Source organism: Streptomyces sp. NPDC004539 (genome assembly GCF_040610055.1).
In the GTDB taxonomy this organism is placed as follows: Bacteria; Actinomycetota; Actinomycetes; order Streptomycetales; family Streptomycetaceae; genus Streptomyces.
This window is the reverse complement of record NZ_JBEXLS010000024.1, coordinates 57299-112199: the sequence shown is the minus strand read 5'-3', so window position 1 is coordinate 112199 and position 54901 is coordinate 57299. Positions and strand designations below refer to the sequence as shown.

Here is a 54901-nt window from a genome sequence, read left to right as displayed (position 1 = left end):
GGCGCCGCCTTCTTCCGCCGGTGCGCGCGATTCTCGGTGGCCCGATGCGCCAGATCCGCCCGGTACCCGACCGGCCCGCCGTTGCGCATCACCTCGCGCGTCACTGTGGAGGTCGGCCGGTCGAGCCCCCGGGCGATCTCCGCATAGGCCAGCCCGTCGGCCAACCCCGACGCGATCCGCTGCCGCTCCTGCTGACTGAGCCTGCCTCCCGGCACCGCCGCCTCCTCCATGAACCTTCAAGACCCTCCAACCATAGCGTTCACACTCACTCCATTGCAACGCCAGCACCATCTGACGTTGCGTTGAAAGCAGTTCGGTTGCAACGATTTCCCTATCTTGACCTGCATATACAGCACTCCATCGCAACGAACTCGTTGCCAGATCCGTCAACGCAACGTAGCTTTTCGTACATCGGAAACAACGACCCGAAGGACAGGGACACCATGCAGAAGTTCGCCACCCCCGCCCGCATCACCGCCGTCCTCACCCTCCCCGCCGGCCGCGTCCAGCTCATCGCCGCCGACCGCGCCGACACCACCGTCGAGATCCGCCCCGCCGACCCCACCAAGAGCCGCGACGTGAAAACGGCCGAACAGACCACGGCCGTGTACGACGCCGGCGCGGGCGTCCTGCGGATCGAGGGCCCGGCGCCGAAGTCCCAACTCCTCGGCGGCCAGGGCGCCGTGGAGATCACCGTCCAGCTCCCCGCCGGTTCCCACGTCGAGGCCGGGGCGGGCGCCGCCGAGTTCCGGGGCGTCGGCCGGTTCGGGGACGTCACCTTCGAGGGCGGCTACCGCGAGGTCAAGCTCGACGAGGCGACGAGTGCCCGACTCTCCTCGCACGACGGGGACATCACCGTCGGCCGCCTCACCGGCCCCGCCGAACTCAGCACCCAGCGCGGCACGATCCGTATCGCCGAGGCGGTCCGGGGCGCCCTCACCCTCACCACCCAGCAGGGCGACATCGAGGTCGCCGTCGCGCACGGCACCAGCGCCTCCCTCGACGCCGGCACCACCTACGGCCGTGTCTCCAACTCCCTAAAGAACGACGGCACTTCGACGCTCACCATCACCGCGACCACGGCCCAGGGCGACATCACCGCCCGCAGCCTCTGACCCCCGACAGCGACAAGGAGCCCCCAGACATGACCGATCCCGGCATCACCGAACCGGACACGACCGAACTGGCCATCACCGCAACCGGGTTGCGCAAGGCGTACGGCGACAGGACCGTCCTGGACGGCGTCGACATCGCCGTACCCGAAGGCACCGTCTTCTCCCTCCTCGGTCCGAACGGCGCGGGCAAGACCACCGCCGTGAAGATCCTCTCCACCTTGATCTCGGCGGACGCCGGACAGGCCCGGATCGGCGGTCACGACCTGCGGACGCGGGCCCAGGCGGTACGCCAAGTCATCGGTGTCACCGGGCAGTTCTCCGCCGTCGACGGTCTGATCACCGGCGAGGAGAACATGCTCCTGATGGCGGACCTGCACCACCTCTCCAAGGCGGAGGGCCGCCGGGTCACCGCCGAACTCCTGGCCCGCTTCGACCTCACCGACGCCGCGCACAAGCCCGCGTCCACCTACTCGGGCGGCATGAAGCGGCGTCTCGACATCGCGATGACCCTCGTCGGCGGACCGCGCGTCATCTTCCTGGACGAGCCGACGACCGGACTAGACCCGCGTTCCCGGCACAACATGTGGCAGATCATCCGGGAGTTGGTGACCGACGGCGTCACCGTCTTCCTCACCACGCAGTACCTGGAGGAGGCCGACGAACTCGCCGACCGCATCGCCGTGTTGAACGGCGGGAGGATCGTCGCGGAAGGCACCGCCGAGGAGTTGAAGCGGCTCGCCCCCGGCGGCCACGTCCGGCTCCGGTTCACCGATCCGGCGTCGTACCAGAACGCGGTGGCCGCCTTCGACGGCGCGTCCGGGGACGACGACGCGCTCGTCCTCCAGATCCCGAGCGGCGGCGGTCAGCGCGAACTTCGGTCGCTGCTGGACCGGTTGGACGCGGTCGGCGTCGAGGCCGACGAACTCGCCGTGCACACACCCGACTTGGACGACGTGTTCTTCGCGTTGACCGAGCAGACCACTCTCTCCGGCATCCCCGACCAGCCCAAGGAGTCCACCCGATGAGCGCGCTCTCCCTCGCCGCCCGCGACTGCACCACCATGCTGCGGCGCAACCTCCTGCACGCCCGCCGCTACCCCTCCCTCACCCTCAACCTCCTGCTCACCCCGATCATGCTGTTGCTGCTGTTCGTCTACATCTTCGGCGACACGATGAGCGCGGGCATCGGCGGCGGCGACCGCGCCGACTACATCGCCTACATCGTCCCCGGTCTGCTCCTGATGACGATCGGCAGCACCACGATCGGCACCGCGGTCTCCGTCTCGAACGACATGACCGAGGGCATCATCGCCCGCTTCCGCACGATGGCGATCCACCGCGGCTCGGTGATCGTCGGGCACGTCATCGGCAGCGTTCTCCAGTCCGTGGCAAGCGTGTTGCTCGTCGGGGCCGTCGGGGTGGCGATCGGTTTCCGCTCGACCGACGCGAGTGTCCTGGAGTGGCTCGCCGCGTTCGGCCTGCTGGTGCTCTTCGCCACGGCGCTCACCTGGATCGCCGTCGGCATGGGGCTCGTCAGCCCGAACGCCGAGGCCGCGAGCAACAACGCGATGCCGCTGATCCTGCTGCCGTTGCTGTCCAGCGCGTTCGTGCCGGTGGACACGATGCCGGGCTGGTTCCAGCCGGTCGCCGAGTACCAGCCGTTCACCCCGGCGATCGAGACCCTGCGCGGTCTGCTGCTCGGCACGGAGATCGGCAACAACGGGTGGCTGGCGGTGGGTTGGTGCGTGGGCCTGACGGTCCTCGGCTACCTCTGGTCGACCGCGAAGTTCGACCAGGACCCCAAGTAGGCGCCATGGCAAGGCCGTTCACCTCCGGGCGGCGCACCCCGACAACAGGTCGGCGTGCGCCGCCCGTTGTCCGTCCCGCCGCACAACTCCCCTCGCACCCTGTCCCGACCGGCTCCGCCGCGACCAGGCACACCGAGGCCGCCGCCCCCTCACTCGTCCCACTCGAACAACCCCTCCACCGCCCCCTCCAGCACCCGGAACGCCCGCTCGGCCGCCTCCACCGCCCACCCGCGCACCTCCTCCAGAGGCTCCCCCTCCGCGATCCGCCGCCAGTTCTCCAGCGCGAGAATCCGGCGTACGGCGATGATCTGCCCGGCGGCGAGGCGTGCCGCGATGCCGCCCCCGAGGGCGTCCGTGAGCGCCTCCTCGGAGCGCTCCAGGAACCCGTACAGCCGTGCGACGAGCGCCGGGGTGCCGTACAGCAACGCGTAGTAAGCGCGTACCTGGGGGTGATCGTTCAGGCCGGTGACCGGGTCCTCGGCGTCGAGCCCCGCCAGGAAGTGCCGACGCAGCGCCTCCACCGGCATGATCCCCTGCACGCGGCCGGCGGAGACCACCTCCGCCGCCTCCCGCTCGTGGTCCGCGAGCCGGTGCAGGACGAGGTCCTCCTTCGCCGGGAAGTACCGGAACAGCGTCGGCTTGGAGATCTCCGCCGCGGCGGCCACCTCGGCGACGGACACCTCGTCGAAACCCCGCTCGATGAACATCCGCACCGCGATGTCCGAGACGTCCTGGTACATCCGCTGTTTCTTACGCTCCCGCAAACCGCTCTCGTTCATGGCACGAGCCTACGCACGGGTACGCGGACGGGCCTTCATCCCGCGAGCGCGAGCCCCTCGGCCCCCGAGCGCGAGCCCTCACCCCGTGAGCGCCAGCCCCAGGTACGGATTCGCCGCCCTCGGCACCGGCAGCCCCAGCACGTCCAGCGCCGACTTCAGCGTCTGCCCGTACGAGTCCACCGCGCGCCGCACGTTGGGCGCTTCCAGCGCCTCCCTGCTCACCAGCCGGTCCAGGTCGATGTACGCCGACCGCACGACCTCCAGCCACCGGTACACCCGCCAGTCGTTCTCCCACCCCACCACCCGCTCCGCCCCGAGCCGCTTCTCCCAGCGCCTGAACATCCGTTCCCTGATGGCCTGTTTCGTCGGCGTGAGGTGCATGTGCCGGACCAGGTCGTACAACGGGTCGCCGACGAGCGCCAACTCCCAGTCGATGAGGGTGAATTCGGCGGAGTCCTCACCGCGGACGAGGTTCCAGGGGTTGAGGTCGCCGTGGAGGAGGGAGGGGCGGCGGTGGGTGATCTCGTGACGCCTCAGTAGCCCCTCCAGCCTGGCCGCGTCGGGGAGGCCCGCCTCCTTGGCCAACTGGGCCGACCCTTCGGGGAGTTCCGCGACCAGGTCGACCAGGAACTCGATCAACTGGCCGTAGAAGTCCCGGTCCTCGGCATCCGGGTCCAGCAACGACCAGTCCACCTCCGTCAGCGCGCACAACTGGTCCACCAGCGCGTCCGCCTCGCACGGCCGCAGCCCGTCCACCGGATGCCGGGGCACCCGTTCGGGCTCCGGACCGGCGTACGTGTGGATCGCGAACGGGTCGTCGCGGTAACTCTCCCCCAGCGCGAGTGTCCTGGGCGCCCGCACCGGGACCCGGGACGCGTGGATCGCCCGCAGCACGGCGTGTTCGTACAGCGGACGGCGCTCCCGCCGTCGTACGTCGGGGAGTTCGCGCCGTACGACGACCGGGAAGCCGACGCCGGGCACCTCGACGACGGTGTTGAGGTGGGAGGCGCCCTTGAACACCTGGTCCGCGCCGGCCGCGCCCTCCGCGAGGAGGACGGCCTTGACCTGTTCCGTCCCGAACTCCGGTGTGAGCGGCACCCGTTCGGTGTCCAGCCGCCAGTCGAACGCCTTCGCCAGCCAGTCGCGTCCGTTGACGTCGCCGCCGTGCCGGGCGGCGTGCCAGCGGAAGAGCGCCCGCTCGATCTCCGCGCGACCCGGCAACGCCCGTAGCCTGAGGGGCCGTTCGGCGGCCTGGAGCGCCCGTTCGACCTCCTTCGTCGCCCGGTCGAGGTCGCGTTGAGTGAACGATTTCTCCAGCCAGCGCGCGGCGCGCATCACGTCCGGGTACAGGGACTGCGCCCGCTCGAAGTCCAGGTAGTGCCGCAGGTCCGCGTCGAACCCCGTGACCGCCGCGGGCCGCACCCCCCGCATCGCCGACTCCCAGGACCCGATCACCTCGTCCCACTGGTGCGCCGGGTATTTCATCCGCACGAGATGCGTCGCCAGGTCCTGCAACGGGTCCCCGAACGACGCCAGTTCCCAGTCCACGCTGACCAGGCCGCCGTCCTCCGAGGCGTACGGAAGAATCAGGTTCTCCCTGTGCAGATCGGTGTGCAGCAGGCTGTACGGCCGCCGCGCCATGGCCGGCACGCGTTCGGCGAAGCGGGTCAGGGCGTTCTCGGGGATGCCCAGCGATCCGAACAGCCCCCCGAACGCGGGCCAGTTGGGCGTCCGGACCTGTCGATCCGCCTCCAGCGCGAGGGTCTTGAGGAACACCTGGCTGTCGGAGCCGTGTACGGGCCACCGGTTCGGCAGCGGCGGCAGCACGGGTCTGCGCACCCGGGTCATCTGGGCCAGCAGGCCGGTCAGGGCCGTCACCATCCGGCTGTCCACGGGCTTCCCGTTGCCGCAGACGGTGGAGAGCGGTACGCCCTTCACATAGCTGTGGATGCTGAAGCGTTCGGCGCGCACCAGGCAGGTCGGGGCGTGCGGAAGGTACGGGCCCACGGCCTCCAGGACCGCGCCCTCGTTCTGCCACGTCCGGATCACCACCGGCAGCGCGTCACGCCGCCTCACCCGCACCAGCACGGTCGTCCCGGGCTCCTGCCCGAGCGTCCCCGCCAGGAACTCCGGCAGTTCGTACACGTAGTTGTCGTTGTGATGGCCGCTGGCGACCGGGGCCTTGTTCCTGGCGTCCTCGACGAACGACGACAAGGCGGCGCTGGGCTCGATCACTGACCGCTCCGATGGACTCACGCTGGTGGACAGGCACGTGACCTGGTAACGACACAGTGGTGACAGGGGTGTTTCACCACTCTTGAGGCGTCTGCCTGTTCGACAGCGCGACCGGTGGGCCGTCCGCGCATGCTAACGAACGCTTGTCACAAGGGAGTTAGCGGGCCAGGAGGTCCCACACCGAGTCGAACCACGACTGCCAGCTCTCCACGAAGACGGTACCGACCGAACTGGGGTCGTCATCCTTCACGTAGTGGGTGAGCGTGGCTCCCAGACCCAGGACGTCGAGCGCGTCGACTTCCTCGCCGGAGTCCGGCAGCCTGATCGGGCGTTCGATCACCTCGTACGGGCCCATCAACGCCTGTCCGCCGTTGAGGATGTAGAGCTTGAAGGCCGGGAAGATCGGCGAGTGCCTGACCTCCAGGGAGACCTCCTCCACCAGCCCGCGCCCGCTGAGGTACTCCAACTTGTCTTTCAGGCTGTCGACTTGGGCTTTCGTCATCCGGTGCAGCCGCTCCGTCAGTCGGCCGTCCTGCCGGTCCCCCTTGACCACGGGATAGGGCGGCGGCACGTCCTCCGAAGGCAGCAGCATCCGCAGGCTGATGGTGCGTGGCGAGATCTCACGGGTCTGGATGCGCTCGATCAGCGGCACCAGATGCCCGACGAGGGACTCCGACGTCAAAGTCGATACGTCCAGGGTCACTTCGGGCCACGCGAACGCTTCCTCCAGCAGCGCCCCCAGTGACATCTGGGCCGACACCCCGGGGGTCCCTGAGCGGATGCGCATGGTCTTCACCACCCGCGATCCGCTTCCCTGCCGGGACTGGATCAGCCCTTGACCCGCCAGCTCACGCAGCGCCCGCTGAACGGTGACCCTGGACACCTCCAGCTCTTCGGCCAGGTTGCGCTGCGACGGCAGGAACGCGCCCACGGGGTACGTGCCGTCGGCTATCCGGGCACGCAACTCCTCGGCGACCCGCCGGGACTCCCTGCCGCCAACATCGCCGACCTGTTGCTCACCCACCCTCCGACCGTACCGCCACCACCTCCGAGCCAAACCACTTTCAGTCAAATCACCAGCCCAACCGGCAGGCCAGTTAAGGGATCTCCTCACCAGGGAAAGACCACCTCAAGTCAACCAGTCCAATTGGACTACAAGTTGCGGACTCCACCGGGAGTTGTCTGGAGGTGAACGAACATGCTCCTGTTGTCCACGCTGACGGAATCCCTCAACCTCGCTCTGGGCTTCCTCGCCCAGGCACGGCTGGGCCCGCTCGGCGTCTTCCTGTTGTTCTGCCTGGGAATCGGACTGCGAGCCCGGCACAGCGGGCTCGCAGTCGGTGCCGCGGTGACGCTGGCGGTACTCATGACCCAGGCATGACCAAGGCATGACAGCCCGGCTCGTCTCCCCAGCCGCTCACGCCCGTTTCCTCACCGCCTCCAACACCGGCTCCAGCGAAGAGACCACCGCCTCCGCCCCCTCCCCCCGCAGCAACTCCTCCTTGGACTCGCTGCGCGCGTACCCGAGGAACGGCACCCCGGCCCGCCGGGCGGCCTCCAGGTCGGAGGGCGTGTCACCGATCATCAGGGCGTCCGCGGGCGCCGAACCCATCGCCCGCAGCGCCCTGTTGAGGCAGTACGGGTCGGGTTTGAGGAGCTGGAGATCCCCGGTACGGCCGTAGACGTGCGGGGCGAAGCATCCGGTGAGCCCCCGGCTCGTGAGGTACTTCCCCACCACCCGGGGCGAGTTGTTGGTGGTGATCGCCATCCGCGCCCCGACCGCCACCCACGTACGGATCAGCGGATCGGCGTACGGCGTCGGCCGCGCCGACACCGCGGCGGTCAACTCCTCCTCCGTGAGCCACTCCTCCAGTTCGGTCACCAGATCGCTGCCGGGCCGCCGGCGGTCCACGGCGCGCAGGACGAGGTGCGGGTCGAGGCTGAGCCGCTCCTCCGCGCTCAGCAGATCCCGCAGCCCTCGCTGCTCCAGCCGCTTCACCAGCCCGGCCGCCACCTGGTCCGCGGGATGCCCCGCGAACAGCCCGCACACGGGCCCGTCGAAGTCCCAGAGCACGACCCGGACACGACCGATCAACTCCTCCACTTTCTCGGTCACCCGATCGCCGTCGAATGCCATCCGATCCGTCTGTTTCGTCTCAGAAGTCACTAAGAAAGTGTCAGGTCTGTCGTGATGGTTTCCCAGAGGGCGTCGAACCAGCGCTGCGACTCCTCGACGAACGCGGCGTCGCGCTGCCCGGAACGCTTCTCGAAGGAGAAGAGGAGGGACTCGGTCCCGCGCACGTCCCACATGTCGAGGACGCCGGTGTCGGTGGGCTCCTCGTACCGGCCGACCATGTAGTAAGCCATCAGCGCCTCCTCGCCGTTGAGCAGATACAGCTTCACCGGCGGAGTGAACGGCAGTGCCCGGAAAGCGATACGGACGTCGATGCCTTGGGAGCGCAGGGCCTGGAGGTTGTAACGGAGCACGTTCCCCTGGGCGTTGCGCATGTCGAGCCACCGCTTGTGCACGGGGTCCGCCTCCTCGGCGTCGCCCGCCTGCACCGGGAAGGCCAGGTTGATCCTGCTCGACGGCAACATGATCCGCACATCGATCCGCTCAGGCCGCAACACCCCCGCATGGATGAGCCGGAGCGGCTCCCCCAGAGCCGGGATGAGGCTCTCGTTCGTGAGGCAGGCCGCGTCGATGCGGACGTGGGAGGAGTGGAACGCCTCGACCAGCCGGGGCGCGAGCGCGACCATCGTCGGCTGGGGCTCCTCGACCGCGCCGCCCGGGACCTCGGCGATCCGCGGCGGACTCCCCTTGCTGACGTTCGTCAGCAGCCCGTCCTCCTGCAACGACCGCAGCGCCTGCCGGACGGCCCCCCGCTCGACCCCGAACTCGTCGGCCAGTTCGGCCTGGGTGGGGAGGCGGTCACCCGCCTTGAGGTCCCCGACCCTGATCCGCTCACGCAGACTGTCGGCGATCTCCTGGGGCGAGAGCCTTCTGTCGGCGTCCACTGCCACCTTCCCCTGGTCGTCACGGTCGCACGCTACAACTCTGATCCATCTTAAGGCAGTTGCCGACAACTTGTTTGAGGGTTGGAGCCAAGTGGGGACAACTCTAGTGAAGTTGGTTGCCAACTTGGTCAAGTTGGCAGACTCCTGGCACATCCCACACCGCACATCACAAGGAAGAGGTGAGCCCCATGCCCGTCGCCCTCGTCACCGCCGCCCTCGAACAGGCCGTCCAGTGGAGATACGGCACGGCGGGCGCCGTCGCCATGCTGCTGATCAGCGTCGGGATCAAGGCCCGCATCCCGACCCTGACATCGATAGGCGCGGTCATGCTGGCCGTACTGCTCTCCGGCCCGGCGGTCAGCTCGTGAGCCCCGCCCCCGACACCGCCCCCGCCACCACCCCCGTCAGCTCGTGAGCTGAAGCCGCGAACTGATCGTCCCCCACAACGCGTCGAACCACAGCCGCGACTGCTCCACGAACATCGTGTCCCGCGCCCCGGCCCCCCGCCCGAACGCGAACAGCATCGACTGCGTGCCCTCGGCGTCGTACGTCTCCACCCGCTCGTCGTTGATCAGCTGCTCGCGGCGGCGCAACGTGTAGTAGGCGAAGAGGGCTTCGTCCTCGTTGAGCAGGTACAGCTTCACCGGCGGGGTGAACGGCAGTGCACGGAAGTCGACTTGGACGTCGATCCCGTGCGTCTGCCGCAGCGCGAGGAGGTTGTGCTTGAGGACCTGCCCCTGCGCGTTGCGGTGCAGCAGCCAGTGTTCCCGCAGCCGGCCCGACGCCGAACTGTCCAGCGGGGCAGGGAAGGCGAGCGGGATGTCGCGCGACGGCAGCAGCACCCGCACCTCGACCTTGGCCGGATTCATACGCCCCGCGTGGATGTGCCGGAGGGGTTCGCCCATGGCAAGTGTGAGCGAGACGGCGGTCAGACAGAGCGCGTCGATCCGGACGTGCTCGGCCTCGAACGCCTCTGCGATCCGCGGCGCGAGCGCGACGGTCGTCGGCTGCGGCGGCGCCGAAGGACCGCTCACGAGGAGGCCAACTCCCAGGTCGGAGGCGACAGTTGCCGGAGCACCCTTGGTCATGTTGGTCAGCAGGTGCTCCGCCTGGAGGATGCGCAGGGCCTGCCGTACGGCACCCCGCTCCACCCCGAACTCGTCGGCCAACCGGGCCTGTGTGGGCATGCGTTCACCGGGCCGCAGCACGCCGGACCTGATCCGGGTGCGCAGTTCGTCGGCCACCTCGCGGTGTGACTTCTGTGGCCGATGTGGCCTTTTCCGTCCATTGACGGAGGCGGGTTCCGGCTCCACGTCAAAACAGTACAACTTCCCGCCATCTTTAGGCAGTTCCCCGGGAGATGGTTATGAGACGCTTCCAAGCGGACATAAGCAAAGTGAAGTTGGCTGCCAACTTCACAAGACATGGTCAACATGGTCAAACTTTCAGATGGTTGGTCGGGCTCCCTTCCGGAGGGGAGCCGGGAGCCCGCAGATACGGCGGCCCTGGCCGCAGAAGCACAGCCACAACCGCATACGAGGCACCACCGCACAGCCACAACCGAACATCGCGAGCACAGCCACAACTTCACACGCCACAGCTACGGATGAGTTACGCCGTCAGAAGTACGACCGCAGGACGACCAGTGAGCGGAAAGGAGCACAGCCGCCCCTCCTCGGGGCAGCACCCTTGAGGGGCCGTCCCCTGAGGGAGCACCTCCCTTAGGGGCCGACCCCTGGGGGACTCGACTCAGAACATGTCCGGGCACCATGGCCGCCCGGACGTACGCAGCAGGGCGTCGGCCTCGCGCACGGCGCCCGCTCGTACCTCCCGCACCCGGCCCAGCGCCGCCAGCCGCGCCACCGACTCGTCGCCGAGCCACAGCGACGCCAGGTCGGTCACGTCCAGCGCGAGGTCGGCGCCCCGGGTGCTCCTGGTGCAGCTCGCGCCCTTCGGCGACGCCGCCAGCAGGAACCGGCCCCCGGCGAGCCCGGCCGGGTCGTCCACCTCCAGGACCAGCTCGCCCTCGACGTCGTACGTACGCGCCTCCAGGGCCCGTTCGACGTCCAGGAGCCGCACCCACAGCCAGTCCGAGAGGGTCTTGACGCGCGCGGCGCGGGGGTCCGGGAGGAGGCGGGGGAGCAGGTCGTCGGGGCCGCGCTGGCCCGACTCGACGGTGACGACCCAGTCGATCGAGCACAGGAAGTGCCACAGCGCGCGCTGCGCCTCGGGGGACGTCCCGATCAGCCACTTCACGGTCAGCGTGTTCGCCGCCTGCCCGCCCCCGCTCCAGGCGTCGTCCACGCTGTACGCCGCCAGCCCCTCGACCTCCCCGGCCGGCGACCGGTACGCCACGAACGCCGGCATCGGCCGCTCACCCTCATACACCCGTAGTACTCCGGTCCAGACGTCCCACCATGCCTGGGTACGACTCACCGCGCCCGGCTGCCCGCGCCGCACCCGCTCGTGCAGCTCGGGCCCGGCCGTCCGCACGAACTCCGGCTCCACCAGCTCCACCCGCCCCCCGCACTCGGGCGCGGCCCACCGGGGGTCGAGCCCCGTACGGGGTACGTCGACGCTCCACTCGGCGACGGAGGTGGCGGGCCCGAACCCGTACCTCCCGTAGATCGCGTACTCGGCGGCGATGAGGGTGGCGACGACGTCCCCCCGCTCCTTGGCGGCGGCGAGGTCCTCCCGCATCAGCCGCGTCAGCACCCCGCGCCGCCGGTGCGTGGGCAGCACCGCCACGTTGGAGATCGCGTCGGCGGCCACGACACCCCCGCCCGGCACGGTCAGCTCCTGCGCGAACGACCGGTACGTCGCGACGATCCGCTCCCCCTCGAACGCCCCGTACACCCGGGCCCCCGCGTCCGCCACCCGCCGCCCCGCCACCTGCTCCTCGGAGACCACCGAGGACTGGAGGAACCCCGTCTTGAGCGCCCGCAGCCAGGCATGCCGCTCGTCGTCACGGATGAACCGGATGTCAATGCCGTCGTTGCTCATACCCCCACGCTAAACACGCCCCCCAGCCGCCTCCAACGATTTCCCGGCGCCGCGCCCGCCACGGCGCCCCGCCCGCACCCGCACCCGCACCCGAGACCTGCTCCCCCGCCGGCGCCCCGCCCGCACCCGGGCCCGGCTCCCCCTCCCACCCCCTCAGACCAGCAGGTCGTCCACCTGGGCCTCCCCCTCCCGATACCTGCGGGTGATCTCCCCACCGCACTCGTCGGCCGCCCGCTGCAACCCCTGCCGCCGCCGCGAGACCTCCTGCTCGTACCGCTCCAGCCGCCCCATCGCCTCGCTCAGCTCCCCGTCCGTACGGGCCGCGAGGTCCGACAGCTCCACCTCGCCCAGCATCTCGGCGGCGAGCTTGCGGTACTCCTCACCCTGAGGGGTACTCAGGGTGACGTGCCGTGCGGACAGCCGGTACCGCGCCGGCCCGTCCGCGAGGATCTCGGACAGCCGCTCCACCACACCCCCTACTACGGCGGTACCCCGGCAGGCCAGCTCCGCCCGGAGGATGTCGATCCGCCCCTGCAACAGCCGCCGCACGTAACTGAGATCGGCCTCGTCCCGCAGCGCGTCCCGCCGCAGGTCGCGCAGCTCGACCAGGCTGAGCCGGGACAGGTCGTACCCCTCATACCGCGTACCCGATGTACCGAGTGTGCTCATCCGCCTCAAACCGTCCCCTCGACCGTCCCCTCGACCGGGCGTGTGGGAAGCATGGTGCCACCCCAAGTGGCCGCTATGTGACCGAGTGCCCCCGAACGGCCCCAGATGGGGGCTTTCCGCCCCCGCTTTCACCCTCGTCCGCCACGCCCGGCATGATGGGCGCATGCGAGCTGTGGTGCAGAGAGCGGACGGCGCGAGCGTGGTCGTCGAGGGTGAGACGGTCGGCGCGTTCGAGGGCGAGGGCCTGTGCGTCCTCGTGGGCGTGACCCACGACGACACGAAGGAGAAGGCGGCCCAACTGGCCAGGAAACTCTGGTCGATTCGCATGCTGGCGGACGAGAGGTCGTGCAGCGACATCGCCGCCCCGCTCCTCGTCATCAGCCAGTTCACCCTCTACGGCGACGCCCGCAAGGGCCGCCGCCCCACCTGGAACGCCGCCGCCCCCGGCACCGTCGCCGAACCCCTCGTCGAGGCCGTGGTATCGGAACTGCGTGCGCTGGGGGCAACGGTGACGACGGGCCGCTTCGGGGCCCAGATGAGGGTGACCCTGACGAACGACGGGCCGTTCACGGTACTGATCGAGATCTGACCCCGGTGAACGACCACGGGGACGACCACGGGGACGACTTCTAGGGCTCGACGACGACTTCCTGAGCCGCGGCCGTGTTCTCCCCCACCACCAGCCCCGCGTCCACCGCCACGTTCCGCTTCACCAACGCCAGTGCGATGGGCCCGAGTTCATGGTGCCGGGCGGACGTCGTGACGAACCCGATCTTGCGCCCCTCGGCGCCCTCGGAGGCGACCCGCACCTCGGCCCCGCGCCCCGGCAGCTGCACCTCGCTCCCGTCGAGGTGGAGGAAGACGAGCCGACGGGGAGGCTTGCCGAGGTTCTGGACGCGGGCGACGGTCTCCTGCCCCCGGTAGCACCCCTTCTGGAGATGGACGGCGCTCCCGATCCACCCCAGCTCGTGCGGGATGGTCCGGTGGTCGGTCTCGAAGCCGACCCGGGGCCGATGCCCCTCGACCCGCAGCGCCTCGTACGCGAGGAGCCCGGCGGCGTCCCCGACCCGTGCGGCGAACGCCTCCAGCTCGCCCCGGGGCAGGAACAGATCCCTCCCGTAGGGGACCTCCCGTACGACCACGGAGCCAGGGACCTCGGCGACGGACCCGGCGGGGAGGTGGACGACGGCGAAGTCGTCGGTGCGGTCGGCGACCTCGACGCGGTAGAAGAACTTCATGGACTCCAGGTAGGCGATCAGCGCCTCCTGGGACCCCGGCTCGACATGCGCCCAGACGGTCGCCCCGTCGTCGACGAGGTACAGCGCGTGTTCGATGTGCCCGTTGGCGGAGAGGATCAGCGCCTCGGTGGCGACCCCGGTGGGCAGCTCGCTGACGTGCTGCGTGAGCAGCAGATGCAGCCAGGCCAGCCGGTCGTCCCCCGTGACGGCGACGACGCCCCGGTGCGAGAGATCGACGAACCCCCGCCCGTCGGCGAGCGCCCGTTGCTCCCGGAACAGCTCCCCGTAGTGGGCGGCGACACCGTCGTCCACCCCTTCGGCGGAGACGGCGCCGGGCAAGGACAGCAAGGGACTCTTCATACCCACAACCCTACGACGCGGTAATTGACCCTTACACCTTCACCGGACGACCCCGACACCGACGCCGGCCGACCTCGACCTCGACGCCGGCCCCGACCCCGGCCTACGCCTTCGCGGTGCACTCCTTGCAGCGCCCGAAGATCGCGAAGTGCTTCATGTCGGTCTCGAACCCGAACTTCTCGCGCAGGGCGTCGGTGAACACGGAGGCCACCGCCACATCCGCCTCGATCACCCGGTCGCAGTCCCGGCACACCAGATGCAGATGATGATGCCGGTCGGCGAGATGGTAGGTCGGCGCCCCATGCCCCAGATGCGCATGGCTGACCAGCCCCAACTCCTCCAACAGCTCCAGCGTCCGGTAGACCGTGGAAATGTTGACCCCCGACGCCGTCTTCCTCACTTCCACGAGGATGTCGTCGGGGGTCGCATGCTCCAGCGTGTCCACGGCTTCCAGCACAAGCTGCCGCTGCGGCGTCAGCCGATACCCACGCTGCCTGAGGTCGCTCTTCCAGTCGGTGCTCACCACACTGGAGAGTCTAGGACTACTTGAAGAAAGCGATCCCGTCGTCCGGCATGTCCTGCGGGAGTGCCTTCGCCCAGCGGGCCACCTCTTCGGGGGTGACGACCTTCTTGAGGTGGGCGGACATGTAGGGGCGCAGCTCGACCTCGGGGGTCTGCTTCTCGCCGACCCACATGAGGTCGCTCTTGACATACCCGTACAACCGCTTGCCACCGGTGTAGGGGGCAGACGCCGCGGTGCGGGCGACCGCGTCGGTGACGAGGTCGATCTGCGGCTGCTTGGCCGCCAGCTCGCCGTACCAGATCTCTACGACGCCGTCGTCACGGACCATCGTGACCTCGACCTTGCGCTCGGCGTCGATCCGCCAGAAGCCGTGCTCGGACTCCAGGGGGCGGACCTTGTTGCCGTCGTTGTCCAGTACCCAGGTATGAGAGGTGTACTCCAGGAAGTCGCGCCCGTCCTGGGTGAAGCCGACCTCCTGCCCGAAGTTGCACTTCTCCGAGCCGGGGAATTCGTGGACGCCGGCGCCGGCCCACTGGCCGAGCAGGAAGGCGAGCGGCAGTAGGTCCTTGTGCAGGTCGGACGGGATCTCGATCATCAGGCTTCCTGGTCGTACGGGGCTTACGGGGTCAGCGCTGGCCCTGGTACAGCTTCTTCACGGTCAGCCCGGCGAACGCGAGCACGCCGACGCAGACCAGGACGAGGAGAGCTTCGAAGAAGACTTCAAGCACGGGGTGCTCCTAGAGGCGCGATTCAGGTACACAAGGCCGGACCCCAGCTTACGCCGCCGGGGTCGGGGCCACTCATCGGGCCGGGGTCCCGGCGCCCGGCGGCAGATCCGCGAGCGCGGCTTCCAGAAGGTGGACGATCTCGCCATTGACCGACCTGTGGTCTCGCTTCGCCTGTGCAGCGAGGCGGTCGTGAAGTTCGACGGGGAGCCGGACGGTGATGCGTTTCTCTTCATCCATGCCGCCAATGTAGTTGCCAGAGCACAGACAGTTGACATATGTTTGACGTCATGAAGACGTCTAACGAGCGCCTGAAGGACGCCGGGTACGCCCGGTACACCTACCGGCTGCGCGTGTCGTCGACCGCCCACAGAGCGCTCATGGCCGAGTGGGATCGGTGTCGTTGGGTCTGGAACGAGTGCGTGGCACGGTCGAAGAAGGCCCACTCCGAGCGCGAGACATGTGGTCCCGCGAAGCTGGACAGGATGCTGACAGAGGCCCGCGCCCTCACTCCGTGGCTGGCTGAAGGGTCGGCCATCGCTCAGCAGCAGACCATCAGGGACTTCGGCAAGTCCCGCGCGAAAGCGATGAAGGACATCAAGGACCGACTCCCCCCGTATCGCCGGGCCGGAATGCCCCGGCACAGGAAGAAGCGCGACGCTCTACCTACCTTGAACTACACCCGGCGCGGGTTCCGCCTGAAGAACAGACGCCTGCACCTCGCCGGGAACATCGCGCTGACCGTGGTGTGGTCGAGGGACCTTCCCGCTACCCCGTCCAGCGTGCGGGTGCACCAGGACGCCTTGGGTCACTGGTACTGCTCGTTCGTCGTACTCGCCGAGGTACGGCCTTTCCCTGAAACAGGTGCGGTGATCGGGGTCGACTGGGGTGTACGGGAGACCGCGACCACCACCTCGGACGCCTACGACCTTCCTCATCCGCAGCACGGAAGAAAAGCACGGACGAAGCTGGCGAGGTACGACCGGATGATGGCCCGCCGCAAACCCGCCGAAGGGCAGTCGGCTTCCAAGGGATACCGCGAGGCGAAGAAGCTACGAGCGAAGACGTACCGGAAGATCGCCCGGCAGCGGCAGGACACGGCCCGCAAGTGGGCCAAGCGCGTCGTACGCGATCATGACGCCGTTGCTGTCGAGGACTTCCGCCCGAAGTTCCTCGCGAAGACGACCATGGCCAGGAAAGCGGCTGACGCAGCCATCGGTGCCACCAAGTCGGCGCTGCTGGAGATGGGACGTAAGCACGGGAGGGACGTCCACCTCGTCAACCCCGCGCACACCACGATGGACTGCGCGTCGTGCGGAGCGAGAACCAAGCACGCACTTCCGCTGTCGGAACGCACCTACACCTGCACCGCGTGCGGAGCCTCGTCCCCCAGGGACAAGAACTCCGCCCGCGTGATGCTCGTCCGGGCTGGTCTGACCCCGGCTGGTGCCGAGGGTGTAAGACCTCTGGGAGCGCCGCTCCCGGAGGCAGCCTGAGCCAGGAATCCCTTCCGCGAGGAAAGGGGAGCAGTCAAGACTTGATACCGACGAGGAAGGCACCCCAGGAGTCGGCGCCGAAGAGGAGCGAGCCCTGGGCAGGGTCCTTGCTGTCCCGTACGGGGACGAGGGAGGGGATGCTGTCGGAGATTTCGAGGCACTCGCCGCCGGTCGTGCTGCTGTAACTGCTCTTACGCCACGAGACACTGCTCAGGTCGATGGCTCGCACGGCAATTCCTCCAGCAGACGCGTGATGAACCTTCGCGACTCGGCGGGGCTCAGCGCCAAGTCACGTACGGCATCATAGGCGTGATTAAGCGCCACAACGGTGCTGGTTTCTTCGATCACTTCGCCCCGTACCTCGTTCTCCGTGTAGGCGACGAGCTTCTCTCCGGGGAGTTGCAGAAACACCACGGAAGTGTTCATCAAGCCGTGGTGGCCAGCGTCGAACGGCAACACTTGGAGCGTGACGTTGGGCCGCTCCGACACCTCCAGCAAGTCCAGTAACTGTTCACGCCAGGCCGGATCGTCCCTCAGCCGATTCCGCAGCACCGCCTCCGAGAGCACTCCGCGGTACAGCAGACCGTTCTCCGGCTCCAGCAGTTCCCGCCGCCTGAGTCTGGCCTCGACCTGTTGCTCCAACTCCTCCTCGTCGAACACCCCACTCGCTGCGAGCGACTCGCGCATGTACGCACGCGTCTGAAGCATCCCCGGCAGCGTGGTCGGGGAGTACTGCCACAGCGCGAGCGCCTTCTCCTCGATCTGCATGTACGGCCGGTACTCCGCGCGGTACTGGTTCTTGTCGGCGACCGCCAACTCCCACAGGATCAGCAGCTTGTCCCCGGTCCCGTAGTAGAAGTCGAGATCCCGGACGACATCCGGCCCGCCCAGCAGAATCCCGTTCTCCATCCTGCTGAGCAGGGACTGATTCCAGCCCACGTCATCCGCCAACTTCCTTAGCGAGACACCCTTCTGCTCCCGTGCCCGCTTCAGCTCCTCGGCGAATCGCTCTCTGGGTCCCCCACTCCGCCCAGTAACCGTCCTCCTGGCTGGCATCGCCCTCCGACCCCCTGCTGCCGATGAAAGAACCCGCGTTGCCTTTGCGCCTGTCCGGGGTGCGGAGGCGTCCCCCTAGGGGTCATCCTCGTACTACCCAGGAATGCGCAGAGTAGTACAACAACCGCATTCCGTACAGATGTTGGGCGAAAGGATGCAAACCCCATGGAACCCGGAACCCTCCTCTACGACCCCACGACCGACAAGGTGGGGGAGTTCCAGGCCCGCGACGGCAAGTACGCGATGCTCCGCCCCGTCGGCGGCGGCATCGAGTGGCCGGCCGACCCCGACACCCTCCGACCCCCCACCGACACCGAACGCATCGGCGCCGGCGTGAAGGCGGCGAACGAGCAGGCGGCCCGCAAGTACCCCCGGCTGGAGCCGGCCGTGGACATCACGACCGTGCCCGCGCCGGTCCCGAACTGCGCGAGCTGCGCGGACCTGATCGCCCTCGCCAAGTCGGCCGTGGAGGAACGGGACTTGAGCGCGCAGGTGGACGCGAGGGTCCTGATGAGGCAGCACCACGCACAGGCACACCCCGTGCAGGCGCAACCCACGCAGGCGCACCCCGCATGATCCCTCGCCCTGAGCCGGGTCAGATCACCGAGGTCACCCCGGCGTACGCGGTCCCCCCGCCCGCGCTGCCGTGGCCGCCGGTTCGCGAACTCACCGTCGTACAGGAGAAGTTGCCGAAGAGAACGCCGGCCCGCGGCCGGAGGGTGCGACGCAGAACGACCCGGCTGCTGCGGGACGACGCGTTCTGGAGCGGCGTCCTGACGGCGATCAGTGTCGCCACGCTGGTGATCGTGGTCGCGGCGACGACGGCCTGACCCGGCACTACGCTTCACGGCATGTCCAAGAAGCTAGTGATCAAGGTGACCGCGGGCGCCGACGCCCCCGAACGCTGCTCCCAGGCTTTCACCGTGGCCTCGGTGGCGGTCGCGAGCGGGGTGGACGTGTCGTTGTGGCTCACCGGCGAGTCCGCGTGGTTCGCCCTTCCGGGCCGGGCGGCGGAGTTCGAACTCCCCCACGCGGCCCCCCTCCCGGACCTCCTCGACACGATCCTCTCCACCGGCAAGGTCACGCTGTGCACGCAGTGCGCGGCACGCCGGGACATCACGGAGAAGGACGTGATCGAGGGGGTCCGGATCGCCGGCGCGCAGGTGTTCGTGCAGGAGGCGCTGGGGGACGGGGTACAGGCGCTCGTGTACTGAGGGTGTAACAGGCGCGTCTCAGGCGTGAGTTGAGGGGAACGCGGGTCGGCCGGGGTCGCTCATCACAGGCGTAACCGGCCCGTCCGTACCGAAGTTGGGGAAGAAGTCGATGCGCGTTCAGAAGCTCACCATCGCCGCCATTGCCGTCGCCGCCGGTCTGTCGCTGACCGCCTGCGGCTCCGGTGACAGCTCGGCCAAGAGCGACCCGTCGCCGTCCGCCTCCAACTCCGCTGCGACGACGGGTGGTTCGGGTACGGCCGGCTCGACGCCCAGCGCGACGAGCGGCGGTTCGACGAGCGGCGGCTCCGGCTCCAACGCCTCGGCGACGAGCGGCGGTTCCGGTTCCGGCGGCTCCGCCTCCGGGGGTTCCACCGGCTCGACCACCGGCGGTTCCAGCTCCAACTCCGGTTCCAAGAGCGGCCGTTGTGGCACCGACTCGCTGAGAATCACGGCGTCGGACGTCACGATCACGGGTGACGCCGAGAACACGGTCGCCGTGACGCTGAAGAACATCAGCGGCAAGTCCTGCACGATCTCGGGTTACGCGGGTGCCGACCTGAAGACGAACTCCGGGACGATCTCGGCGAAGCGCAACGGCCAGGGAACCGTCAGCGCGACCCTCAAGAGCGGCGAGTCGACCTACTTCCCGATCACCTACCCGCGCAACGACACCGGCGGCTCCGGCGTCCGCATCACCGGTCTCCTCGTCACCGCGCCGAACGACACCCGCACCGTCTCCCTCGCCTGGCCGGGCAGCCCCTCCCTCCCCGTCACCGAGGGCGGCGGCACCCCGGTCCAGGTCGGCCCCATCGGCAGCATCGGCCAGGGCGGCTGAACCCACCCACCGGGGTTCACCCGTTCGGCGGGGCGCCGCTCCCCCTCCGTTCCCCTACGTTCGGGCCACCGACCGATTCATCAGCCGAAGGTCGACATGGACGGCGAGATCGACACGGCCGAGCAGCCGATGAACCAGGCCGCGCTCAACTGCCGGGTCCGCCAGCCCGGTTGACCGGGCAGAGACGGAGGTACCGCGTGGCGGAGAGAAGCGGCGAGCCGCGTCCGGGCACACTGGCCGAGGGCCTGCCGACTGCGGGAACCCTGTTCGCCGCGCTCTACGGCGAGCAGGCCCGGCACTCTTGGCACGACCCCGAGAACGACCCCTACCAGCTCTTTCACCAGCGCTCGCTCGCCATGGGGTGGCTGGACGCGCTGTGGGGGATGAACGACGCCGGCTCCACCCACGCGCGCGCCGCCGCCGGAGACCCGGAACTGATCGCGTGGTTCCAGGTGGAGGCGGCCGTGGCGAGTGGCGAACGCCCTTTGCCGGTCGGCCCGTTCCTGGTGTGTGCGGGGAGTGTGGTGGACCGGATCGGGGCGGCGGACGTCTCCGTCGTCCAGCTCCTGCTCCCGCTCGGGTCGATCGACGTCGCCTCCCGGCCCGGGTACGCGGCGGTGCCGTCGATGCGGACCCGGGAGTGGTTCGCGGCGGGTGATCCGCGGGCGCGGACGCCGGTGGAGGTGACCGTCGGCAGCGGCCGGGACGAGGTGATCGGCGAGCTGCCGCGCCATCTCGCCGAACGCCCGAAAGCCTCTCCTGGTGACGGTCGCCCGTACCACCTGAGAACTACCCCGTCACGCCTGAGAGCTACGGGCGCCGCTTCTTCCCGTCCAGCTCGTCCCACCACTCGTCGGACTTGGGGTCGCCGGACGGGTCGTCCCACCAGCGGTCCTCGGGCCCCCTCCGGTTCGCGACGATCGCCGCGAGCGGGGGGATGACCATGGCCACTACACACATGCCGACGGCCACCGGCATCGACCAGATCCGTACCACGCTCCAGGCGAGGACGAAGAGGCCGATGCAGGTGGCCATCATGGCGAAGTACACGTGCCGCCGCCGTGCGTACATACCTCCAGCGTAGGCCCGTGCAGGGGTCACGCGCCCAGGTAGACCGGGGCCTTCTGCTTCTGGCCGTAGACGTAGCCGCTGAGGGTCCCGTTACTGGTCAGAACGACGATCGTGGCGTCGTCCTGGAGTACTACGGGTCGTGCGGGGACGTAGACGACGGGGAAGGTGCCGTGGCTGGTGGTGCCCTGGGCCCCGTACCCCTTGTTCTTGTCGTGGACGAGCTTCACCTTGACGCCGTTGACCAGCTTGTACCGCCCCAGCTTGGCCTTCGGCCCGGCGACGCCGGTCCAGGTGAGGGTCTCCCCGGAGGAGATGAGGACGAACGTGCGGTTGCCGACGACCGCCGCGCCGGAGCGGACGTTCGCGTCGACGAAGGACACAAGCTTGTTGTCCTTGAAGACGCGGGCCTGGTAGTGCTGGCCGGCGACCTTGAAGATCTGCGCGCGCTGGCGGGCGTCGAGCTTCTGCGTGCGCACCAGCTTGCCCTTCTGCGTGCAGCTCGCGGTCAGCGCCGGGAACGCGACCGACTTCCACGGCGTCGACCCGCCCTGGCTGCGCTGCTGGAAGACCGGCTTCGCGCTCAGCACGCCGTTGATCCTGAGGCCGACGGAGAGGTTCGAGGGCTTGCTCTGGTCGACGCGGGCCACGAAGCGGCCCTTGTTGTCGACGAGCGTCGCCGACGCACCGTTGTCGGCGCTGCTGACGAGCTTCACCTTGAACCCGCCACCGTACGCCGACCCGACGGTGGCCGTACCGACGCAGTTGGCCGCTTCGGTCTTGGTGGTGGCGTTGGCGGTGGTGATGGTGCCGACCCCGACCCCCGTGAGGGCGAGGGCGGCGACGGCTGCGCGAAGCGCGATACGCATGAGAACTCCCGGCACGTTTTCTGTTGTCAAGCGGCCCCTGTGACCTGCGAGAACAACGTTATGCGCGCGGTTCCCCGGAATCATCGACTCCCTGTCACGGAATCGTGACAGCCGGTACGGACGTACTCCTGAGCAGCACGAAGGGCCGTACCCGAGTACTACGGGTACGGCCCTTCGCGTCGTGCGAGGTGTCCGGTCAGACCGCGATCGCGACCTCCGCCAGACCGCCCTGCTGGGCGACGACCGTGCGGTCGGCGGTGGCGCCGGGGACGAGGGCGCGGACGGTCCAGGTGCCTTCGGCCGCGTAGAAGCGGAACTGGCCCGTCGCGGAGGTGGGGACCTCCGCCGTGAACTCGCCGGTCGAGTCCAGGAGACGGACGTAACCGGTCACCGGCTCACCGTCACGCGTCACCTGGCCCTGGATCGTGGTCTCACCGGGCTTGATCGTCGAGGCGTCGGGGCCGCCGGCCTTCGCTCCACACATGCTGTCACTCCAGAGGTCTTGAACGGTCGGGCAGGGGCACAGAGGGGTCAGGCAGGGGATACCTGAGTACTACGGGTCGGCTACTTGTTGGCGCCGAGCTCGATCGGGACGCCGACGAGGCTGCCGTACTCGGTCCAGGAGCCGTCGTAGTTCTTGACGTTCTCGACACCGAGCAGCTCGTGCAGCACGAACCAGGTCAGCGCGGAACGCTCACCGATCCGGCAGTACGCGATCGTGTCCTTCGCGAGGTCGACCTGCTCCTCGGCGTACAGCTCCTTCAGCTCGTCGTCCGACTTGAAGGTGCCGTCGTCGTTGGCGTTCTTCGACCACGGGATGTTGCGCGCGGACGGCACGTGGCCGGGGCGCTGCGACTGCTCCTGCGGCAGGTGCGCGGGGGCGAGCAGCTTGCCGGAGAACTCGTCGGGCGAGCGCACGTCGACCAGGTTCTGCGAGCCGATCGCGGCGACGACGTCGTCACGGAAGGCGCGGATCGCGGTGTTCTGCGGCTTGGCCTTGTAGTCGGTGGCGGTCCGCTCGGGGACCTCCTCGACCAGCTCGCGGGCGTCGAGCTCCCACTTCTTGCGACCGCCGTCGAGCAGCTTCACGTTCTCGTGGCCGTACAGCTTGAAGTACCAGTAGGCGTAGGACGCGAACCAGTTGTTGTTGCCGCCGTAGAGGATCACCAGCGTGTCGTTGGCGATGCCCTTCGCGGACAGGAGCTTCTCGAAGCCCTCCTGGTCGACGAAGTCACGGCGTACCGGGTCCTGGAGGTCCTTCGTCCAGTCGATCCGGATGGCGTTACGGATGTGGTTCTTCTCGTAGGCCGAAGTGTCCTCGTCGACCTCGACGATCGCGATGTCGGCGTTGTCGAGGTTGGCCTCGACCCAGTCGGCGTCGACCAGGACGTCGCTGCGGCTCATGTTCGTTCTCCTCCGGGGCAGTTGCGGCGGGGGTGTGCGAAGTGCGGGTGCGGGCGCGCCAGTTGCCGTTCACATCGACGGGGTGCGGCGCGCGATGCCCAGAAATAGGGCCGGCGAGTTTCAGGAAGCGATACAGAGCATGGCGGCGACGCGGCACAGGTCGACTGCCCGCCGCTTCGTGAGATCCGCCTGACGCTTCATGCCGTCGATCGTAGGGACGGATCGGGCATGCTGTCACCGGCGTGTCGTATCGCGAGACGCGATCGTCCGCATTTCGAGACGAAGGGTCCCTCGGGGGTACTACGGGCCGTACCCGTAATACTCCCGAGGGACCCGGTATCTACGGTACGGACGCCCCCGTCTCGCCAGTCGGACAAGGGACCCGTACGACCCCTACCCCGCGAGGCGGACGTTCGAACCCTTCACCGTGATCTCCACACCGCTCTTCGCCGCAACCACCTTGTCCAGCTTGATCCCGCCCGGCAGGTTCTCGATCTTCTGCTCGAAGTCGGTGATCTTGCGGACCTCGCTCTCGGCGGCCTGCACACCCCCGAAGCTGGGCAGGTTGTCGGCGTGCACCTTCACGGTGTCGCCCACGACGGTCACCGTGCTCAGCACGGACGCGGGCGCCTTCTGCCCGAAGGCGTCGATCTCGACGTCCACCTTGATCTTCCCGTTGCCCCCGTCGGACAGCCCGACGACCTCCGCCTCGACGCCCCGCGTGATCCGCGTCGGCTCGGACTTCGCGGCCTTCAGCAGCTCCGCGTACGAGATCGCGGCGGTGCCGCTCGCGGTGGAGGCCGTCGCCGAGCTGAAGCTGCTGTCGAAGTCGACGCCCTTCATGCTCGCCTTGAGGTCGTCGATCCGGATCGTCCCGGTGCTCGTCCCGGTCGCCGCGTCGTACTGCTTGATGCCGACCTCGACGTCGTCGAGCTTCCCGCCGAGCGCCTGGGTGAGGAACGGGAAGCCCTTGATGGAGACGTCCGGGGTGGCCGCCAGGCCCTCGTTCGCCTTCAGCTTGTCCGCGGCCTCTCCCTCGGCGAAGTTCACCGCCAGCCGGTCCGCGAGCACGAACAGCCCGCCCAGTACCACCACGACGATCAGAAGTATCCGAAGCCCGCGCATTGCTGTGGTTCCCCCAGTGAGTGCCGACCGGGGCCCTGAAGACACCCGGTCCTTACGGCCACCCAAGGTAACCCGCTGGGCAAGGCTTCCCCGGAGACTGTCGAACGGTTGTGACAGTCACCGGGCACGCGCGCGTGGCGCGTCGCCCGGTGCGCGGAAGCGGGGCGGCGGGTCCTAGCCCAGCGCCCGGCCCAGCACGTAGACCGCCGGGGCGGCCAGCGCGAGCGGCAGCGCCACGCCCGCCGTGAAGTGCACGAACCTCGACGGGTAGTCGTAGCTGGCCACCCGGTGGCCGACGAGCGCGCAGACCGCCGCGCCCGCGCCGACCAGCGCGCCCGCCGCGCCGACGTCGTTCATGCCGCCCACCGCGATGCCCGCGCCGGCCGCCGCCAGCAGGGAGACGACCACCGAGGCGGGCGTCGGCAGCGGCAACGCGCGCGCGAGGATCGCCACGGCGACCGCCGCCGCGCCCACCGAGACCGCGTCGGAGTCGGCGCCCAGGAAGCCCGTCGCGACGATCGCCAGCGCGCTGCTCGTGACGGTGGCCATCAGGCCGTACATGCGCTCGTCGGGGTCCGCGTGGGAGCGGAGCTGGAGGATCAGGCACAGGAGCACCCAGACGCCGAGGGTGCCGAGGATCGCCGCGGGCGCGTGCTCCTTGCCGACGCCCAGCAGGACCGCGTCCGCGACCAGCGCGCCCAGGAAGGCCAGCGCGATGCCCTGGCGGGCGGGCCACATGCCGTTCAGCCGGAACCAGCCCGCCGCGGTGACGGCCTGGAGCGCGACGAGCGGCAGCAGCAGGCCGTACACCCCGAGGGGCGCCGTACCGGCCAGCAGGAGGCCCAGCAGGGCCGTCAGCGCGGCCGGCTGCATCCCGGGCTCGATGATCGGCGAACGGCCCTCCAGCCGGGCCCGCTGCGCGTCGGTCACGCGCGCGTTGCCGGCGAGGGTGGCGGGGCCGTAGCCGGGGCCGGCGGACGGCTCGGGGGCGGCCTGCGCGACGGCGGCCTGCGCGGACGGGACCGCTTGCCCGGGAGGCGCGAAACGGTCGGCGGGCGCGCCCGCGTGCGCGAACCCCCCGGCGGACGCCCCGGGAGCGCCGTACGCGGTCGCGTACGGACCCGCCTGCGCGCCGTTCGCCGCGAACCCCCCGGAGGAGGCGTCTGCGGACGCGTACGGGCCCGAGGCGCCGTCCGTGGCGAACTGCCCGGTGCCCGGTGCGTACGCGCCTGTGGGGGCGCCGGTGTACGGGTTCTCCGGGGCCGGGCCGGGCTGGGCCGGCTGCTGCCAGGCGTACGGGGAGGGGGCGCCCTGCTGCGGAGGGAGGTAGGCCGTCTCCTCCGCCGGGGAGGGCATCTGGAGGGACGGCTGGACGCTGGTCTCCCAGGTCTCGCCCTGCCACTGCTGGGCGTCGTCGTCCGGGGCGTCGTACGCCTGGCGGCCCTGCTGCGGCCACTGGGGCGCGTACGGGTCGTAGGGACCCTGCTGGTCGGTCATCGGTGACTCATCCTCCTGCGAACGGCGGGAGCACCTCGACCGTGCCGCCCTCGGCCAGCCGTACCGTCTCATGCGCGCGCGTGCCGACGGGGTCACCGTCGACCAGGAAGGAGCATCGCTCCAGGACACGCGTGAGTTCCCCGGGGTGTCGCTCGCGCACGGCGGCGAGGGCCTCGGCGAGGGTGGCCGCGTCGTACGGCTCCTCCGCGACCTCGGCGGCGGCCTTCGCGGCGGCCCAGTAGCGCACGGTGACCTTTGGCATCCGTTCCTCGAAACAGCGGCAAGACGATCGGTATCCGGACGTCAAAGGCTAGCCCGCCCGACTGACAGCCCAGTCCCCGATGCGCGCGAGCAGCCCCTCGCTCGCGGCGTGCTCGGCGTGCCCCATGCCGGGCTCCAGCCAGAGTTCCGCGTGCCCGGGGGCGGCATCGGCGAGGCTGCGGGGGTGGTCGAGGGGGAAGTACCCGTCGGCGTCGCCGTGGACGACGAGCAGCGGCGTGGGCGCGATCCTCGCGGCGGCCTCGACGGGCGACAGGGGCACCGGGTCCCACTCCTGGTGGTGGATGCGCGTGCCGAAGCCGTAGCGGCCCAGGAGGCGCCCCTCCGGGCGGGTCACGAGCCAGTGCAGGCGGCGCATCGGCGGGGTGCCCCGGTAGTACCAGCGCGCGGGGGCGCTGACGGAGACTACGGCGTCCGCGTCCCCCGGGTGCAGCGCCGCGTGCCGCAGGGCGACCGAGCCGCCCATGGAGAAACCGACGGTCACCACGCGCGCGTGCCCGAGCGCACGCGCCCAGTCGACGGCCGCCGCCAGATCGAGGACCTCCCGGTCGCCGACGGTGGACCGCCCGCCGGAGGCGCCGTGGCCGCGGAACGAGAACGTGACGACGGCACCGTACCGACGCAACGCGTCCACCACCCGCCGCACGTGCAGACGGTCCGCGGCCCCGGTGAAGCCGTGGGCGATGACGAACGCCGGGTGATCGGCCGGTTGACCGGAAGTGTCGTTTTCTTCGTCCCGCGCGCGGTTCGTTTCGTATACAGCGAGCGGAGGATCGTATACGGAATCGATCGTCACCCCATCAGCGGTAGGCAGAAACGTCCGTATAGGGGTGAGTCTGGGCGTCTCGCCATTCGGACGAACGGTGGAACGCGCCACATGACCTGCCGGACTGTCGCTCATGTCGGCTATTCTGCTGGGCAGAGGACTCGGGCAGCGAAGCCCCCGGGTCCTTTTGTGCTTTCGGAAGCGTTGTATACGAAGCGGGAAACCGCAGGTGTACGGCGGATCACCAGATCATCCGGCCGAGCGCACGCGAAGGCAGTGCCGTACATGTCCTCGCAGGGACCGAGGAGGAACCGGACGTATGAGTTCTCTGCTGCTCCTGACCAATGCCCTCCAGCCGTCGACGGAGGTGCTCCCGGCTCTCGGCCTGCTCCTGCACAACGTGCGGGTGGCCCCGGCGGAAGGCCCCGCCCTCGTCGACACCCCGGGCGCGGACGTCATCCTCGTGGACGGCCGCCGCGACCTCCCCCAGGTCCGCAGCCTCTGTCAGCTGCTGCGCTCCACGGGCCCCGGCTGTCCGCTCGTCCTGGTCGTCACCGAGGGCGGCCTCGCCGCCGTCACCGCCGACTGGGGCATCGACGACGTCCTGCTCGACACCGCCGGCCCGGCCGAGGTCGAGGCCCGGCTGCGGCTCGCGATGGGCCGCCAGCAGATCGTCAACGACGACTCCCCGATGGAGATCCGCAACGGCGACCTCTCGGTCGACGAGGCGACGTACAGCGCGAAGCTCAAGGGCCGCGTCCTCGACCTCACCTTCAAGGAGTTCGAGCTCCTGAAGTACCTCGCCCAGCACCCGGGCCGCGTCTTCACGCGCGCGCAGCTGCTCCAGGAGGTATGGGGGTACGACTACTTCGGGGGCACCCGTACCGTCGACGTACACGTACGACGCCTGCGCGCGAAGCTCGGTCCGGAGCACGAGTCACTGATCGGGACCGTCCGGAACGTGGGTTATCGATTCGTTACGCCCGAGAAGGGCGAGCGGGTCCCGGAGGACGCGAAGGCCAAGGCCGCCCCCGCAAACACGGAGGATGCGGACGAGTCGGCCGTCCCCCTGTCCGCCGAGGTCTAGGGCCTGATCGGACGGGGCGTCGTCGGCGTGCGGTTACCGCACGGTCACCTCTGATTCGCCCTGCCCGGTACCGGTTGATCCGCGTAGACTCCGCGCGTGGCCAAGGTGACGAGGGACGATGTAGCACGCCTGGCGGGGACGTCGACCGCCGTGGTCAGCTATGTCATCAACAACGGACCCCGGCCGGTCGCCCCGGCCACGCGCGAGCGTGTCCTCGCCGCGATCAAGGAACTGGGGTACCGGCCCGACCGGGTCGCCCAGGCGATGGCGTCCCGCCGGACCGACCTCATAGGTCTGATCGTCCCGGACGCCCGCCAGCCGTTCTTCGCGGAGATGGCGCACGCGGTGGAGCAGGCGGCGTCCGAGCGCGGGAAGATGGTCCTCGTAGGCAATTCGGACTACGTCGGCGAGCGCGAGGTCCACTATCTGCGGGCCTTCCTCGGGATGCGGGTCTCCGGCCTGATCCTCGTCTCCCACGCCCTGAACGATCTGGCCGCCGCCGAGATCGAGGCGTGGGACGCGCGCGTAGTACTTCTGCACGAGCGGCCCGAGGCCATCGACGACGTCGCCGTCGTCCTCGACGACCTGAACGGCGCGCGGACGGCCGTCCGCCATCTCCTGGACCATGGATACCCGTACGTCGCGTGTATGGGTGGCACGGCTGATACCCCGGCGGTAGGCGACCCTGTCTCCGACCACGTCGAGGGGTGGCGGCAGGCGATGGCCGAGGACGGGATCTCCACCGAGGGGCGGCTCTTCGAAGCCCCCTACAACCGGTACGACGCCTATCGCGTCGCCCTCGGCATCCTCTCCGGGCCCGAGCGCCCGCCGGCGGTCTTCTGCTCCACCGACGACCAGGCGATCGGCGTCCTGCGGGCGGCCCGTGAGCTGCGCATCGACGTACCCGGGGAGCTGGCGGTCGTCGGCTTCGACGACATCAAGGAAGCGGCGCTGGCCGATCCGCCGATGACGACGGTCGCCTCCGACCGGTCCGCGATGGCCCGCACGGCGGTGGATCTGGTGCTGGACGACGGGCTGCGGGTGGCGGGGTCGCGGCGGGAGCGGGTGAAGGTGTTTCCGTCGCGGTTGGTGGTGCGGCGGTCTTGCGGGTGCCCGTAGGGGGTTCACCTAGGGGTGCTCTTGCAGAGAGCGGTTTCTGAGAGGTTCCTGAGAGGCGGGGCAATTCGCCCTAGGAAGCCTTTATCCAGGGGTGACGGCCTTCTCGGAGCGTTCTCAGCGGGGACTCAGGAAGCTCTCATGGTCGGGGACGAAGCTTCTTTCCATGACCGAGAGCTTCCGCCGCGACGGCGAGTACGAGAACCAGCAGAACCCGTACCAGGGCGCGCAGCAGTACGGCTCCACGCCCGTCGAGCCCACGCCGGCGCACTCCTCGCCGGCGAACGCGTCCCCGGTGAACGCCTCCCCGGTGAACCCGGAGTGGCCGCCCCCGCCGCCGCACCGGCCGGCGTACGGCGCGCAGACGGAAGCTCCCGGCCAGACCACCGCCGTCCACGCGCAGCCCGAGCGGAAGAAGAAGCGCACGCGCGGCCCCCTCGCCCTCCTCGCGGCGGTCGCGATCGTCGCGGCGGCGATCGGCGGCGGCACCGCGTACGGCATACAGGAGCTGACCCACAAGGACGAGACCGTCGCCACCACGACGACCAGCGTCGTGCCGTCCAGCAAGAAGGGCGACATCGCGGCCATCGCGGCGGCGGTCAGCCCGAGCATCGTCGAGGTCAAGGCGACGCTGAGCAACGGGAGTTCGACCGGGTCCGGCGTCATCATCACGAGCAACGGCGAGATCGTCACGAACAACCACGTGATCTCCGGCGCGACCCAGATCCAGGTCCAGACGAGCGACGGCAAGACGTACACCGCGAAGGTCGTCGGCACCGACAGCAAGAAGGACCTCGCGCTGATCAAGCTGGAGAACGCGTCCGGCCTGAAGGCGGCCTCCCTCGGCGACTCCTCCGCTGTCGATGTCGGTGACTCGGTCATCGCGATCGGCTCCCCCGAGGGCCTCACCGGCACCGTCACCAGCGGCATCGTCTCCGCGCTGAACCGGGACGTCACCGTCTCGACCGACGAGAGCCAGGGTCAGCAGCAGCAACAGCAGGGCGGGGGCTGGCCGTTCGAGTTCGGCGGGCAGCAGTTCAACGGCGACACCGGGTCCTCGACGACGACGTACAAGGCCCTCCAGACGGACGCCTCCCTCAACCCCGGCAACTCCGGCGGCGCCCTCATCGACATGAACGGCAACATCATCGGCATCAACTCCGCGATGTACTCGGCCAGTTCGTCCAGCTCCTCGGACGCGGGCAGTGTGGGCCTGGGCTTCGCGATCCCGATCAACACGGTCAAGTCCGACCTGGCCACACTGCGGGCCGGCGGCTCGGACAACTAGGACAGTTCGGTCTCAGTAAGGGGTTACGACATGATCCAGCAGGTCAGCCACACCACCACCGGCACCGGCGCCGCCGACACGGCCCTCGCCCTCTCGATCGCCGCCGCCCTGCACGAGCCGGTCCGTCCGGGCCGTGCCCCCGAGGTCGCCCTCCTGAGCACGACCGCCGCCCGCCGGGCCCTGCGCAACCGGCGTCGCGCGGCGGCCTGAGGGGCGGGGAAGGGTCGTACGGGATGCGCGGGCCGTCACAGCGTGCGAGAAGCGCGGGACGCCGTACGAGAAGTACGGGCCCGTCGTACTCCCCCGGACCCGTAGCCCCCGTAGTACCCCGTACCCCCGTACTACGGCGTACGACATCGTCCGCGCCGATCGTCCGCGCCGCAGGAAGACGCCCATACGCGCCCCCGGGGAAACATGCGAGGCTGATAGCCCTTGCCGGCGGCGAGGGCGACCCGCCCCGCCGTGACCCCCCGCACCCGAGGAAACCGAGCCCATGAGCCCCGCCGAAGGCGACCGTGACACCCAGCGCATCCTGATCGTCGACGACGAGCCGGCCGTGCGTGAAGCACTCCAGCGCAGCCTGGCCTTCGAGGGGTACGACACCGAGGTCGCCGTCGACGGCGCCGACGCGCTGGAGAAGGCGGCGGCGTACCGTCCCGACCTCGTCGTCCTCGACATCCAGATGCCCCGTATGGACGGGCTGACCGCCGCGCGCCGTATCCGGGGCGCCGGGGACACGACGCCGATCCTCATGCTCACGGCGCGTGACACCGTCGGCGACCGGGTCACCGGGCTGGACGCGGGGGCGGACGACTACCTCGTCAAACCCTTCGAACTCGACGAACTCTTCGCCCGCGTACGGGCGTTGCTGCGCCGCAGCTCCTACGCCGCGCCCGCGTCCGGGCCCGTCGAGGAGGACGAGGCGCTCACGTTCGCGGATCTGCGGATGGACCTCGCGACCCGGGAGGTCACCCGGGCGGGGCGCCAAGTCGAGCTGACCCGCACGGAGTTCACGCTGCTGGAGATGTTCATGGCGCATCCGCGCCAGGTCCTCACGCGGGAGCAGATCCTCAAGGCGGTCTGGGGCTTCGACTTCGAGCCGTCCTCCAACTCCCTCGACGTGTACGTCATGTACCTCCGCCGCAAGACCGAGGCCGGCGGCGAGCCCCGCCTCGTCCACACGGTGCGGGGCGTCGGCTACGTCCTGCGCCAGGGCGGCGCGGAATGAACAAGGTCACCCACTGGTTCCGCACGCTCCCGATCCGGGCCAGACTGTCGATGCTGGTCGCGGCGGCGGTGGCGTTCGCGGTGGCGGCGGTTTCGGTGACGTGCTGGTTTCTTGTGCAGGGGAAACTGTACGAGCAGGTCGACAACGACCTCGGGAAGGCGGCGTTCATCGGGGGTCCCCAGCAGCGGGCCATCGAGAACGCGCTCAGCAACTGCACGCAGACCGCGCAGACTTACCCGGGCATTCGCGGCACCTACTCCCAGGCGATCACCTCCGACGGCACCTCGTGCGTCATCCAGGGCTCGCAGGGCCTCGTCAAAGTGACCTCGGACGACACGAAGGTCATCAACGACAAGTCGAGCGGGGAAGGCACCTACCGCAACGGCGTCACCACCGACGGCACCGAGGTCAGGGTCCTCACCATCCACCTGACCATCAAGAACGCCCTCACCGGGGAGTCCTCCGGAGCCGCCTTCCTGGTGGCCCTGCCGCTCAACAACACCAAGTCCACCCTCAACGAACTGGCGTTGATCCTCCTCCTCGTCTCCGGCCTCGGAGTCGTCGGCGCCGGAGCCGCCGGCCTCTTCGTCGCCCGGGCCGGGCTTCGCCCCGTCGACAAACTCACCGAGGCCGTCGAACACGTGGCCCGCACCGAGGACTTGAACATCCGCATCCCGGTGGACGAGGACGCGGAGGACGAAGTCGCGCGCCTCTCCCGCTCGTTCAACTCGATGACCGCGTCACTCGCCAACTCCAGGGAACTGCAACAGCAGTTGATCGCGGACGCGGGGCACGAGCTGCGCACCCCCCTCACCTCGCTCCGCACGAACATCGAACTCCTCACCCGCAGCGAGGAGACGGGCCGCCCCATCCCGGAGGCGGACCGCAAGGCACTGCTCGCGTCGGTGAAGGCGCAGATGACGGAACTGGCGTCGCTGATCGGGGACTTGCAGGAGCTGTCGAGGTCGGAGGGCCAGCGAGGGGAACGCGTCCAGGTGGTCTCGCTGGAGGACACCGTGGAACACGCCCTGCGCCGCGCCCGCCTGCGCGGCCCGGAACTGACGATCACGGCGACCCTGGAACCCTGGTACACCCGGGCGGAACCGGCGGCCCTGGAGCGCGCGGTGGTCAACATCCTCGACAACGCGGTGAAGTTCAGCCCCGAGGCCGGCACGATCGAAGTCACCCTGGCCGACGGCACGTTGACCGTCAGGGACCACGGCCCCGGCATCGCGGAGGACGAACTCCCGCACGTCTTCGACCGCTTCTGGCGCTCCCCCTCGGCCCGTGCCCTCCCCGGCTCCGGCCTGGGCCTGTCCATCGTGGCCCGCACGGTCCAGCAGGCGGGCGGCGACGTCACCCTGACCCGCGCGGACGGCGGCGGCACGGTCGCGACGGTCACCCTCCCGGGCGCCCCGGTCCCCCCGCCGGAGACCCCGGAGCCGCAGGAACCCCCGCAGGCCCTGGCCCCCAGGTGATTCCCCCTACCCCCACAGAGCCACCTCGTACGATTTTCGCCATGACCGAAAAGTGGACCACCCGCGAGGCCACCCCCGCGGACCTCGAACCCCTGCTCGACATCCGGGCGACGGCGATGCGCCCGGACCTGGAGCGCCTGGGCCGGTACGACGAGCACCGGGTCCGCAGCCGGCTGAGGGACGCGTACGACCCCGCGCACACCCGGATCATCGAGGTGGACGGCGAGATCGCGGGCTGCGTGGCCCTGCGCCCGGCGCCGGACGGCGACTGGCTGGAGCACTTCTACCTCGCCCCCGGCCTGCACGGACGGGGCATCGGGAGCGGCGTCCTCCGGGAGACCCTGGCCCGCACGGAACGCCCGGTCCACCTCAACGTCCTCCAGGGCAGCCCCGCCCGCCGCCTCTACGAACGGCACGGCTTCGTCCTGGACCACGAGGACGCCGTGGACGTGTACCTGACGCGCACGCCGGCGCCGTAGCTCCCGGGTAGTAGCTCCCGAGGGGTAGCTCTCAGGGGGTAGCTCGCAGATCGTAGGGGACCGTCTCCGGGGCCGCCGGGAAAGCGGAGAAACGTACGACGGAAAATCCCCGGTACGAGTGGTTCGAGGGCGAGTCCGGGGGCGCGCGGGAGCGTACCCGGCGATGATGACCCGCTGTGTCGTCTCGTGTGCGTGTCCTGTTCCTCCCGCTGCTCACCCTGCTGCTGCTCGTGGGCCAGTCCTGCGTGCCGCTGTCGCGCGGCGAGGACGCGCGCGCGGCGCTGTCCGGCCCGCCGCCGTCTCCCGGTTCGGTGAAGTTCGGCGCGTACGTCGGCTACGGCTCCGACGGCATCGCCCGTATCGCCGGTCTCGGCACCTGGCTCGGGCGGGGTGTCCCGACCGTCGGCCACGCCTATCTGCCGGGCGACCGCTGGACCAACATCGAAGGTGCTCCCGGGTACTTGGTGCACTGGGCGGCCTGGCGCGCGGCCCGCAAGGACCGCCTGTTCGTCCTCAACGTCCCTCTCCTGGAACGGAACGAGGCCCATCTCCCGGACGCGACGGTCCGCACCGAACTCCGCAAGGGCTCGACGGGCGCGTACGACGCCCACTTCACCGCCCTGGCCCGGCGCCTCGTGAGTCTCGGTCTGAACGACACGGTCCTCGTCCTCGGCTGGGAGATGAACGGCATCACGTACACGCACCGTTGCGGCCCGGACCCGGCGGCGTGGAAGCGGTACTGGGTGCGGATCGTGAACGCGATGCGGAAGGTCCCCGGGCAGCGGTTCCGTTTCGAGTTCACCCCCAACAGGGGCCGGGACGCGATCCCTTGGCCCCGCTGCTACCCGGGCGACAAGCACGTCGACATCATCGGCATGGACGCCTACGACTCCCCGCGCGGCATGTCCTTCACGACCCAGCTGAACGAGCCGTACGGCCTCAGGGAGCACGTCCGCTTCGCCCGCGCCCACCGCAAGCCGATCGCGTTCCCGGAGTGGGGGCTGTTCGACAACGGCGACAACCCGGCATACATGCGGGGGATGTTGGACTGGATCGCCCGGCAGAAGCCGCTGTACCAGACGATCAGCGACTACTGTCCGCACGGCGTCTGGCGGTGCCGCTCGAACCCCAGGTCGTCGGCCGTCTACAAGGCGCTGCTGGGCAAGAAACGCTGAACCCCCTCCGGAGCGTGCCGACTTGGGCAACTCGGGAGGGGGCGGCCTGAGGTGACGTCGCGTCAGTTAGCGGCGGCTCGCCGGCGTCGTACCGCCATGAAGCCGACGGCGGCGACGCCCGCCGCTGCCGCGGCGCCACCGATCGCGAGGCCGGTGGTGCCGATGCCCGCGGTCTTCTTCTCGGCGGCCGTGCCCTCGGGGCCCGCCGCGCCGCCGGGGAGGGTGTCGAGGTCGCTCGCGCAGACCGTGGGGGCCTTGGCGCCGTTGAGGAAGGCGCAGGCGGTACTGGCGGCGCGCAGGGCCTTCTCGTCCGTCCTGCCGAGCTCGATCCGGGAGGTGAACTCGGCCTTCGCCTCCGGCTTGACGTCGGCGGTCCAGGTGATGACGCCGTTCTTGGCGACCTGGCCGCCCTCGGACGCCTCGGGGCGGCCCGCGGTCTCCGGGACGCGCTGCTCGACACGGAGGTCGGTGAGGGCCTCGCCGCCCTGGTTGTGGACGATGATCCGGTAGGCGAGCTTGTCGCCGCCGGCCGCCTTGTCGACGCCGTCGGTGATCTCGATGGACATCGGGGGAGCGGCGGGCGCGGCGGGCTCGGCCGGGGCGGCGGGGGCGGCCTTCTTGTCCGCCTCCTGCTCGGGGCCGTCGGCGACGGCGGCGGTGACCGGCTGGAGCAGGGCGAGGCAGACGGCGGCCGGGACGAGGGCGATCCGGGACAGGCGCAGACCAGAGGTCACGGTGGGGGGTCCTTTCCGTACGGGCACGGGGTCATGCCAGCACGGCCCGCCGGCCGGCCGGTCCCGACATTCCGATGATCACGCCCGCTTGGGTCACGGGTTTGACGCCATCCGGGGGAACGGCCCCGCAACCCGTCTGTCGTACCTCTCAGGGACTCCATCCGGCCTAGATGATCCGACAATGCTACGAAAACCGCGCATGCGTCCCCACCGCCTCGGCGCCGCGATCGGAGCGGTCCTCCTGGTCGCCCTCACCGCCGCCCCCGCCGACGCCCGGGACTCCGTCCGCGACCGGGCCGCGCGCCTGGTCCAGGAGCACGAACGGGCGCGCGCCCAGGCCGACTTGCTGCGCCGCTCGGACGCGGCGCCGAAGCGGGTCCGGGCCGCCGAGCGCCGTCGTACGGCGGTCCGCGACCGGCTGTGGAACATGCTGCGGGCGCATGGGCGCGCCCTCGGCGACCCGGTCGCCGTCAACCCCTCGGGGAGGGGCGCGAGTTGTCCGAAGGGCCGGGCGACCGCGGCGCCGCGCGCGGTCTCCCGCTGGACGGCTCCGACCCGTGGCTACTGGCTCTCCGCCGGGTACGCCGCGAAGGGCAGCCGCTGGCAGAACCGGCACACCGGCCAGGACTTCGCCGTCGGCGCCGGCACCCCCGTCTACGCGGTCGGCGCGGGCGAGGTCCGGGTCACCACCTGCGGCGACGGCTTCGGCAACCAGATCCTGATCCGCCACCGCGACGGCTACTTCACCCAGTACGCGCACCTCTCCCGCATCGACGTCCGCAAGGGGCAGCGGGTCGCCGCCGGGCAGCGGATCGGGCTGTCGGGGGCTTCGGGGAACGTGACCGGGCCGCATCTGCACTTCGAGGTGCGGATCACGCCGTACCTGGGGTCGGCGGTGTCGCCGCTGCCGTGGCTGAAGAGGAAGTCGGTACGGGTCGTGAGGTGAACCCCGAGTACCGCCCCGAGTACTGACTCCTGAGTACTAGGGGTACGACAGGCGGGGCCCGCCCCGCGCGAGGACGGCGCGGGGCGGGCCCGGTACCCGTACGACCCGTAGACCCTGAGCGGGCTCAGCCCGGGTGGATCACCGCGTCCCGGGCGACGGCCCGCATCTGGGTCTTCTTCGTCGGCGTCAGCAGCGTGCTCGTCCCGCTCGTGGCCGTGTTGACGCAGACCCCGCCGAACTGGGCGGAGTACAGGTAGTACGACTTGGAGAAGTTCGTGAACGGCTTGCCGTCGACGAGGACGTCGTCGTACCGGACGCCGTCGGTGACCGCCGAGCCCCAGTCGTGGATCTCGGTGATCACCTCGACCTGGGTGCCGGAGGGCGGGCCGGTGACGTGCACCGTCTGCCACCAGTCACGGGTGACGTTCTTGAGGTACATCTCGTAGTCCTGCGAGTTCTTCGCGGTCTTGACGCTCGCCTGGATGACGTCGCCGGGCCCGACCGCGCGCTTCGCGTACACGAAGTTCGCCGGGAACTGCTCCCACCAGGCGTAGTACGTCGCCTTCCCGGCGTCGCACTCCACGCTGGTGCCGATCTGGTTGAGCGGGTCCTTCCAGCTGTCGCCGCTGCCGAAGCCCACCCACTGGTCGGTGAGGCCGTCGGGGTTGCCGGTCGCGGACGTGCAGTCGGCGGTCGGGACCTTCCACCGCGCGCTGACGCTGGTGTGGACCCCGTCGAGCTGGAAGCCGGTCCAGTTGCCCTGGGGCGCGGTGCAGGCGGCGGCCTCGGCGAAGGCGGGGCCCGTCATCATCAGGGCCGAACAGGAGAGCGAGCCGAGGACGGCGAGCCGTCGTTTTGTACGCATACGGCGATGATCAAGTCCGTCACCTGCGCGTTCGCTCCGCCACTCCGGAGGCTGACCCGCACGGGTGCGCGATTCCCCCGGCCTGACGGGTGAACGAGACGGTCACTCAAGGGTGATTCCGCGGAACCCCGCGCAGGGCACTCGTAGTACCGGTCACACCTGTGGGTGAGGGAGTGGGGCAGTGTCCGGGGGCGATCAGGAAGGCAGTGCATGACCACCCGTCAGTACCGGCCAGGGGCCGAACTCAAGGCAGAACGCGCCCGGCGCTGGGCCGCCTGCGCGGCTCTGGGTGCCGTCGTCCTCGGCGCGGCCGGCCTCACCCCGGCCTCCGCCCACGGTCGTACCCCTGAGGTCCTGTCCCCCTTCGGAGCCGCGGCGGCTCCCGCCCCGGGCGATGTCCTGACCCCGGAGGGCCGTGGTACCCGTAGTACCCGTAGTACCTCCGACGGACTCGACTCGTCGCGGGCCCTCTCCCCCTCCGGCACGGCCGTCCGCCAGCGTGCGGGCACGATCCGCGACGAGGCGCTCGCACCGATCTGCGGGACGAAGCCGGGGCAGGAGGTGCGCTTCCCGCTCTTCGACGACGTCCTGGTGAAGGCAGTGGAGACCGGCCGCGAGACGGTCGACGGACACCTCATCTGGCGCGGCGAGGTCCCCGGCACCACCGACCAGACGGTCCTGGTCACCCTGACCGGCGGCTGCGACGGCACGGCCGGCAACGAGTACCTGGGCGCCCAGTTCGCCCTGGGCGGCGCGCTGTTCGACATCACCGCGACCGGGCCGGGGAAGGTCGTCATCTCCGAGACGACGCCGCTGGTGGACGAGCACGAGCAGCAGGTGGTGCCGCCCCGGGCCGTGCGGGGGGCGCCGGGGGCCGGGGCAGGGGCAGGGGCGGGGGGCATGTCGGCGTCCGAGGCCCGCGACCCTCGTACGACCCGTAATACCCCTGGCAGTCCGGGTGGTCCCCGTAAGGCTCCCAAGGCGGACTGCAAGGGCGGCGCGAACATCTCGGTCGTGGACACGCTCGTCGCGTACACCCCGAAGGCCAGGGCGGAGGCGGGCGGCGACGCCCAGATCCGCGCCCAGGCCGTGAAGGGCGTCTCCCTGGCGAACGAGGCGTTCTCGGCGAGCGGCATCGACGTCCGCCTGCGGCTGGTGTACACGACGCCGGTCGACGTCCCGGCGGCGTACGACACCGTCTCGGGCACCTCGCTCGCCGCGTTCGCGAAGAAGGGCGACGGGATCGCCGACACGCTGCCGGCGCTGCGCGACCAGTACGGGGCGGACCAGGTCAGTGTGATCGCGGGCGGCACGGCGGCCGGCGGTATCGGGTACATCCCCGCTCCGGCGGGGCCGGCCTGGGCGGAGTGGACGTACACGGTCGTCGCCCAGTCCGCGATCGCGACCTACTCCTTCGGGCACGAGATCGGCCACAACCTCGGCTCCAACCACGACTGGACGACCGACCCGGGCCAGCCCGACAACGGGGCGAGCGGCTACTTCCCCGCGAAGGGCGACTTCTCGACGCTGATGGCGTACGAATCGAGCTGCCGCACGGCGACCAAGGGCGGCTGCGGCCGGGTCAACCGGTTCTCCAACTCCAGCCAGAACTATCGGGGGTTGCCGCTCGGCAAGCCGATGACGCAGACCGACTCGGCGGACTCGGCGGCGGTCCTCGGCGCGAGCGGCAAGGCGGTCGCGGCCTACCGCACGGCCGTCACGGACGACTCGCTGTGCGGGGTGACGACGTCCGTCTCCCCGGCCGCCTCGGGCACGGTCGCCCCGGAGACCCCGGGCCCGTACGCGAAGAACGCGACGGTCTACTTCACGGCGACACCCGCGAAGGGGTACGTCTTCGACCGCTGGATGCTGGACGGCAAGCAACAGACCTCCACGGCAACCCGGTTCGCGGTCACGACCGCCAACGACCGTGTCCTGCAAGCGGTGTTCAAGAAGGGCACGACCCCCACAGCGAAGGTGACCACGAAGTCGTCCGGCAGCGGGACGGTCAAGGCGACGCCGACGAAGAAGTCGCTCGCCGCGGGGGACCCGCTCATCGGCACCGACCTGCTCTACGAGGCTGTCCCGGCGGCTGGTTGGAGCTTCGCCGGGTGGAAGCTGAGCAGCGGGTCCTACGCGGGTGACCTCTCCCGGGTCGGCGTGCGGGTCGGCGATTCGGACCAGGGGCTGGAGGCGGTGTTCGCGCCGCGCACGCTCACCCTGGAACTGTGCCCGCACGGCCACGGCACGCTGACTGCGGCCCGCACCGGCAAGTACGCGGTCGGCGACACCGCGATCGTCACGGCGAGACCGGCCAAGGGGCATGTCCTGGCAGGCTGGTTGCTCGACGGACGTCCGTACGCGGGGAGCCCTTCGGGTGAGGCGATCGTCAGCTTCTCGGACGGCCACAGCCACACGCTGAAGGCGAAGTTCCGCAAGAAGTAAGGCAGTTGACCGGCGCTCCCGGCCCTCTCCAGCGTTCCCGTCGGCGTCGGTCGCCGGCGGGACGCTCGGCGCCGGAGGGCGGGAGGCCGGTGTGCTCCCGCCCTGCGGCGCCGGGTGGGGGCTGCCCCGCCGACCAGGGGCAGCCCCGCTTGTGTCGCCGCCGAGGGGAGGTGCGGGGCCGGGTGCCATGCCATGACAGCGGCCGTGGGGTCCAGCCTGTCGGACCCGGCCCCTCCCGTCCCCCGGGCGGCACGACCAGGCTGCCGCACCTCGGGGCGCGGGCGCAGTCGCGTAGGGGAAGATCCGTACACCTAGCGGCCGGTGCGGGCGGGTTGCCGTATGCGTACGTACCCCTAGCCCGTCCGGGACGGCCCCGACGGGGCTCCCCTAGGGGCGTGCCCTGTCATACCCGTAGTCCTTCAAGGGGCGGTGCTTTGGGGCCCGTACTTCAAGGGGCTGTACTTCAGGGGCCGGTGTTTGAGGGGCCGGTGCTTGAGGGCCCGATCCGTCAAGGCCCCACCGTCGTCGGGATCTCCGTGCGCGACGTGATGCCCAGCTTGGCCAGGATGTGTTCGACGTGCGCGTCCACGGTCCGTTTGGAGATGACGAGGCGTTCGGCGATCTCCCGGTTGGACAGGCCCTGGGCGACCAGGGCGGCGACCTCGCGCTCGCGCCGGGTGAGGGCGTCCACGGAGCGGGGCCGGCTGTCGAGGGTGTGCCGGGCGCCGGGGACGCGCCGGCCGGCGGGGGGATCGGCGGGGACGGGGAGGTCGGCGTCCGCGCGCACCGCCTCCAGCACCTCGCGCCCCGACATCCGTGCCCCGCTCTCCCGCCAGCGCTCGAACACCTCGTCCCCGAGGGCGGCCCGCACCGACTTCTGCACGGCCTCCCGCTCCTCCAGCAGCCTCGGCAGCAGCGTGACGGGATCGCCGCCGAGGTGGCGCGCGTGCTCGGCGTACCCCATCAACCAGCAGGCACGGACGTGCCGTTGATGCTGCGCGGCGTGCCAGGACAGACCGAGGCAGGCGAGCGCCGCGACCAGGATCTCCCCTATCTCGGCGGCGGCCTCCAGCCCGAGCCGGAAGCATTCGACGGCCTCGGTGTGCGCCCCGGTGAGGTAGAGGATGAGCCCCTTGGTCGCGACGGTCGAGGCGTACAGCTGCCGTTCCCCGTGCCCGTCGAGGTACGACATACCTGTGGCGCACAGTTCCAGCGCCCCGTCGGTGTCCCCGAACACGGCCCGCAGCAGGGCGGCTTCGTAGTGGATGACGCCGATCGCGAGCCCGTCCCCGGAGTCGAGGATGCGCCGCCGGGCCGCCTCGACCTCGGCGAGCCCCTGTTCGACGGCGCCGCCGAACGCGGTCATGGCTCCCAGGTATCCCTCGGCCGAAAGGACCACCCGCCCCTCACCGCACCTGCGCGCCACGTCGTACGCCTGCGGAAAACGGTCGAGAGCGGTTTCCAGATCGCCCGTCCAGACCCCGAAGATGCCGGTCATCAGCAGGCCCCAGGCCCGTTCGGGGCAGTCCTGCGGGGTGAGTCCGAGGCCCTTGTCGATCCAGTGGTGGCCCTCGGAGAGGGTGCCGGCGGCCCGCCAGTACGGTCCGAGGCGCGCCGCCAGCCACAGCGCCTCCACGGCCCGGCCGTCCGCCGCGCAGCCGTACTCCAGGGCGGCCCGGACATCGGCGACGTTCTCGCGGACGGCGCGGTGCAGGACGACCTGGGCGGGGCTGAGGAACTCGTCCCAGAACCGGCCCACGAGACGTTCGTAGTGCGTGAAGTGCCGTTGTTTCACGGCCTCTTGGTCGTCCTGGCCGAGCCGTCCCGCGCCGTACTCGCGGATCGTGTCGAGGAGCCGGTAGCGTCCGCCGTCCTCGCCGATGCGCTGCACGACGGACTTGTCCACCAGCCCGATCAACGCCTCCACCACCTCGCCGGGCGGCAACTCCGCGTCCCCGCAGACCTGTTCGGCAGACGACAGCTCGAACGACCCGGCGAACACGGAGAGTCGGGCCCACAGCAGGCGTTCGTGCGGGGTGCACAGGTCGTAGGACCAGTCGATGGCCGTACGCAGGGTCTGGTGCCGGGTGAGGGCGGTGCGGCGACCGCCGGTCAGCACCTCGAACCGCTGGTCGAGACGGGCGACCAGTTCGGCGAGGGGTACCGCGCGCAGCCGTACGGCGGCGAGTTCGAGGGCGAGCGGCATGCCGTCGAGGCGGTCGACGAGGGCGAGGGTGCGTTCGCGGTCGCTCTCGTCGAGGGGGGCCGCGCCGGTCACGGCCGCCGCCCGCTGGACGAACAGGTCGACCGCGTCCCGCCTGCTCAGCGGGGTGATGGGGACGCAGTGCTCGCCGGGGACGTCGAGCGGCTGGCGGCTGGTGGCGAGGACGCTGAGGCCGGGGGCCTCGCGCAGGAGGATGTCGCAGAGCATCGCGCAGGCGTCGACGAGGTGTTCGCAGGTGTCGAGGACGAGCAGGATGCGCCGGTCGCGGAGGTGTTCGACGACGGCGTCGAGCGGGCTCATGCCGGGCTGTTCGGGGAGTTCGAGGACGCCCGCGAGGGTCGCCGGCACCAACTCCGGGTCGCGCAGGGCGGACAGTTCGACGAGCCGTACCCCGTCGGCGAACCGCGCGGCCGAGGTGCCGGCCGCGCGCAGCGCCGTACGGCTCTTGCCTACGCCGCCGGGGCCGACCAGGGTGACGAGTCTGGCCCGGCCCAACGCGTCGCGCAGCAGGGACAGTTCCTCCGCCCTGCCGACGAAGCTCGTGAGCTCCACGGGGAGTTGGCCGCCCCGCCGCTGTCCGAACCCGAATCCCATCTGTCCCCCGTGCTCGCGCCGGCCCTCCACACCCTGTCACTCATCACAGCGTAAGCACACTGCTGCCGAGCGTGAATGGCGCGAGAAGGCGTAGGTATCACTCGCCCCGGGGACGGGGCTCGAAAACGTGCGCGAGGGGTGAAAGGGGTGGGGAGGGTGGGGTACGGGAGCGCCGGGGTGGCGTTCGGGGGCGCGTTCAGGCCATCCAGAAGAAGACGGCCGTCATCCGCTTGTCCTCCAGTGTCGTCCCGCAGTAACCGGTTGCGCTGTGTACGAGGTTGGCGTTGTAGAGGAGGAGGCGGTTGTACTTGTGGGGGACGCGGACGTCCTCCTCGAAGGCGTCGGGGGCGACGAACCGGGTGCGGAGCGCGTCGACGAGGTTGTTGTGGGGCGCCTGGACGACGTTCCCGCCGAGCCTGCCGCCGGGCAGGGACTGCCGGTAGAAAGCGGTCCCACAATCCTTCGGGGCCACGGGGTTCAGGTACAGGACGGCGGCGTACCGGCACAGCGACCGGGAGTCGGTGTGCGGCCGGGGCTCGCTCTCCCCCTCGCCGACGACCTGGACACAGTTGTGGTTGAGGGTGCCGCCGCCGGGCGCCTCCTGCACCCACAGCTCCTTCGCGCCGGTCGCCTGCTTCACCAGCCGTTCCACGCGGGCGAGTTCACCCGGTTCGAGGCCGGGCATGGCCCGCAGTCCCGGCCAGGTCTCGGAGGTGTACGGGTACCCCCTGACCCAGTCGTCCTTGGCGAGACACCGCTCCCGTACGGCGTCCACCCCGGGGAGGACGTCGTCCAGCACCCAGTAGTCCCGACCCTTGGTCGGTTTCCGGTACGGCAGCACGGGCAACTGCGGCAACGCGCGTGGTTGTGGGGGCATGCCGCGAATGTAAGACGCCGGTAAGCAACCGCTCGCCCGCGCTTTTCTAAGGGTTGGACCAGTAATACCCCGGGACCAGGTCAAAGGATGGTAGCCCTGGTCAACGGAGCACCAAAGGGGCCGTCCCGGAAAGTTTTTCGGCACCCAGGTGAGTCACAGGTGCCTCGCGCCCGTACTCCTGTACGTCCGACCCCGCAGCCCACGCGCAGCGGGCTCCCCGACCGGGCTGGAGGCACGGTGCGCTTTTCACGCAACGCGATGGGAACTCTCTTCGTGGGCGGCGCCCTGAGCATGACACTCGCCGCGCTCGTCTACCCATCGATGCTGGGTGTCGACACTGCCTCCGCGTCCAACGACAGGGTCATCGCCAACACGCAGTGGGGGCCGCTCACCGAACTCGACCGCGACTTCGTGGTGAAGGTGCGCGCGGCCGGTCTGTGGGAGTACCCGGTCGGCCAGTTGGGCGTCCAGAAGGGCACCAACCAGGGCGTCATCATCGCGAGCCAGCACCTCATCGACGGCCACGCCGCCCTCGACACCACGTGCCGCAAGATCGCGCCGATGCTCAACATCACGCTGCCGAACGTCGCGAGCCCGCAACAGGTCGGCTTCGTCAGCCAGTTGACGTCCGACACCAAGGGCGACCAGTTCGACCGGGACTTCGCCAACATCCTGCGCATCACGCACGGTTCGATCTTCAACACCGTCGCGAAGGTCCGCTCCACCACCAAGAACACGCTGGTCCGCGCGCTCGCCGACCAGGCCAACGACACGGTCCTCGACCACATCACGGTGATGGAGCAGACGGGTCTCGTCGACATCGACCAGTCCCTGTTCCAGCAGACCACCCCGCCGAAGCTGCCCAAGTCGGACCTGACCCCGCCGCCCGGTGTCCCCGGTGGCCAGGTGCTCGTTCTGACCCCGCCGCCCACCGCCACCTCCACGCCGGTCGACATCGACCGCATCGCCGGCGCCAGCGCGGGCGTCACCGCGGCACCGGGCGGGAACAACAACGGCAACAACAACGGCGGGAACGTCGGGAACAACAACAACGGCATCAACAACAACGGCGGTTGATCCGGCCGTAAGCACCGCCCGCTCAAGGCGAGTTGACAGGCTTCCCAAGGGAAGATCACGATGGGCGCTCACACCCCTGGCGCGCACGACCCGCGCGCCGGGTGTCCCTCCTGGTCCAACCGGCCGCCCACGCACGGCGGTCGGCGGCGACCAGCCACGTGATCCGACCAAGTCACCCCTGGCAACAACCGAATTGACGTGCCGTCATGCCGTCATATCGGTCGCGCCGAGATGGGATACGCATGTCCATAGCGAGAAGTGTCACCGCGCGCCGCCTGCTGGGGACGGGCGTCGCGTCGCTCGCCCTCGCCGCCGCCTCCGTGGCCGCCGCGTCCGGCGCCTGGGCGACCGGGGGCGGCAACGGCTGGCAGGGCGGCGGGCAGTACAAGCCCGGCACCGGCGCGGGCGAGAAGACCGAGGCCGACCGCTGCCAGTTCTCGCTCGACGGAACCTCCTTCTTCGACTCCGTCAAGGTCGACGACCAGAACCTGAAGCCCTCCACGGACGGCAAGGTCCACGTCACGGTCCTCGGCACGGGCGGCACCTGCACCGTCTCCCTCGCCTCCTACCTGGCCCACGGCCCGACCTTCAACACCTCCGGCGAGCAGGTCTTCGTCGACTTCGACACCGTCACGGTGAAGAAGGGCCAGAAGGACACGCTCGACATCTCCGTCCCCAACTCCGGCTGCTACGCGCAGATCGACCTCTACCGGGGCGCGGTCAAGTTCGACGGCAAGAAGGACGTCCAGGACGGCTTCGAGCACGGCGACCTGCCCAAGGGTCCGGACCGGCCGGTCATCAAGGACAAGCTGATCGCGGCCTGGAACGGCGGGACGAAGGACTGCACGGCCACCGAGCAGCCCCCGGCCAACCCGCCCGTCGAGGAGCCGCCCGCCGAGCAGCCGCCGGTCTCCGCCTCGCCGTCGCAGGGTGAGCAGCCGCCTGTCTCGGCCCCGCCGTCGCCCTCCACGCCGGTGTCGGAGTCCACCCCGCCGAGCGACGGCGGCTCCTCCGAGTCCCCGACGCCCACCCCGTCCGCCTCCACCTCCGAGAGCGCGCCCCCGGCCGCCCCCACCCCCAACGGCGGCAAGGGCGACCTCGCCGAGACCGGCGCGGGCAACAACACGGGCGTCGTCATCGGCGGCGCGGCGGCGCTCCTCGCGGGCGGCGCGGCGATCGTGGTCGCGACGCGGCGGCGGCGCGGGACACAGGCGTGAACCCGTAGCACCCGCGTAGTACCCGTAGTACTCACGGCTGCCGGGGGGCGACCCGTAATACCCGTAGTACCCCGCCCGGCAGCCGCACGGCCGTAGTACCCGTACGACCCGCACCCGCCCCGTACACCCCGTAAAACCCGTGGCGCTCCGCCGGCCCTACCTCTACGGTGACCGCATGCAGCGCGCCCACTCGTCACGCACGACGACGCCGGACAACGTCCCGGCGCGCTGACAGCTGAGCTGTTCGAAGAAGCCCCGGGGCGGGTGCCCCGGGGCTTCGCCGTCGGTCCACCCGCCTCGCCCCCGTGAGGAGACCGACATGGACGCGCACGAAGACCACCGCCGCCTCGGCCGCGAACTGGACCTGTTCGACACCGACCCCCTGATGGGCGCGGGCCTGCCGTACTGGCTCCCGGACGGGGCGGTCGTACGCCACGAACTGGAGCAGTACGTCCGGGAGTTGGAGCTGTCGGCGGGGTACCGGCACGTGTACTCGCCGGTCCTCGGCAAACGGGAGCTGTACGAGATCTCGGGCCACTGGGACCACTACAGCGACGACATGTTCCCCCCGATGCGGCTCGGCTCGGAGGAGGTCGTACTGCGCCCGAGCCTGTGTCCCCACCACGCCCTGATCTACCGCTCCCGCGCCCGCAGCTACCGTGAACTCCCGCTGCGGCTCGCCGAGTTGGGCGGCATGTACCGCTCCGAGCTGTCCGGCGTCCTCGGCGGCCTGACCCGGGTCCGCTCGATCCAGCTGAACGACGCCCATGTCTTCTGCACCCTCGACCAGGCCGTGGACGAGGCGAGCGCGGCCCTGCGCCTGATCCGCCGCGCGTACGACGACCTCGGCATCGAGGCGTCCAGGTACCGGCTGTCGCTGCCCGGCGAGGGCGGCAAGTACGTCGCCGACCCCGAGCTGTGGAGCAGGGCAACCGCTCTGCTACGCAAGGCACTTGAGGGCGTCGACTACGAGGAGGCGGAGGGCGAGGCCGCGTTCTACGGCCCGAAGATCGACGTACAGATCACCGACCCGGCGGGCCGGGAGGCGACCCTGTCGACCGTGCAGATCGACTTCCACCAGCCCGAGCGGTTCGGCCTCACCTACATCGGCGCGGACGGGGCCAAACACCGGCCGGTCATGGTCCACCGGAGCATCGTCGGCAGCGTCGAGCGGGCGGTGGCCCATCTCATCGAACGGCACGGCGGCGCGTTCCCCGTCTGGCTCGCCCCGGTGCAGCTCGTGGTGCTCCCCGTCTCCGAGGTGCAGGAGGCCCATGCGCTGGAGCTAGTACGTGAGGCGGAGTCCTCAGGTATCAGGGTCGCGTACGCCGGGCCGGACCAGGGGACCCTGGGGGCGCGGATCAGGGGCGCCAGGCTGGTGCCGTACCAGGCGGTGATCGGTGAGCGGGAGGCGTCGGGCGGGCTGGCCGCCGTACGGCTGCGGGACGGGCGGCAGGTCGGGCCGCTGGGCGTGGCCGAGCTGGTGCGGCGGGTCGCGGAACGGTCGGCGGCCCGGGGAACCGCCCTGTGGGAGTGATCGGCACGGCATAGGGTCGGGGGCGGCGGCCGTCCCCTGCGGCCGGCCGCGGCAGCTCCGCCACCGTACGACCGACCACCGCACGGAAGGGGTCCTCGACGTGACCGCTCAGCCCATCCCCGTGATCATGGACGTGGACACCGGGGTCGACGACGCCCTGGCTCTCCTGTTCGCCGTCCGCCACCCGGCGATCGACCTGCGGGCGGTGAGCTGTGTCGCCGGGAACACGGACGTCGACGGGGTGGTCCGCAACACCCTGACCGTGCTGGAGCTGGCGGGCGCGCCGGACATTCCCGTCGCCCGGGGAGCGGAGCGCCCGCTGATCGAGCCGGCCCGCTCGGCCCAGCACGTGCACGGGGTGGACGGCATGGGGGACCTCGGGCTCCCCGCCCCTACCCGTACCCCTGTGGAGCTGGACGCGGTGTCACTCCTGCGGCGCGAGATCCTCGCCTCGCCGCGCAAGGTGACGCTGATCCCGACGGCCCCGTTCACCAACATCGCGCTGCTGCTGCGGACGTATCCCGAGGTCACCGCGAACATCGAGCGGATCGTCTTCATGGGCGGCGCGGTGGAGATCGGCAACGCCACGCCGGTCTCGGAGTTCAACGTCTGGCACGACCCGGAGGCCGCGGCGATCCTGCTGACGGCCGGGGTCCCTCTCACGATGTACGGGTTGGACGTCTTCCGTCAGGTCCTGGTCCCCGAGGACGACATCGCCCGGCTGCGCGCGAGCGGCAACCCGGCGCTCCGGCTGGCGGGGGACCTGCTGGCCCACCGCGACCCGGACACCAGCGGCGACCCCAGCCCCACCGGGTGCCTCGGTGACGCGGGCGCGGTCTGCGCGGTCGCCGACCCCGAGGGCCTCACCACCGCCCTCCTCCCGGTCGAGGTCTCCCTCGCCCCCGGCCCCACCCGGGGCCAGACGGTCGTCGACCGCCGCCCCCGCCCCGGCGAGGCGGAGGTCCACGGGCTGAGCAGGGAGGGGGCGCTGGTGGACGTGGCTCTGGAGGTGGACGTGGAGCGGTACGTGAAGCTGTACCTGGAGACGGTGGAGGGCTGAGGCCCTCTGATACCTCGGGCCTACGGGTTCTACGGGTTCTACGGGTTCTACGGGGCGGCCCCCGGGCCGCCCCCGAGCGTCACCCGTAGCCCCTCCCCTACCTCCTGAGTACGTCACCCCCAGGTACCCCCGCCCCGCGCACCCACCCGCAGGAACCTCGTCCCCCGGACGGACCGCCGCGGTGGTCGGCCTCAGGGCGGGGTGTTGGCGTGGGAGCAGGTGTCCCTGCGTCAGGAGGCGGGTGCGGTGCGTCGAGCCGTGGGTGTGAGCGTGGCGTTGGTGTGTGCGGGGGCGTTGACGGGGTGCGCGGCGCTCGGGCTCGAGCATCCGGCGGTCGCCCCGCACCCCACGCCGACCATCGAGAAGTCCCCCTCGGCGAAGCCGAGTCCGCAGGCCCCCGGCGTGCTCAGCGAGGCGCAGGCGCGGGCCGCCCTGCTGACCGTCGCCGACCTGGGCGCCCCCTGGACGGCCACCCGGGGCGCGGCGACCTGGCGGGACGGGGTGCTGAAGGCGACCAGCACGGCCCCGGAGTGCGCCCGTTTCCTCGACGCCCTGTACGCCGACGAACTCCTCGGCGCCCCCGCCCGCGCGACCGTCGGCCTCGACGACGCCGACACCGGCGCGCAGCTCCGTTTCCAGGTGACCGCGCAGCGCCCCGTGGCCGAGGTGGACCGGGCCCTGGCCTGGCTGAAGACGATCCCCCAGGTGTGCGCCCGGTTCACCGCCACCTCGCCCAAGAAGGTCGTCCAGGACGTCATGGTGACCGAGGCGCCCCTGCCCGAGGCGGGGAACGTACGTCAGGGACTCCACGTAACTCTCACGAGCCACAACGAGGACGGCGAGCCCTCCACCCTCACCCTCGACGTCGCCGCGGTCCGCGCCGGCGACGACGCGTACACCCTGACCAACGGCGGTCTCGGCGACGTCGCGAACGAGGCGACCCAGATCGCCGTACAGCTCGGCGCGCTCCGTCTGGCGGACGTGCGCAAGCAGGGGCGGGTGCAGGTGTAAGGGGCAAGGGTCCGGGACCGGGGTCCCGCCCGGACCCAGGCGGATGCCTCGCCCCGGCAGAAACCGACGGCAATCGGTTGCTACGGCTTCTCGTACGGGTCCTTCGGCTGCGCCACCCGTACGACGCTCCCCGCCGCCAGCACCGGCGGCCACGCGGCGTCGGAGCCGAGGGTCCCCTTCGGCACCCAGGTCCCGGTGACGGTGACCCACGTGTCGACGACCGGCGCGGAGGCGCCCCGGATCTCCACCTTGGAGGTCGTCGCGTCGGCGGCGCAGCAGGTCACCAACAGCCGTGTCAGGTACCAGACTTCGCCATCACCCCGGGTGACGAACCCGGTCATCCGGACGGTCCGGCCCGTGAGCGAGCGTCCGCTGTCGTAGATCGCCCGCGAGCTGAACGCTGCCACCGTCAGCTCGACCGGGTCCCCGGCGGGCAGCGCCGGAAACGTCCCGACACCCTGGGCCGCCCGAGCCGCCGCCTCACGTCCGGCGCTGTAACTCCCCAGCGCCGGGGGCGGGAAGAGCAGGAGGGCGAGGGCGGGGAGGGCGAGCAGCCAGGCCAACCGGGGCCCGTGGCCGGGGTGTTGACCGTGATGCGGGTCGGTCTCGTCGTCGTGGGAATGGCCGCCGCCGTCGTCGTACGCGTCTCCCTCGCTTCGGGCCCGCACGCCGGCGGCCGTGCCCAGCAGCACGAGCAGGGCGCCCGAGATGATCAGCCATGGCCTCAACCCGGCTTGTACGTAACGGAGATAGAGCTCGCTGAAGGCGGTGACGCGCAGGACCGCCGCTCCGACGAGCACCAGCAGGACGGCCGGTCCGTAGCGCCTCACAGGAGCCACCACCCGACGAGGGCGCTCACCGCGACGGCGACCACCCAGGTCGCCGAGGCGAACCGGACGGCGAAGGAGCGGCCGAAGGTGCCTGCCTGGAGGGCGATCAGTTTCAGGTCGACCATCGGTCCGACGACCATGAACGCGAGCCGGGCGGTCGGGGAGAACCCGGAGAGGGAGGCCGCGACGAACGCGTCCGCCTCGCTGCACACACACAGCACGACCGCGAGCCCGGCGAGCAGCAGCACGGAGAGCCAGGGCGAGCCGGTGAACAGTTCCAGCACCGAGCGGGGTACGACGATGTTGAAGGTCGCCGCCGCTGCCGCCCCGAGGACCGGGAACCCCCCGGCGTTCAGGAAGTCGTGCTGAAGCCCGCCGAGGAACGCCCGCGTCTTGGGGGAGGAGCCCGTAGTACCCGTAGTACCCCTAGTACCCGCGGTCCCCGCGGTCCCCGCCGCCCCCGTGACTCCCGCCGTCTTCCTCGGCGTCCCCGTAATACCCGTAGTACCCGAGGCCCGCCCCCGCCCCTCCGACAGCCGCAGCCTCAGCCACTCCTCCTTGCCGAACCGCACCCACAGCCACCCCATGACGAGGGCGACGCCGAGGGACGCGACCAGGCGGGCGAGCACCATCACCGGCTGCCCCGGGAACGCGATCGAAGTGGCCACCAGGACAACGGGGTTGACGGCGGGCGCGGAGAGGAGGAAGGCGAGTGCGGCGGCCGGTGCGACACCGCGCCGCATCAGACTCCCGGCCACCGGCACGGACGCGCACTCACACCCCGGCAGCAGCACCCCGGCCACCCCCGCGACCGGGACGGCCAGCGCGGGGCGCGTCGGCAGCAACCGCTTGAGCAGTGTTTCCGGGACGAACGCGGCGATCGCCGCCGAGACGACCGTACCGAGGAGAAGGAAAGGAACCGCTTGCACAACCACGGCGGTGAAGACGGTCCACCAGGCGGCGACGGCCGGGGTCCAGAGGTCGAGCGCGAGCGTCGGGCCGAGGACGGAGAGGACGGTCCCGATCGCGACGAGCGCGGCGCCGCCGAGGCCGGCGTACACCGCCACCCGCGCCGCGAGCCGTACTCCGTCGACGACGGTCCGTTGGTTCTCCATGACCCGGGGGACGCTAGCGGCGACGCCTGTGCGCCGCCCCGGATTCGCCGGAGGGCGAGCTGTGACGGCGACGATCTGCTATCGAGTCCGGTACAGACCCGTACCTCTGAAGAGGGACCCGCGCGCCCCCTACCGGACCCCTCCACACCCCGTGCAGAAACCGCTTGCACAACTCCCTCTTGACCCCCTTGCCCTCATACCCGTACACCCCTAGGTTGGTCGACACCCCGAACGCCGCGTGACACTCCGGACACGCACGTCGTACAGCGCCCCCGCCCCGCTGTAGCCACCACCTCCTGCGAGGTCTCCCGTGCCCCGAACCGCCGCCACTCTCACCCGCGGCCTCGCCGCCGCGCTGATAGCCGTGACCGCCCTGGTCCTCGCGTCGACCGCGGGGCAGGCCGGGCAAGGGGACGAGCGCCCCGCCGTGCAGACCGCGGACCGGCTGACGGACCGCTGAGCGGACGGCCACCGGCGGGTGGCCGGTGGCGGAGGCCGGTGCTGGAGGCCGGTTCCGGGTGGCCGGAATCACGCCCGCACCCCCTCCGAAATCCCCCCTCTCCACCCTTACCGTGGAGAAATGTCCCCTCTGGTCCGGATCAGCAGCTCGTACGCACCGCGTTTCGCGGAGTTCGCGTTCGAGCCCTCCTTCACGGCCGCGGTCGACCAGCATGTCGCCGAGCTGCGCGACCGCCTGGAGTCGAACCACTCGGGCCTCGTCCCCCGACCGCCGCACCGCGAGGACCTGGCGGACTACGCCCTCGGTTTCCTGGACGCCCTCGACGAGCTGGACTGGCGCGAACCCGTGGGCTACGACTACGCGGTGTGCCGGCTGACCGCGATCACCTGGCTGGTCCGGGAACACGACCTACTTGTGGAAAACCCGTAAGGGACAATTCACAGTAAGCGCTTGTCCTCTCAACTTCTGTGCTGTCAGGGTCACTTCAGCACCCGCTGAAACACCCCCGAGCACATGGAGAACCACCCGTGTTCCAGGAGTACAAGCGCTTCGCCAAGGCCGCGTTCGTCGCCGCCGCGACCACGTCGCTCGCGGTCGGCCTGACCGCCGGAACGGCCTCGGCCGCCCCCAACTTGTCGAACCTGCCCGAGAGTTCGACCTCGTTCCAGAGAACCTTCCAGCCGTACTTCGACTATGACTCGGACGGCTGTCTCCCGGCGGCGGCGATCGACCTGTGGGGCAACCTCAACGGCGGCCTGAACCCCAGCGGTTCGATCGGCGGCGGCTGCCGGACGGACCACCTCGGCAACGCGAACACCTACGCGCGGGTCAAGTGCAACAACGGCTGGTGCGGGATCATCTACACCCTGTACTTCGAGAAGGACCAGGCCGACCCGACCGGTATCTCGGGGCTCGGCCACCGCCACGACTGGGAGTGCGTGGTGGTCTGGGTGAAGCAGGGCGCCGCGCAGCCGTCGTACATATCGGCCTCGCGGCACGGCGGGTTCAACACGATCCCAGTCGACCAGGCGCCGATGGACGGCGCCCACGCCAAGATCGTCTACCACAAGGACGGCGCCTCCACCCACGCCTTCCGCTTCGCCAAGTCCGGTGAGACGCCGGAGGCTTGGCCCGACGGCGGCTGGGACCACCCGGCGCTGGTCAGCTGGGACCACTACCCGGCCAGCAAGGACCCGTCGAAGAACCTCCAGACCATCATGAACAACTCCAGCTGGGGCAACGCCAACTTCCCGCTCCAGGACAGCAAGTTCAACGACACCCTGAACAAGGCCAAGCCGAGCGGTATCGCCTTCGACCCCTACGGGGCGGGCTGAGCACACGCGTGAGGGCCGGCCCGTACCCGTAGTACCCATAGTACTCAGGTGCCGGCCGGCCCTCGTCCGGCTCACATGTCCTGGTCGGTGCGCTCCCGGACCGGCTGGTTGGTCATCGCGTCCTGCCGCCCCGACTGGTACGCGGTGACGCTGTCCCGGGCCCGGGTGGTCTCGCGCTCGGCGGTCGTCAGCAGCCGCTCCATGCGCTGGCGCATCGGGCCGATCATCCCGCCGCCGACCCCGACGATCAGGATGCCGGCGCCGGCCGCGAGCGCCGCGTACAGCACCGGCTGGGTGACCGTCGTCGCGATGCCCGCCTGGCCGAGCGCGGCGATCACGCCGAGCGCGAGGATGCAGGCCCACACGACCGTCGCGAGCGTGCGGCCGTACGACATCGAGGACAGCGCGCTGCCGACGATCGACCGGACCGCGTTGGCGATCGCCATCGCGACGACCACGAGGACCACCGCGACGATGCCGCGCGGCAGCCAGGAGACGATGCCGTTGATCATCGTGCTGACCGGGTTGGTGCCGAAGACGCCGAGCGCGAGCTGGAGCGTGATCAGCATCAGCGCGTAGTAGACGATCTTGCAGACGATCCCGGTCATGTCGTACTTCGAGTCCCGCAGGAACCGGTCCGCCCCCGCCCGGTCCGCGAGCCTCTCCGAGCCGACCTTGCGCAGGACGCGGTCGAGGACCCGGGCGATCATCTTCGACACGAACCAGCCGATGGCGAGGATGACCAGGAAGCCGACGAGTTTCGGCACGAACTGCGCGACCTTGGACCAGGCGTCGTTCAGTCCCTGGGTGAAGTTGATGGCGAGCGTGGTGGTGGCCATGGGCGGCACATCCTTCGTTCGTTTTCCCGAAGCTCGGACCAGCGGTGCAGCGCCCCCCTACGTTTCGTGGATAGCAGGGTGGGGTGGCGGGGGCCCGTGGGGTGGGGCTGTTCGGGTGATACCGAAGGGGTAGGGGGTGTACGGGTCGCGGTCCGCCGCGGGGCGGGTCCCGGAGGCGGGTCGTACGGGGTGTACGGGCCCCTCGGGGCCGGGCGCGCGAGGCTCAGGGCTCCCGGCGTACGGGGCTCCGGCGTACGGGGTTCCGGGTGCCCGCCCGGTCAGCGGGCCGCGGGAGCCGTCGCCCGTGCCTCGGTCTCCGCGTGCACCAGGTGCCGCAGTTGCTGCTGGATGTGGTCCAAGGCGCCTTCGCGGCGGCCGGGGACACGGGTACGCAGCTCCGTGAGCGCCGGGGCCAGCTCGCGGGCCGGGGTCAGGGTGTCGATGCGGCCCCACTGGTGGTGCGCACGGTCCACGGCCGCCTCCACCTCGGGCGCGTCCACCGGCTGTCCCGCGGCCAGCCTGAGCGCGGCCACCGCGAGCCAGGTGCGGCAGCTCCGCTCCGCGTCCCCCGCGAACATCGCCAGGTCGGCGCGGACCTCCGCCCAGTGCAACGCCTCGTGCGAACCGGCCCCGTACGCCTCCACGGCCGTCTCCTGCCACCTCGCCGCGATCCCCTCGGCCTCACCGTGCCGCCCGCGCTGCACGGCCGCGGTGATGGCGGCGTGCGGGTCGTCGGTGGGGTGGGGGTCGGCCGGCTGAGCGTCGGTGGGCTGGGCGGTGATGGTGGGGGCGGTGCTCGGGAGT

61 protein-coding genes (2 of these 61 cut by a window edge) are annotated in these 54901 nt (G+C 70.4%); 29 read left to right on the top strand and 32 right to left on the bottom strand.

Going from position 1 to position 54901, the window contains the following annotated elements; genetic code table 11:
* Nucleotides 1-215, bottom strand: partial view of a helix-turn-helix domain-containing protein gene (locus ABZX85_RS37590; protein WP_355879279.1) — the beginning only. 571 nt of this gene lie to the left of the window's left edge; the window shows 215 of its 786 coding nt (coding positions 1-215); its start codon is at nt 213-215; its stop codon lies off the left edge, out of view.
* Between the two features lie 228 nt (nt 216-443).
* Between ABZX85_RS37590 and ABZX85_RS37585 the strand changes: the two genes are divergently transcribed.
* From ABZX85_RS37585 to ABZX85_RS37575, 3 genes are read left to right on the top strand one after another with little or no spacing between them, the layout of a single operon-like run.
* On the top strand, nt 444-1115 hold the full coding sequence (locus ABZX85_RS37585; protein ID WP_355879276.1) for a DUF4097 family beta strand repeat-containing protein: 672 nt from the start codon (nt 444-446) through the stop codon (nt 1113-1115).
* Between the two features lie 29 nt (nt 1116-1144).
* Nucleotides 1145-2140, top strand: a complete 996-nt coding sequence (locus ABZX85_RS37580; RefSeq protein WP_355879273.1) for an ATP-binding cassette domain-containing protein — start codon at nt 1145-1147, stop codon at nt 2138-2140.
* On the top strand, nt 2137-2922 hold the full coding sequence (locus tag ABZX85_RS37575) for an ABC transporter permease (protein WP_355879270.1): 786 nt from the start codon (nt 2137-2139) through the stop codon (nt 2920-2922). Before ABZX85_RS37580 ends, ABZX85_RS37575 begins: the two co-directional genes overlap by 4 nt.
* Nucleotides 2923-3071: 149 nt before the next feature.
* On the opposite strand, the gene ABZX85_RS37570 is transcribed toward ABZX85_RS37575, so the two are convergent.
* From ABZX85_RS37570 to ABZX85_RS37560, 3 genes are all read right to left on the bottom strand, one after another.
* Nucleotides 3072-3701: a TetR family transcriptional regulator gene (locus ABZX85_RS37570; protein ID WP_355879267.1), complete on the bottom strand. Its 630-nt coding sequence runs from the start codon at nt 3699-3701 to the stop codon at nt 3072-3074.
* 78 nt (nt 3702-3779) lie between these two features.
* The gene (locus ABZX85_RS37565; protein WP_355879264.1) at nt 3780-5936 is read right to left on the bottom strand and encodes a phosphotransferase; all 2157 of its coding nucleotides are present in this window, start codon (nt 5934-5936) and stop codon (nt 3780-3782) included.
* 157 nt (nt 5937-6093) lie between these two features.
* The gene (locus ABZX85_RS37560; protein ID WP_355879261.1) at nt 6094-6960 is read right to left on the bottom strand and encodes a winged helix-turn-helix domain-containing protein; all 867 of its coding nucleotides are present in this window, start codon (nt 6958-6960) and stop codon (nt 6094-6096) included.
* Between the two features lie 174 nt (nt 6961-7134).
* Between ABZX85_RS37560 and ABZX85_RS37555 the strand changes: the two genes are divergently transcribed.
* Nucleotides 7135-7317, top strand: a complete 183-nt coding sequence (locus ABZX85_RS37555; protein ID WP_355879259.1) for a hypothetical protein — start codon at nt 7135-7137, stop codon at nt 7315-7317.
* Between the two features lie 36 nt (nt 7318-7353).
* Here the strand turns inward: ABZX85_RS37555 and ABZX85_RS37550 are convergent, their stop codons facing one another.
* Nucleotides 7354-8073 (bottom strand): HAD family hydrolase, encoded by a 720-nt coding sequence (locus ABZX85_RS37550; protein ID WP_355879256.1) that lies wholly within the window; start codon nt 8071-8073, stop codon nt 7354-7356.
* 29 nt (nt 8074-8102) lie between these two features.
* Entirely contained in the window at nt 8103-8954 is an 852-nt protein-coding gene (locus ABZX85_RS37545) for a GntR family transcriptional regulator (RefSeq protein ID WP_355879253.1), read from the bottom strand.
* Between the two features lie 188 nt (nt 8955-9142).
* Here ABZX85_RS37545 and ABZX85_RS37540 point away from each other — a divergent pair, with 188 nt between their 5' ends.
* Entirely contained in the window at nt 9143-9322 is a 180-nt protein-coding gene (locus tag ABZX85_RS37540; protein WP_355879250.1) for a hypothetical protein, read from the top strand.
* A gap of 36 nt (nt 9323-9358) precedes the next feature.
* On the opposite strand, the gene ABZX85_RS37535 is transcribed toward ABZX85_RS37540, so the two are convergent.
* From ABZX85_RS37535 to ABZX85_RS37525, 3 genes are all read right to left on the bottom strand, one after another.
* A complete protein-coding gene (locus tag ABZX85_RS37535; protein WP_355879247.1) occupies nt 9359-10282 on the bottom strand; it encodes a GntR family transcriptional regulator in 924 nt (307 codons plus the stop codon).
* A 421-nt stretch (nt 10283-10703) separates the two neighbouring features.
* Complete coding sequence (locus tag ABZX85_RS37530; RefSeq protein ID WP_355879244.1) at nt 10704-11957, bottom strand: GNAT family N-acetyltransferase; 1254 nt, start codon at nt 11955-11957, stop codon at nt 10704-10706.
* Nucleotides 11958-12110: 153 nt separating this feature from the next.
* Entirely contained in the window at nt 12111-12626 is a 516-nt protein-coding gene (locus tag ABZX85_RS37525; RefSeq protein ID WP_355879241.1) for an ABC transporter substrate-binding protein, read from the bottom strand.
* Nucleotides 12627-12789: 163 nt separating this feature from the next.
* Here ABZX85_RS37525 and dtd point away from each other — a divergent pair, with 163 nt between their 5' ends.
* Entirely contained in the window at nt 12790-13215 is a 426-nt protein-coding gene (gene dtd / locus ABZX85_RS37520; protein ID WP_355879238.1) for a D-aminoacyl-tRNA deacylase, read from the top strand.
* Nucleotides 13216-13255: 40 nt separating this feature from the next.
* Here dtd and ABZX85_RS37515 read toward each other — a convergent pair whose 3' ends face one another.
* The 4 genes from ABZX85_RS37515 to ABZX85_RS37500 all read right to left on the bottom strand — a co-directional run bounded on the left by ABZX85_RS37515 (nt 13256) and on the right by ABZX85_RS37500 (nt 15712).
* A complete protein-coding gene (locus tag ABZX85_RS37515; protein WP_355879235.1) occupies nt 13256-14224 on the bottom strand; it encodes a folate-binding protein in 969 nt (322 codons plus the stop codon).
* 103 nt (nt 14225-14327) lie between these two features.
* Nucleotides 14328-14750, bottom strand: coding sequence for a transcriptional repressor (locus tag ABZX85_RS37510; RefSeq protein WP_355879232.1), 423 nt, complete (start codon nt 14748-14750; stop codon nt 14328-14330).
* Nucleotides 14751-14766: 16 nt separating this feature from the next.
* A complete protein-coding gene (locus ABZX85_RS37505; RefSeq protein ID WP_355879229.1) occupies nt 14767-15342 on the bottom strand; it encodes an FABP family protein in 576 nt (191 codons plus the stop codon).
* Between the two features lie 205 nt (nt 15343-15547).
* Nucleotides 15548-15712, bottom strand: a complete 165-nt coding sequence (locus ABZX85_RS37500; protein ID WP_355879227.1) for an Arc family DNA-binding protein — start codon at nt 15710-15712, stop codon at nt 15548-15550.
* Nucleotides 15713-15762: 50 nt separating this feature from the next.
* Here ABZX85_RS37500 and ABZX85_RS37495 point away from each other — a divergent pair, with 50 nt between their 5' ends.
* Nucleotides 15763-16968, top strand: coding sequence for a transposase (locus ABZX85_RS37495; protein WP_355879224.1), 1206 nt, complete (start codon nt 15763-15765; stop codon nt 16966-16968).
* Between the two features lie 34 nt (nt 16969-17002).
* Here ABZX85_RS37495 and ABZX85_RS37490 read toward each other — a convergent pair whose 3' ends face one another.
* Together ABZX85_RS37490 and ABZX85_RS37485 are read right to left on the bottom strand one after the other, a co-directional pair.
* Nucleotides 17003-17197 (bottom strand): DUF397 domain-containing protein, encoded by a 195-nt coding sequence (locus ABZX85_RS37490; protein WP_355879221.1) that lies wholly within the window; start codon nt 17195-17197, stop codon nt 17003-17005.
* Entirely contained in the window at nt 17179-18024 is an 846-nt protein-coding gene (locus tag ABZX85_RS37485) for a helix-turn-helix transcriptional regulator (RefSeq protein ID WP_355879218.1), read from the bottom strand. Before ABZX85_RS37485 ends, ABZX85_RS37490 begins: the two co-directional genes overlap by 19 nt.
* Nucleotides 18025-18189: 165 nt before the next feature.
* Between ABZX85_RS37485 and ABZX85_RS37480 the strand changes: the two genes are divergently transcribed.
* The 4 genes from ABZX85_RS37480 (at nt 18190) to ABZX85_RS37465 (ending at nt 20073) form a co-directional block, all read left to right on the top strand.
* Nucleotides 18190-18600, top strand: coding sequence for a hypothetical protein (locus ABZX85_RS37480; RefSeq protein ID WP_355879215.1), 411 nt, complete (start codon nt 18190-18192; stop codon nt 18598-18600).
* Nucleotides 18597-18854 (top strand): hypothetical protein, encoded by a 258-nt coding sequence (locus ABZX85_RS37475; RefSeq protein WP_355879213.1) that lies wholly within the window; start codon nt 18597-18599, stop codon nt 18852-18854. Before ABZX85_RS37480 ends, ABZX85_RS37475 begins: the two co-directional genes overlap by 4 nt.
* Nucleotides 18855-18875: 21 nt before the next feature.
* Complete coding sequence (locus ABZX85_RS37470) at nt 18876-19238, top strand: DsrE family protein (protein WP_355879210.1); 363 nt, start codon at nt 18876-18878, stop codon at nt 19236-19238.
* A 109-nt stretch (nt 19239-19347) separates the two neighbouring features.
* Nucleotides 19348-20073 carry a DUF4232 domain-containing protein gene (locus ABZX85_RS37465; RefSeq protein ID WP_355879207.1) on the top strand — a complete coding sequence of 242 codons (726 nt, stop codon included), beginning with the start codon at nt 19348-19350 and terminating at the stop codon, nt 20071-20073.
* Nucleotides 20074-20883: 810 nt separating this feature from the next.
* Here the strand turns inward: ABZX85_RS37465 and ABZX85_RS37460 are convergent.
* The 9 genes from ABZX85_RS37460 to ABZX85_RS37420 all read right to left on the bottom strand — a co-directional run bounded on the left by ABZX85_RS37460 (nt 20884) and on the right by ABZX85_RS37420 (nt 27216).
* On the bottom strand, nt 20884-21144 hold the full coding sequence (locus tag ABZX85_RS37460) for a DUF3099 domain-containing protein (protein ID WP_355879204.1): 261 nt from the start codon (nt 21142-21144) through the stop codon (nt 20884-20886).
* A 26-nt stretch (nt 21145-21170) separates the two neighbouring features.
* The gene (locus ABZX85_RS37455) at nt 21171-22010 is read right to left on the bottom strand and encodes a hypothetical protein (protein ID WP_355879201.1); all 840 of its coding nucleotides are present in this window, start codon (nt 22008-22010) and stop codon (nt 21171-21173) included.
* 196 nt (nt 22011-22206) lie between these two features.
* On the bottom strand, nt 22207-22494 hold the full coding sequence (locus tag ABZX85_RS37450) for a DUF1416 domain-containing protein (protein WP_010351646.1): 288 nt from the start codon (nt 22492-22494) through the stop codon (nt 22207-22209).
* Nucleotides 22495-22574: 80 nt separating this feature from the next.
* Nucleotides 22575-23414: a sulfurtransferase gene (locus tag ABZX85_RS37445; protein WP_355879198.1), complete on the bottom strand. Its 840-nt coding sequence runs from the start codon at nt 23412-23414 to the stop codon at nt 22575-22577.
* 120 nt (nt 23415-23534) lie between these two features.
* Nucleotides 23535-23615 (bottom strand): putative leader peptide, encoded by an 81-nt coding sequence (locus ABZX85_RS37440; protein WP_355879453.1) that lies wholly within the window; start codon nt 23613-23615, stop codon nt 23535-23537.
* Nucleotides 23616-23807: 192 nt separating this feature from the next.
* Entirely contained in the window at nt 23808-24539 is a 732-nt protein-coding gene (locus tag ABZX85_RS37435) for a DUF2993 domain-containing protein (RefSeq protein ID WP_355879196.1), read from the bottom strand.
* 174 nt (nt 24540-24713) lie between these two features.
* A complete protein-coding gene (locus tag ABZX85_RS37430; RefSeq protein WP_355879193.1) occupies nt 24714-26036 on the bottom strand; it encodes a hypothetical protein in 1323 nt (440 codons plus the stop codon).
* Nucleotides 26037-26043: 7 nt separating this feature from the next.
* A complete protein-coding gene (locus ABZX85_RS37425) occupies nt 26044-26298 on the bottom strand; it encodes a MoaD/ThiS family protein (protein WP_355879190.1) in 255 nt (84 codons plus the stop codon).
* Between the two features lie 48 nt (nt 26299-26346).
* Nucleotides 26347-27216 (bottom strand): alpha/beta fold hydrolase, encoded by an 870-nt coding sequence (locus ABZX85_RS37420; protein ID WP_355879187.1) that lies wholly within the window; start codon nt 27214-27216, stop codon nt 26347-26349.
* Nucleotides 27217-27400: 184 nt separating this feature from the next.
* On the opposite strand from ABZX85_RS37420, the gene ABZX85_RS37415 reads away from it, so the two are divergent.
* The 8 genes from ABZX85_RS37415 (at nt 27401) to ABZX85_RS37380 (ending at nt 34932) form a co-directional block, all read left to right on the top strand.
* Nucleotides 27401-28168 carry a response regulator transcription factor gene (locus ABZX85_RS37415; protein ID WP_355879185.1) on the top strand — a complete coding sequence of 256 codons (768 nt, stop codon included), beginning with the start codon at nt 27401-27403 and terminating at the stop codon, nt 28166-28168.
* Nucleotides 28169-28264: 96 nt separating this feature from the next.
* Nucleotides 28265-29287 (top strand): LacI family DNA-binding transcriptional regulator, encoded by a 1023-nt coding sequence (locus ABZX85_RS37410; protein WP_355879182.1) that lies wholly within the window; start codon nt 28265-28267, stop codon nt 29285-29287.
* Nucleotides 29288-29450: 163 nt separating this feature from the next.
* Nucleotides 29451-30572 (top strand): trypsin-like peptidase domain-containing protein, encoded by a 1122-nt coding sequence (locus ABZX85_RS37405; protein WP_355879180.1) that lies wholly within the window; start codon nt 29451-29453, stop codon nt 30570-30572.
* A 30-nt stretch (nt 30573-30602) separates the two neighbouring features.
* A complete protein-coding gene (locus tag ABZX85_RS37400; RefSeq protein ID WP_355879177.1) occupies nt 30603-30782 on the top strand; it encodes a hypothetical protein in 180 nt (59 codons plus the stop codon).
* Between the two features lie 283 nt (nt 30783-31065).
* Nucleotides 31066-31800 (top strand): response regulator transcription factor, encoded by a 735-nt coding sequence (locus ABZX85_RS37395; RefSeq protein ID WP_355879174.1) that lies wholly within the window; start codon nt 31066-31068, stop codon nt 31798-31800.
* Nucleotides 31797-33278, top strand: a complete 1482-nt coding sequence (locus ABZX85_RS37390; RefSeq protein ID WP_355879171.1) for a HAMP domain-containing sensor histidine kinase — start codon at nt 31797-31799, stop codon at nt 33276-33278. Before ABZX85_RS37395 ends, ABZX85_RS37390 begins: the two co-directional genes overlap by 4 nt.
* Nucleotides 33279-33319: 41 nt before the next feature.
* Nucleotides 33320-33757 carry a GNAT family N-acetyltransferase gene (locus ABZX85_RS37385; RefSeq protein ID WP_355879168.1) on the top strand — a complete coding sequence of 146 codons (438 nt, stop codon included), beginning with the start codon at nt 33320-33322 and terminating at the stop codon, nt 33755-33757.
* A gap of 176 nt (nt 33758-33933) precedes the next feature.
* Nucleotides 33934-34932 (top strand): glycosyl hydrolase, encoded by a 999-nt coding sequence (locus ABZX85_RS37380; protein WP_355879165.1) that lies wholly within the window; start codon nt 33934-33936, stop codon nt 34930-34932.
* Between the two features lie 62 nt (nt 34933-34994).
* On the opposite strand, the gene ABZX85_RS37375 is transcribed toward ABZX85_RS37380, so the two are convergent.
* A complete protein-coding gene (locus ABZX85_RS37375) occupies nt 34995-35666 on the bottom strand; it encodes a hypothetical protein (protein ID WP_355879162.1) in 672 nt (223 codons plus the stop codon).
* A 199-nt stretch (nt 35667-35865) separates the two neighbouring features.
* Here ABZX85_RS37375 and ABZX85_RS37370 point away from each other — a divergent pair, with 199 nt between their 5' ends.
* A complete protein-coding gene (locus ABZX85_RS37370) occupies nt 35866-36612 on the top strand; it encodes a M23 family metallopeptidase (protein WP_355879159.1) in 747 nt (248 codons plus the stop codon).
* 124 nt (nt 36613-36736) lie between these two features.
* Here the strand turns inward: ABZX85_RS37370 and ABZX85_RS37365 are convergent, their stop codons facing one another.
* The gene (locus ABZX85_RS37365) at nt 36737-37477 is read right to left on the bottom strand and encodes a G1 family glutamic endopeptidase (RefSeq protein WP_355879156.1); all 741 of its coding nucleotides are present in this window, start codon (nt 37475-37477) and stop codon (nt 36737-36739) included.
* Nucleotides 37478-37687: 210 nt separating this feature from the next.
* On the opposite strand from ABZX85_RS37365, the gene ABZX85_RS37360 reads away from it, so the two are divergent.
* Nucleotides 37688-39922 (top strand): reprolysin-like metallopeptidase, encoded by a 2235-nt coding sequence (locus ABZX85_RS37360; protein ID WP_355879153.1) that lies wholly within the window; start codon nt 37688-37690, stop codon nt 39920-39922.
* A gap of 508 nt (nt 39923-40430) precedes the next feature.
* On the opposite strand, the gene ABZX85_RS37355 is transcribed toward ABZX85_RS37360, so the two are convergent.
* Both ABZX85_RS37355 and ABZX85_RS37350 read right to left on the bottom strand, forming a co-directional pair.
* Nucleotides 40431-42740, bottom strand: a complete 2310-nt coding sequence (locus tag ABZX85_RS37355) for a LuxR C-terminal-related transcriptional regulator (RefSeq protein WP_355879150.1) — start codon at nt 42738-42740, stop codon at nt 40431-40433.
* A 196-nt stretch (nt 42741-42936) separates the two neighbouring features.
* Nucleotides 42937-43617 (bottom strand): DUF6445 family protein, encoded by a 681-nt coding sequence (locus tag ABZX85_RS37350; protein ID WP_355879147.1) that lies wholly within the window; start codon nt 43615-43617, stop codon nt 42937-42939.
* 258 nt (nt 43618-43875) lie between these two features.
* Here ABZX85_RS37350 and ABZX85_RS37345 point away from each other — a divergent pair, with 258 nt between their 5' ends.
* The 5 genes from ABZX85_RS37345 (at nt 43876) to ABZX85_RS37325 (ending at nt 49519) form a co-directional block, all read left to right on the top strand.
* A complete protein-coding gene (locus ABZX85_RS37345) occupies nt 43876-44694 on the top strand; it encodes a DUF4142 domain-containing protein (protein ID WP_355879450.1) in 819 nt (272 codons plus the stop codon).
* 242 nt (nt 44695-44936) lie between these two features.
* A complete protein-coding gene (locus ABZX85_RS37340; protein ID WP_355879144.1) occupies nt 44937-45911 on the top strand; it encodes an LAETG motif-containing sortase-dependent surface protein in 975 nt (324 codons plus the stop codon).
* Nucleotides 45912-46230: 319 nt separating this feature from the next.
* Nucleotides 46231-47448, top strand: coding sequence for a threonine--tRNA ligase (gene thrS, locus ABZX85_RS37335; RefSeq protein WP_355879141.1), 1218 nt, complete (start codon nt 46231-46233; stop codon nt 47446-47448).
* 100 nt (nt 47449-47548) lie between these two features.
* Nucleotides 47549-48508 carry a nucleoside hydrolase gene (locus ABZX85_RS37330; protein ID WP_355879138.1) on the top strand — a complete coding sequence of 320 codons (960 nt, stop codon included), beginning with the start codon at nt 47549-47551 and terminating at the stop codon, nt 48506-48508.
* A gap of 246 nt (nt 48509-48754) precedes the next feature.
* Complete coding sequence (locus tag ABZX85_RS37325; RefSeq protein WP_355879136.1) at nt 48755-49519, top strand: hypothetical protein; 765 nt, start codon at nt 48755-48757, stop codon at nt 49517-49519.
* An 80-nt stretch (nt 49520-49599) separates the two neighbouring features.
* Here the strand turns inward: ABZX85_RS37325 and ABZX85_RS37320 are convergent, their stop codons facing one another.
* Both ABZX85_RS37320 and ABZX85_RS37315 read right to left on the bottom strand, forming a co-directional pair.
* A complete protein-coding gene (locus ABZX85_RS37320; RefSeq protein ID WP_355879134.1) occupies nt 49600-50349 on the bottom strand; it encodes a TIGR03943 family protein in 750 nt (249 codons plus the stop codon).
* The gene (locus tag ABZX85_RS37315) at nt 50346-51464 is read right to left on the bottom strand and encodes a permease (RefSeq protein WP_355879131.1); all 1119 of its coding nucleotides are present in this window, start codon (nt 51462-51464) and stop codon (nt 50346-50348) included. The genes ABZX85_RS37320 and ABZX85_RS37315 overlap by 4 nt, the downstream gene beginning before the upstream one ends.
* Nucleotides 51465-51774: 310 nt before the next feature.
* On the opposite strand from ABZX85_RS37315, the gene ABZX85_RS37310 reads away from it, so the two are divergent.
* The 3 genes from ABZX85_RS37310 (at nt 51775) to ABZX85_RS37300 (ending at nt 53258) form a co-directional block, all read left to right on the top strand.
* Nucleotides 51775-51924: a hypothetical protein gene (locus ABZX85_RS37310; protein WP_355879128.1), complete on the top strand. Its 150-nt coding sequence runs from the start codon at nt 51775-51777 to the stop codon at nt 51922-51924.
* 120 nt (nt 51925-52044) lie between these two features.
* Nucleotides 52045-52353 carry a DUF6401 family natural product biosynthesis protein gene (locus tag ABZX85_RS37305; RefSeq protein WP_355879125.1) on the top strand — a complete coding sequence of 103 codons (309 nt, stop codon included), beginning with the start codon at nt 52045-52047 and terminating at the stop codon, nt 52351-52353.
* Between the two features lie 98 nt (nt 52354-52451).
* Entirely contained in the window at nt 52452-53258 is an 807-nt protein-coding gene (locus ABZX85_RS37300; protein WP_355879122.1) for an NPP1 family protein, read from the top strand.
* Between the two features lie 71 nt (nt 53259-53329).
* Here ABZX85_RS37300 and ABZX85_RS37295 read toward each other — a convergent pair whose 3' ends face one another.
* Complete coding sequence (locus ABZX85_RS37295; RefSeq protein WP_355879119.1) at nt 53330-54097, bottom strand: hypothetical protein; 768 nt, start codon at nt 54095-54097, stop codon at nt 53330-53332.
* Nucleotides 54098-54375: 278 nt separating this feature from the next.
* Nucleotides 54376-54901 carry the end of a hypothetical protein gene (locus ABZX85_RS37290; protein ID WP_355879116.1) on the bottom strand. 1037 nt of this gene lie beyond the right edge of the window, so 526 of the gene's 1563 nt are visible here — the last part of the coding sequence; its start codon lies off the right edge, out of view; its stop codon occupies nt 54376-54378.

Bases quoted from the DNA above. Each gene is read 5' to 3' on its own strand.
- ABZX85_RS37585 (WP_355879276.1), top strand. From the start codon at position 444: ATGCAGAAGTTCGCCACCCCCGCCCGCATCACCGCCGTCCTCACCCTC.
- ABZX85_RS37580 (WP_355879273.1), top strand. From the start codon at position 1,145: ATGACCGATCCCGGCATCACCGAACCGGACACGACCGAACTGGCCATC.
- ABZX85_RS37575 (WP_355879270.1), top strand. From the start codon at position 2,137: ATGAGCGCGCTCTCCCTCGCCGCCCGCGACTGCACCACCATGCTGCGG.
- ABZX85_RS37570 (WP_355879267.1), bottom strand. From the start codon at position 3,701: ATGAACGAGAGCGGTTTGCGGGAGCGTAAGAAACAGCGGATGTACCAG.
- ABZX85_RS37555 (WP_355879259.1), top strand. From the start codon at position 7,135: ATGCTCCTGTTGTCCACGCTGACGGAATCCCTCAACCTCGCTCTGGGC.
- ABZX85_RS37550 (WP_355879256.1), bottom strand. From the start codon at position 8,073: ATGGCATTCGACGGCGATCGGGTGACCGAGAAAGTGGAGGAGTTGATC.
- ABZX85_RS37540 (WP_355879250.1), top strand. From the start codon at position 9,143: ATGCCCGTCGCCCTCGTCACCGCCGCCCTCGAACAGGCCGTCCAGTGG.
- ABZX85_RS37530 (WP_355879244.1), bottom strand. From the start codon at position 11,957: ATGAGCAACGACGGCATTGACATCCGGTTCATCCGTGACGACGAGCGG.
- ABZX85_RS37525 (WP_355879241.1), bottom strand. From the start codon at position 12,626: ATGAGCACACTCGGTACATCGGGTACGCGGTATGAGGGGTACGACCTG.
- dtd (WP_355879238.1), top strand. From the start codon at position 12,790: ATGCGAGCTGTGGTGCAGAGAGCGGACGGCGCGAGCGTGGTCGTCGAG.
- ABZX85_RS37515 (WP_355879235.1), bottom strand. From the start codon at position 14,224: ATGAAGAGTCCCTTGCTGTCCTTGCCCGGCGCCGTCTCCGCCGAAGGG.
- ABZX85_RS37505 (WP_355879229.1), bottom strand. From the start codon at position 15,342: ATGATCGAGATCCCGTCCGACCTGCACAAGGACCTACTGCCGCTCGCC.
- ABZX85_RS37500 (WP_355879227.1), bottom strand. From the start codon at position 15,712: ATGGATGAAGAGAAACGCATCACCGTCCGGCTCCCCGTCGAACTTCAC.
- ABZX85_RS37495 (WP_355879224.1), top strand. From the start codon at position 15,763: ATGAAGACGTCTAACGAGCGCCTGAAGGACGCCGGGTACGCCCGGTAC.
- ABZX85_RS37485 (WP_355879218.1), bottom strand. From the start codon at position 18,024: ATGCCAGCCAGGAGGACGGTTACTGGGCGGAGTGGGGGACCCAGAGAG.
- ABZX85_RS37480 (WP_355879215.1), top strand. From the start codon at position 18,190: ATGGAACCCGGAACCCTCCTCTACGACCCCACGACCGACAAGGTGGGG.
- ABZX85_RS37475 (WP_355879213.1), top strand. From the start codon at position 18,597: ATGATCCCTCGCCCTGAGCCGGGTCAGATCACCGAGGTCACCCCGGCG.
- ABZX85_RS37470 (WP_355879210.1), top strand. From the start codon at position 18,876: ATGTCCAAGAAGCTAGTGATCAAGGTGACCGCGGGCGCCGACGCCCCC.
- ABZX85_RS37465 (WP_355879207.1), top strand. From the start codon at position 19,348: ATGCGCGTTCAGAAGCTCACCATCGCCGCCATTGCCGTCGCCGCCGGT.
- ABZX85_RS37460 (WP_355879204.1), bottom strand. From the start codon at position 21,144: ATGTACGCACGGCGGCGGCACGTGTACTTCGCCATGATGGCCACCTGC.
- ABZX85_RS37455 (WP_355879201.1), bottom strand. From the start codon at position 22,010: ATGCGTATCGCGCTTCGCGCAGCCGTCGCCGCCCTCGCCCTCACGGGG.
- ABZX85_RS37450 (WP_010351646.1), bottom strand. From the start codon at position 22,494: ATGTGTGGAGCGAAGGCCGGCGGCCCCGACGCCTCGACGATCAAGCCC.
- ABZX85_RS37445 (WP_355879198.1), bottom strand. From the start codon at position 23,414: ATGAGCCGCAGCGACGTCCTGGTCGACGCCGACTGGGTCGAGGCCAAC.
- ABZX85_RS37440 (WP_355879453.1), bottom strand. From the start codon at position 23,615: ATGAAGCGTCAGGCGGATCTCACGAAGCGGCGGGCAGTCGACCTGTGC.
- ABZX85_RS37435 (WP_355879196.1), bottom strand. From the start codon at position 24,539: ATGCGCGGGCTTCGGATACTTCTGATCGTCGTGGTGGTACTGGGCGGG.
- ABZX85_RS37430 (WP_355879193.1), bottom strand. From the start codon at position 26,036: ATGACCGACCAGCAGGGTCCCTACGACCCGTACGCGCCCCAGTGGCCG.
- ABZX85_RS37425 (WP_355879190.1), bottom strand. From the start codon at position 26,298: ATGCCAAAGGTCACCGTGCGCTACTGGGCCGCCGCGAAGGCCGCCGCC.
- ABZX85_RS37420 (WP_355879187.1), bottom strand. From the start codon at position 27,216: ATGAGCGACAGTCCGGCAGGTCATGTGGCGCGTTCCACCGTTCGTCCG.
- ABZX85_RS37415 (WP_355879185.1), top strand. From the start codon at position 27,401: ATGAGTTCTCTGCTGCTCCTGACCAATGCCCTCCAGCCGTCGACGGAG.
- ABZX85_RS37405 (WP_355879180.1), top strand. From the start codon at position 29,451: ATGACCGAGAGCTTCCGCCGCGACGGCGAGTACGAGAACCAGCAGAAC.
- ABZX85_RS37400 (WP_355879177.1), top strand. From the start codon at position 30,603: ATGATCCAGCAGGTCAGCCACACCACCACCGGCACCGGCGCCGCCGAC.
- ABZX85_RS37395 (WP_355879174.1), top strand. From the start codon at position 31,066: ATGAGCCCCGCCGAAGGCGACCGTGACACCCAGCGCATCCTGATCGTC.
- ABZX85_RS37390 (WP_355879171.1), top strand. From the start codon at position 31,797: ATGAACAAGGTCACCCACTGGTTCCGCACGCTCCCGATCCGGGCCAGA.
- ABZX85_RS37385 (WP_355879168.1), top strand. From the start codon at position 33,320: ATGACCGAAAAGTGGACCACCCGCGAGGCCACCCCCGCGGACCTCGAA.
- ABZX85_RS37370 (WP_355879159.1), top strand. From the start codon at position 35,866: ATGCGTCCCCACCGCCTCGGCGCCGCGATCGGAGCGGTCCTCCTGGTC.
- ABZX85_RS37365 (WP_355879156.1), bottom strand. From the start codon at position 37,477: ATGCGTACAAAACGACGGCTCGCCGTCCTCGGCTCGCTCTCCTGTTCG.
- ABZX85_RS37360 (WP_355879153.1), top strand. From the start codon at position 37,688: ATGACCACCCGTCAGTACCGGCCAGGGGCCGAACTCAAGGCAGAACGC.
- ABZX85_RS37355 (WP_355879150.1), bottom strand. From the start codon at position 42,740: ATGGGATTCGGGTTCGGACAGCGGCGGGGCGGCCAACTCCCCGTGGAG.
- ABZX85_RS37350 (WP_355879147.1), bottom strand. From the start codon at position 43,617: ATGCCCCCACAACCACGCGCGTTGCCGCAGTTGCCCGTGCTGCCGTAC.
- ABZX85_RS37345 (WP_355879450.1), top strand. From the start codon at position 43,876: ATGGGAACTCTCTTCGTGGGCGGCGCCCTGAGCATGACACTCGCCGCG.
- ABZX85_RS37340 (WP_355879144.1), top strand. From the start codon at position 44,937: ATGTCCATAGCGAGAAGTGTCACCGCGCGCCGCCTGCTGGGGACGGGC.
- thrS (WP_355879141.1), top strand. From the start codon at position 46,231: ATGGACGCGCACGAAGACCACCGCCGCCTCGGCCGCGAACTGGACCTG.
- ABZX85_RS37315 (WP_355879131.1), bottom strand. From the start codon at position 51,464: ATGGAGAACCAACGGACCGTCGTCGACGGAGTACGGCTCGCGGCGCGG.
- ABZX85_RS37305 (WP_355879125.1), top strand. From the start codon at position 52,045: ATGTCCCCTCTGGTCCGGATCAGCAGCTCGTACGCACCGCGTTTCGCG.
- ABZX85_RS37295 (WP_355879119.1), bottom strand. From the start codon at position 54,097: ATGGCCACCACCACGCTCGCCATCAACTTCACCCAGGGACTGAACGAC.